Here is a 56140-nt window from a genome sequence, read left to right on the forward strand (position 1 = left end):
CGCAGCTTCTGGTCCCGGCAGATGAAGTGCAGATGGTTGTTGCGCAGCATCGCGCCCGGCAGCAGATGCGTCTCGGTCAGCACCTGGAACCCGTTACAGATACCCAGGACGGGAAGACCGGCCCGGGCGCCGGCGATCACCGACTCCATGACGGGTGAAAAGCGGGAAATGGCCCCGGCGCGCAGGTAATCGCCGTAGGAAAACCCGCCGGGCAGGACCACGGCGTCGACCTGCCCGAGGTCCTTGTCACGATGCCACAACGGCACCGCCTCGGCGCCCGCCAGAGCAACCGCGCGCCGGGTGTCGCGGTCATCGAGCGTGCCGGGGAAAGTGATCACACCCACGCGCGCGGTCATGACGGCTCGACCTTCACGGTGAAGTCCTCGATGACGGTGTTGGCCAGGAACGTCCCGGCCAGCTCTTCGATCCGGGCGAGGGCGGCGTCATCCACCGAGCCCTCCAGCTCCAGTTCGAAGCGCTTGCCCTGGCGGACATCGGCGATCGCGATGCCGTCGAAACCGAGGCGGGGCAGTGCGCGCTGCACCGCCTGCCCCTGCGGGTCGAGGATCTCCGGCTTGAGCATGACGTCGACCACGACGCGTGCCACTGGCACTCCTTCCGGTAAGGGTGTTGACGCAAAAGGGAGTTGATGGGTTCCACCGGAAGGAAAAAGTGACCTGTTTCACTTCGGAGTGCGGGGATTCGCGCCGGAGTGACGTACTGCACTCCGGCGCGAAGTCGTTCGGTCCCCTCGGTCCGGGCCCCCGTCCGGTCGGCTCCATTAGGGGGAAGCCGGGGCGCTGAAGTCAAGGTTGGACAGGAATCCCGCTGGTCGTTTGAAAGTCCTTGAAAGTGGCTGGAGTCGGCCCCGCGACTTGATGAAGTCTTGTTGGTACAGCAGCACCCTCACGGGCTTCGGAGGGAGCTGGCTACGCCGCACCATCGATGGGGGAATTCAGTTCCATGCCAGAACCACAAGTGGATCCACGGCCGGTCGCCGTCATCGGAGCGGGCCCTTCCGGGCTGGCCTCTCTCAAGAACCTCAGTGATCTCAACATTCCGTGTGTGGCGTACGAGGCCCACTCCGGCGTGGGCGGTATCTGGGACATCAGTAATCCGCGGAGTTCCGTCTATCAGAACACCCACACCATCACCTCCCGCGAGGTGACGGGTTATGCGGATCTGCCCATGGACCGCGGGCTTCCCGCCTATCCCCGGCACGATCAGGTGCACGGGTATCTGCGGCAGTACGCGGAGCGTTTCAACCTGCTGCCGCTCATCCGGTTCGACTCCGACGTCACGAAGGTGGAGCGGCTCTCGGACGGCTGGCGGGTCACCACCGCGGACGGGCACTCGGCCGAGCACCGCGCGCTGATCATCGCGAACGGCCACAACTGGCACCCCCATGTGCCGGCGTTCTCCGGGAAGTTCGACGGGGAGATCCTGCACAGCCGGGACTACACCAGCGCGGTTGGTCTCGCCGGCAAGCGGGTCCTGGTCATCGGTGCCGGGAACTCCGGCTGTGACATCGCGGTGGAAGCCGCCCAGGTCACCGATCACGTCGCGATCAGCATGCGCCGCGGCTACTACTTCTTCCCGAAATTCATCTTCGGAAAGCCCGCGGACCAGGTCTCCGAATCGAGCCAGAATCTGCGGCTGCCGGCCCCGGTGGCGCGGGCGGCGTACCGGACCATGCTGAAGCTGAGCATCGGCAGCCCCGATCAGTTCGGTCTGCCGAAGCCCGATCACGAGCCGCTGGAATCCCCGCCGATCGTGAACTCCCTGCTGCCGTACTACTGCGCGCACGGCCGGGTGAAGGTGCGTAAGGCCCCGGTGCGTTTCGACGGGAAGTTCGTCGAGTTCTCGGACGGTACGTCGGAGGAATTCGACACCATCATCATGGCGACCGGTTTCCGGATCCACATTCCGTTCGTCGATGAGGAGCACCTCGACTGGCACAAGGGCCGGCCGGACTTCTATCTGCTCGCGTTCTCGCCGCGCTACGACGACCTCTTCATCGCCGGAATGACCGACGGAACGGGCGGCCATTTCCCGACCGTCGAGCTGCAGTCGCGGGTCATCGCGAGCTATCTGGCGGCCCGGGAACGGGACCCGGAGGCGGCCCGCCGGTTCGACGAGCGCAAGCGGAGGCGGGACGTGGACATCACCGGCGGGATCAAGTTCCTGGACTCCCCGCGCAATCTCACCCAGTTCGAGCTCCTCACCTACCTGCGGGTGCTGCGCGACCACCTGTCGCTGCTGGGCGGCCGCGACACCACCTACGCCCAACGGCCCTCCCTGCTGGAGCAGGCGGCCGCGCTCTTCTCGGGAGGCCGCAAGTGAACGCCGTCGGCGCGGCGGTGCTGAGCGAGGTGCAGAAGGAGGTCCTCGACGAGGTGCTCGTCGGGGTGCCGTACAACAGCGCCTCCCAGTTCCACGAGTACTTCGGCACCCGGGCCGCCCCGCCGCGGTTCGGACAGTCCTGCGCCTGGCAGTCGTTCACGGCCGGCCGGCTGGTCGCCGAACGGTCCGGGATCACCGCCGAATACCCCATCGACGGGCGGCACGTGGCGGCCGTCTACCGGCGGGCGGAGGGCCTCGACATCCTCGACCCCTACCTGCTGCACGCCGAGCCGCTGCGGCTCGACCGTTCCGCCGCCAAGGACGGCGTCGTACAGCTGACCGTCGACGCCTACCCGTACCGGGTCAAGAAGGACGGCAGCCCGGCGCCCAGCCGGGTGCGGGCCACCTGGACGCTCGACGACGACGCGGTCCGCCTGGACTACCTGCGGTACAGCCCGCGGCGCGGGCACAACATCGCCTCGCGGTCGTTCGTGCTGCGCCCCGAGTCGCAGCTGGAGACCGTGCCGCCGGCCGCGGACTGGGTGCGTCCGCTGCTGGTCCACCCCGAGCAGCACAGCGTGTCCGTACGGGTGCTGCACCCGGTCACCCGGCAGATGGCGGAGCTGGTCCTGCCGCTCGCGGGGCGGCCCGCCGGGGTCGCCGAGGACAGCCTGCTGATGCTCACCAAGGACAACCAGGGCGCCGTCGCCACCCACGGCGACGCCCGCTTCCGGCGCGACCTGGAGGTCGTCGCGGACGCGGTCGGCGCACCGCAGGACGACGTGGTCGCCTTCCTCCTCGAAGCGGCCGCGATCCACCGCGCCGCGGCACCGGCCGGGCTGGTCCTGGCCCCGTACTCCCTGGAGGACGAGTGACCGCCCACGACGTGCGGGACGAGGGGCGGTCCCGCTCCTACTTCCTGGCCGGCACCATGCAGGGCGCGCGCACCGGCGCCGACCTCACCGATCAGTCCTACCGGCAACGGCTGACCGAGGCGCTGCGCGCCCGGCGCCCCGACGCGGTCATCCACGACCCGGGTGTGGTGATGGCCGAATGGCTCGCCGCGCACCCCGCGGACGTCCGCGCCGCGCACGCCGCACTGGCCGACCGCAAGGTCCTGCACCACGACGAACTCGCCAAGGAACTCCGCGAGTTGACCGACCTGTTCCACCGGCTCACCCGGCTGGCGGCGGACAGCGACGTCTGTGTGGCCTGGCTGCCCGGCCACGAGCCGAGCATGGGCACCGCCGCGGAGATGCTCTCCGCGCACCGCGCCGGCCGCACCGTCGTCGCCATCACGGACATGCGCCAGAACCTCGCGGTGCTGTCCTGCTCGACCGTGATCCTGCCGGACCTGGACGCCTTCACCGACTGGCTCGACGCGGGCGGTGACGCCTTATGACCGGGTCCCGGTACGACGCGGACAAGCCCCGCGAGGCCTGTGGCGTCGCGGGCGTCTGGGGGCCGTCCGGCCACCACGCCGCACTGGTACGGGAGATGCTCGTCGCCCTGCAGCACCGCGGCCAGGAGAGCGTCGGCATCGCCGTCGGCACCGGCGGCGCCCTGGTCGCCCGGCACGGCGCCGGCACCGTCGCCCAGGGAATGCCCGACCTCGACGGACTGCCGCACGGCCCGGTCGCGGTCGGTCACGTCCGCTACGCCACCCACGGCGCCCGGGACGGGCTGGCCGGCGCCCAGCCGGTCGTCCTGGACCGGCCGCCGCTGGCCCTGGCCCACAACGGCACCCTGGTCGACCCGCACACCGCGCCGGGCGCCGAGGCGATCGACCCGGCCCGGTGGGCCACCGACAGCGAGCTGATGGCCCACCTGCTGCTCGCCCGGCGTGCCGCGGAGGGCATCGACACCTCGGCCGCCCTGCACGCGGTGCTGCCCGGGCTGACCGGCGCCTACGCCCTGGTCCTGTCCGACGGCGCGCAGCTGTACGGCGTGCGTGACCCGCACGGCTTCCGGCCGCTGGCCCTCGGCCGGCGCGGCGACGCCTGGCTGCTGGCCTCCGAGACCGCGGCGATCACCACCGTCGGCGGCGAGGTGGTCCGCGAGCTGGAGCCGGGCGAGGTGCTCACCATCGGCCCGCACGGCACCGCGAGCAGCCGGGTGCCGGTGCCGGACGCCAAGACCGCGGCCTGCCTCTTCGAGTACGTCTACTTCGCGCGGGCCGATTCGGCCCTCGCCGGGCGCAGCGTCTACCAGGCGCGCTACCGGGCCGGCCAGGCGCTCGCCGACTACGCGCCGGTGACCGGGTCGCCGCGCCCGGTCGTCGTCGCCACCCCGGAGACGGCACGGGTGGCCGCCGACGGCTACGCCGAGCGGGCCGGACTGCGGGTCGTCCAGGGCCTGTTGCGGCCCGGGGCGGTCGGCCGCAGCTTCATCGCGGGCGACCCGGCCGCCCGGGAGACCACCGTGCGCCGCAAGCTCGCCCCGGTCGCCGCCGCGGTCGCCGGGCAGCGGGTGGTGCTGGTGGACGACTCGCTCGTCCGGGGCACCACCATGCGCACCGTCACCGGACTGCTGCGCAAGGCCGGGGCCGTGGAGGTGCACCTGCGGGTGGCCTCCCCGCCGTACCGGTGGCCGTGCTTCTACGGCATCGACACCGGACGGCCCGAGGAACTGCTCGCCGCCCAACTCCCGATCACCGAGCTGGCCGGGCAACTGGGCTGCGACAGCGTGGCGTTCCTCTCGCTGGACCGGCTCCTGGAGGCGGCCGGCGGGGACCCCTCCGGCTACTGCACCGCCTGCCTGACCGGCCGCTATCCGACCGCGATTCCCGCCGGTGCGCTCGCCGCCCCGGCCGCCCGGCCGCAGCCGGGAACCCGATCCGGCACCGCCCTCGCGTCCCGAGGCACCGTCGAATGAGGAGCACAGCAGTGAACACCCCAATGGAGGCGACCACGACCACGGCGCCGGGCCCCGGCCGGGAGCCCCGCACCCTCGTCGAGGCGCTGCTCGCCCGCGCCGCGGGCCCCGACGCGGACCGGCCGGTGGTCACCGCCCTCGACGCGTCCGGCGACACCGTCGAGGCCCTGACCCCGGTCGAACTCGACCTGCGTGCCCGCCGGTTGGCGGCCGCACTGCGCGAGGCCGGCACCGCCGGCGACCGCGTCATCGTGCCCGCGCTGCCCGGACTCGACTTCCACATCGGCTTCCTGGGCTGCCTGTACGCCGGGATGATCGCCGTGCCGGTGCCCGCGTTCCGCACCGCCGCCCGGGGCGGCACCACCACCCGCGCCGAGCGGCTGTCGGCGATCTGCGGCGACTGCGACCCGTGCGCCGTCCTCGTCTCCACCCAGGAGGACGCCGACGAGGCCGACACCGCACTGCTGCCCGGTGTGCGGTGGATCGCCGTCCGCCGGCCGGACCGCCCCGAGCCCGAAGGGGCCGCGCTGCCCGACCCGGTCGCGCTCGACCCGGCGACCACGGCGCTGCTCCAGTACACCTCCGGCTCCACCGGCGACCCGCGCGGCGTCGTCGTCCGGCACGGCAACCTCGTCGCCAACCAGATCGCGATGCGCGACGCCTGCGAGGTGGAGCCCACCACCACCATCGTCAGCTGGCTGCCGTTCTTCCACGACATGGGCCTGTGCACCGCGGTGGTGCTGCCCCTGGTGTCCGGCGCGGCCACCGTCACCATGGAGCCGGCCACCTTCGTCCGCGACCCGCGGGTGTGGCTGCGCGCCATCGCCGCGGAGGACGACGTCTTCACCGCCGCGCCCGACTTCGCGTACGACATGTGCGTCAACCGGGTGCCCGCGGAGGAGCGCGCCGCCCTCGACCTGTCCACCTGGCGGGTCGCGGTCAACGGCTCCGAGCCGGTACGGGCGGCCACCCAGCGGCGGTTCGCCGAGGCGTTCCGGCTGAGCTTCTTCCGCGAGGAGGTCTTCTCGCCCGGCTTCGGGCTCGCCGAGTGCACCCTCCTGGTGAGCGTGAGCCCGTCCCTGGAACCGGTGGTGGCCACGTACTACGACCGGGAGGCACTGGCCGAGGGCAAGGCCGTGCCGACCGCCGACACCGCCGCGGGCGTGGAACTCGTCGGCTGCGGCCCGGTGGCGGACGGCATCCGCGTCGCCGTGGTCGACCCCGCCACCCGCCAGGCGCTCGCCGACCGCGTGGTCGGCGAGATCTGGGTCGACTCGCCCGGCAACTGCGGGGGCTACTGGGGCCGGGAAGCGGAGTCCGCGGACACCTTCGCGGCCCGCCTGGCCGGCACCGAGGACGGCACCGGCCCGGCCTACGTACGCACCGGGGACCTCGGATTCGTCGACGGCGGCCAGCTGTTCATCACCGGCCGCATCAAGGACGTGCTGATCATCGGCGGGGAGAACTACTTCCCGCAGGACGCCGAGGCCGTCGCGGTCGCCGCCCACCCCGCCTTCGCCCAGCAGCGGGCCGCCGCCTGGCCGCTCCACGAGGACGACCGGGGCGTGGCCGTGGTGGTGGAGACCACCGTGCGCGACCCGGAGGTGCTCGCCACCGCCGTCCGCGCGGCCGGTATCGCGGTGGCCAAGGTGCTGCCGACCGCGGTCAGCGTCTACGCCGTACCGCGCAACAAGGTGCCCCGCACCACCAGCGGGAAGATCCGCCGGCGCGCCTGCGCCGAGCAGATGAGGTCGGGCCAGCTGCCGCCGCTGGCCCAGTGGTCCAGCAAGCGGAAGGACGGTGCGTCATGAACGTCATTGAGGAGATCACCCCGGAGCTGGTCGTCGAGCGGCTGCGCCGGGTGCTGGCCGAGATGCTGGAGATGGCGCCCGCCGACCTCGACGCGGACGTCCCGCTCAGCGCCTTCGGCATCGACTCCATGACGAGTTCGGTGCTCCTCGGCGACCTGCAGAAGTGGTGCGGCGCCGAGCTGCGCACGGAGGCGTCGCTGGGCGGACTGAGCCTGGCCGAAGCGGCCGACCTGGTCGTGGCGGAGCTGCAGCACGCGCGGAAGGAGGGCTGAGCATGGCCCTGGACGCCTTCGGGTTCCTCTTCACCGGACGCGGGCTCGACCCCGACCGCGACCGCTCCGTCATCGAACGGGACGGCTTCCGAGCCGTCATGGTCGGCATGGCGGACCCGTCCCGGGCGCCGGAGATCGCCGCCCGGCTCGTCGACGAGGGCATCCAGCTCATCGAACTGTGCGGCGGTTTCGGCCCCGTGTGGACGGTCCGGGTCATCGAGGCCACCAAGTCCCGTGTCCCGGTCGGCTCGGTCGGCTACGGCCCCGAGTCGATCGACGGCATGGCAGCGCTCTTCCCACCGCAGGCAGGCTGATCCCGCAGCCTGCCCCCCGACGGGCCCCCTCCCTCCCCCGTACGGGAGGGAGCCCGGCGGGCCCCGGCCGTTCCCCCGACACCACGAGAGGGACCACCATGAACCGCGCCGGACTCCACGAGCTGCGCGTGCTGGCCGCCAGCCGCCCCGCCCTCCCGCTGCTGCTGCACGCCGGCCGGCTGGCCCGGCCCCTGACGTACGTCCCGAAGCTGGGCTGGCTGACCGCCGACGCGGCGACCGCCCGGTCCGTGCTCGTCGACCAGAAGCACTTCACCGTCCTCGACCGTGGCGGCGTCGGCCGGCTGTGGGCCCAGCTCCTGGGCGGCTGGGTCGAGGATCTCTTCGACGGCGAGGGGCACCGGGCCCTGCGCGCCGGCACCCGCGAGCTGTTCGGCGAGACCGCGGCCCGCGAGCTGGTCGACCGCACCATCGGCGCCCGGCTCGTCGAGGCCCGGGTCCAGCTCGCCGCGGGCCGGCCCCTCGACGTCGCCGCCCTCGGCCGGGCCGTCGTCGGCCGCATCGTGACCGAGCTGCTCCGCGTCCCGGTCACCGGCACCGACGACGCCGCCTACGAGAAGGTCTTCGCCACCGCCCGCCAACTCGCCGCGCTGTCCGTCGAAGCGGCCGGCGGCGGCGAGCTCACCGAGGCGACCGTGGCCCGCGGCCGGGGCATCGTCGCGCGGCTCACCGGGCACGTCGAGGGCCGCTGGGCCACCGAGCCCGCCGACCACCTCATCGGCCGCTGCCGCGAGGTCGGGCTGAACGCCCGGCAGACCGCCGGCATGGCCGCTCTCGTGGGCGTGGCCGCCACCGAGACCGCCGCCAGCGCGATCACCAGAACCGTCGCGCTGCTGCACGACACCGGCGAGCAGCACGCCCTCCTGGCGTCCCCGCAGCGGGTCCCGGAGGCGGTCCGCGAGGGGCTGCGGGTGACCGCACCGGCCCCGGTCATCGGCCGGACCGTACGCAGCCAGGTGCGGCTGGCCGGCCGCACCCTGAAGGCCGGCGACCGGATCACGCTGCTCAACTACACCGCCAACAGCCTCACCGGCGGGTTCCGGCTCGGCCGGCCCGCCGAACCCGCCAACCGCCAGCTGTGGTTCGGCGCCGGCCGCCACCACTGCCTCGGCTCCGCCATCGCCCAGGCCGAGATCGGCCGGACCCTGGAGACCCTGACCGCGGTGGGGCGGCCCTGGCGGATCACCGAGCGCCGCTACAGCCGCCGCGTGGTCATCCCCTCGTACGACCGGCTGACCGTGACCCTCGTCTGACGGGAGACCAGCACCATGCCCCAGATCCACGCACGGCTGGCCGGTGTGGCCGTCCACCTGCCCGAGACCCTGCGCTCCACGACGGACACCGAGCACCTGGTGGCCGCCGCGAGCACCGGATTCCGCCCGCCGCCCGGCCTCGTGCGGCGGCTGACCGGCGTCGAGCGGCTGCACGTCATGCCCGACGACTGGCAGGCGTCCGACCTCGCGGCCGCCGCGGCCCGCAAACTCCTCGCCGAGACCGGCACCGACGCCGGCACCATCGACCTGCTGCTCTTCGCCGCGGCCAGCCAGGACATGATCGAGCCGGCCACCTCGCACATGGTCGCCGACCGCCTCGGCCTGCGCTGCCCCGTCTTCGACGTCAAGAACGCCTGCAACAGCGTGCTCAACGCGCTGGAGACCGCCCATGCGCTGATCGCCCAGGGCTCCTACCGACGGATCCTGATCGCCGGCGGTGAATCGCCCTCCCGCGCCGTCCGCTGGGCGGTGCCGGACCTGCGCACCTACCTCGCGTCGATCCCCGGCTACACCCTCTCCGACGCGGGCGCCGCGCTGCTCGTCGAGGCGTCCGCGGAGCCCGGCATCCTCGGCTGCGGCTTCACCGCCGACTCCGCCTCCTGGAACGTCGGCACCCTCGCGTCCGGCGGCTCGGCCCACCCCCGCGGCGACGAGCACACCTACTTCCGGCTCGACGGCGTGGGCCTGCGCCGCGCCTTCGAGCGGCTCGGCCCGAAGATCCTCGACGACACCCTGGAGCGGCTCGGCGTCCGCTGGCAGGACATGGCGGCCATCTGCGTCCACCAGGTCTCCAAGCCCTATCTGGACCAGCTCGCCGAACGGTTCGGGCTGCCCCCCGACAAGATCCCGCTCACCGTCACCGAACACGGCAACGCGGCCTCCGCCAGCCTGCCGCTGCAGCTCGTCCGCGCCCGGGAGAGCGGCCGGGCCGGCGTCGGCGACCTGGTGGCCCTGGTCGGGCTCGCCGGCGGCATCAGCATGGGAGTGAGCGTGATCCGGCTGTGAGGCTCTGGGCGGTGGTACCCGCCTACAACGAGGCCCTGGGCATCACCGCGACGCTGCGGGCGCTCGCGGCCCAGACCGACCGGGACTTCTCCCTCGTGATCGTCGACAACGACTCCACGGACGGCACCGCGGACGTCGTACGGTCCTTCGGCTTCCCCGGCGGGCTGCACCTCGTGCACGAGACCCGCAAGGGCACCGGCGCGGCCGCCGACACCGGGATGCGCCACGCCATCGCGCACGGCGCCACCCACCTGGCCCGCACCGACGCCGACTGCCTGCCCGCGCCCGACTGGACCGCCCGGGTCCGGGCCGGCTTCGACGCCGGACTGGAACTGATCGCCGGCCGGCTGCGGCCCCGCACCGACGAGGCGCCGCTGCCCCCGCTGCGGCGCGCCGCCCTGGTCACCGCGACCGAAGTGGCCGCGCTCTTCGGCCGCTTCCGGCCCGGCAACCGCGGCCCCGGCTACCTCGGCCCGTACGTGATGGCGCCCGGCTGCAACATGGCGATCACCGCGGACCTGTACGAACGCGCCGGCGGCTTCCCGCGCACCGCCATCGAGGAGGTCCACGAGGACCGCGCCCTGGTCAACGCGGTCCGCCGGCTGACCACCGCGTACGGCACCCGGCGCGACGTGCAGGTGGCCGGCTCGGCCCGCCGGGTGCACGCCTGGGGCCTGCGCCGCACCCTCGGCTGGTACGCGGACCACCGCTACCGCCCCGAGGTGGTGGACATCCGGTGACGACCACCACCACGGCGGCGCCGCCCGCCACCTGGGAGCGCTGGGAACACCGGGTGCAGACCGCCGCCCATCCGGTCGCCTACCGGCTGCTGCGCGCCATTGCCGCCCGCGGCCCGGTCGTCCGGGTGCCGCGGGTCGGCGTCGTGGTCAGCGACGCCGCGCTGGCCCGCGACGTCCTCTGCGACACCGAGCACTTCACCAAGACCGGGCCCGGCTCACCGTCCGACCTGTGGACGCCGGTGCTCGGCCCGTCGGTGCTGCTCAACATGGAGGGCCCCGACCACGCGGCGCTCCGCCGCCGGCTGTCCGGGCTCTTCACCCCCGGCTACGTCACGGCCCTGTGCGCCCGGGTGCTGGCGCAGCCGCTCGATGCGCTGACCGGCCGGCTGCGCGCCGGCGAACAGGTCGACCTGGTCCGGGTCGCGCAGATCTGCGCCGGCGCCGCGATCTGCGCGATCGTCGGGATGCCCGCGGAGCCCGGCCGGTTCGGCGGGGCGCACGCCGAGGCGTCCGAGGTGACGAGGTCGGTACGGCTGTGGCGCTCCGGCATGACGGGCCCTCAGGTGGCGCGGGCGCGCGAGGTGCTGGGCCGGCTGACCGCCTCGGCGGTGACCGCCTACCGGCAGGGCGGCGAGACGACCCTGCCCGGCCGGCTGCGGGAACTGGGCCTGACCGAGCAGGAGGCCCGCGGGGCCGTCGGCGCCTTCCTGCTCACCGGCACCGAGACCCTGGTCTCGTTCATCCCGCGGCTGATCGCCCTCGGCCACGACACCGGCCGGCTCGACCGGCTCGCGGACCCCGCCGCCGACCCCGACCCGGTGATCGAGGAGGCCCTGCGGATCACCGTGCCCTCCCCCGTGATGCTGCGCAGCGTCGCCCGCGCCGCACGGATCGGCGGCGTCCCCGTCGCGCCCGGCGACCGGGTCGTGGTGGCCACCCTGCTGTGCGCGCGGGCCCACGGGCCGTTCGCCCCCGAGCGGCCGCACCCGCCGGAACTGCGCCGGCTCTGGTTCGGCGCCGGCCCGCACTTCTGCCTCGGCATGCCGCTGGCCATGGCGCAGATCCGCGCGGTGCTGGCCGCCGCGCTCGCCGCCGGACCGGTCACCGTCACCGGCCGCCGCCCGGCCCGGAACGTCCTGATCCCGGGCTACGCCCGGCTGAACATCGAGCTCAGGAGCGCCAGTTGACCGACACCCGGCCCGCGGCGGACGACCGGACCGATCTGCTCACCGCCTTCTTCGACACCGCCGACCGGCGCGCCGGCGCGCCCGCCCTCACCGGCCCCGACGGCCGCACCCTCGGCTACCGCGAACTGGCCCGCGCCGTCCTCACCACGGCACGCGGGCTGCGCGCGGCCGGGATGGCGGCGGGGGAGCGGATGCTGTTCTCCGTGCGGCCGGGACCGGACGGCGTGGTGCTGGCGCTGGGCGTGATCGCCGCCGGTGGCACCGTGGTCTTCGCCGACCCCGGCGCCGGCCCCGAACTCTTCGCCGCCCGCCGCGAACTGGCGCAGCCGCGCTGGGCCGCCGCCGAGTCCCTGCTGTACGCGGTGGCCCGCTACGGCCGCCCGCTGGCGCGGCGGCGCGGACTGCTGCTGCCGCACTACCACCGGCTCGGCCTGCGGCACGTCCACACCGGCCGACGGCTGCCCGGCGTCCCCGCCGGCGCGCTGTCCGCCCGCCGGCTCGCCGCCGGCCCCGCCCCGGCCGACCGCCCCGGACCGGCGCCCGGACAGGAGGCGCTGATCGTCTTCACCTCCGGCACGACACAGGCGCCCCGGGCCGTGGTCCACACCCGCGGCTCGCTCGGCGCCGGCCTGGTCGGCTGCGGCTCCGCGCTGGAGATGAGTGACGGCGATGTGCTGCACACCGACCAGTTGATGATGGGCATCCCCGCCCTGGTCGCCGGGGCGCACTGGACCATGCCGCCGTACGGCTTCGCGCCCGCCGCCGACCCCGGACGGTTCACCCGCGGACTGGCCGGCGCCACCCACGCGTTCTGCGTCCCGGCCGACCTGCCCGCGGTGCTCGACGCCGTCGAACGGGGCGAGGCGGCACTGCCCGCCCCGCTGCGGCACCTCGTCCTCGGAGGCGCACCCGTCCTGCCCGGCCTGCTGCGCCGGGCCGGCCACGTCCTGCCGCGGGTCCGCTTCCTCGCCGTGTACGGCATGACCGAGATCGTGCCGGTCGCGGTCGCCACCGGAGAAGCCAAGCTCGCCCACCGGGGCCCCGGCGACCTGCTCGGCACCCCCCTGCCGGGGGTCCGGGTGCGCACCGCACCGGACGGCGAACTGCTGGTGTCCGGGCCCAACCTGTGCCGCGGCTACCTCGGCGAGCCACCGATGACCGAACACGCCACCGGCGACCTCGCCCGGCTGGCGGACGGCGAACTGGTCCTGCTCGGCCGGAAGAAGGACATGCTCATCCGCGGCCGCACCAACATCTACCCCGGGCTCTACGAACCGGCCGTCGCCGCCCTGCCCGGCGTCGCCGACGCGGTCATCGTCGGCGTCCCGGACGCCTACGGCGACGAGCGCGTCGTTCTGGCCGTCGTGCCCGAACAGCCCACGGTCGGAAGGGAGTTGCTCGCCGGGGCCGTCCGCTCCCGGCTGCCCGCCCTGATCGACGCGGCCGCGCTGCCGGACGAGGTGGTCGTCCTCGACCGCATTCCGGTCACCGGCCGCACCCGCAAACCGGACCGCGCCGCGCTGCGCGACCTGCTGGGCGACCGGACGGCGGGGGCGGCCCGATGAGGATCGCCGTGACCGGCGCCCGCGGCTTCGTGGGCGGCGCCGTCTGCCGGGCCGCGACCGCCGCGGGCTGGACCGTGCACGCCCTCACCCGCGCCGACTGGGACCTCTGCGACGGGGTGTGGGCCGACGCCCCCGAGGTGGACGCGGTCGTGCACGCGGCCGCCGCCGTCCGCGACTGGGGCGCGCCCGGGCCCGTCTGGCACGCCAACCTCACCGGCACCCGGAACGTGGCCGCGTCCTTCCCCGGCGCCCGGCTGGTGCACATCTCGACGGCCAGCGTGTACGACCCGTTCCGGCCGACCGTCCTCGGCCACGAGACCGAGGCCCCGGTCCGCCGCTACCTCACCCCGTACGCCGCCTCCAAGGCCGCCGCCGAACTGGCCCTGCGCGGCCGCCCGGACACCGTCGTGCTGCGCCCGCACGCCGTCTACGGACCGGGCGACCGGACGCTGCTGCCCCGGGTGCTGGGCGCCGTCCGCGGCGGCCGGCTGTGGCTGCCGGGCGACGGCACCGCCCTGCAGTCGCTCACCCACATCGACCAGCTGACCGCGGCCGCGCTACTGGCCTGCGACCGCGACACCCGGCCCGGCACCTACAACATCGCCGACGCGGCCCCCGTCCCCATCGGTGAGGCGCTGCGGGCCCTGCTCGCCGCCCGCGGCCTGACGGTACGGCTGCGCACGGTGCCCACCGCCGTGGCGTCCGCCGCCGCGGCGACCGCCGAAACGGCCTGGCGGCTGGCGGGACGCTCCGCACCGCCGCGGCTCACCCGCTACGCGCTCAGCCACCTCGCCGTGGAACGCACCCTGGCGCTCGGCGCCGCCCGCCGCGGCCTCGGCTTCCGCCCGGGACCGACCTCCTTCAACGGCGCGGCGTCATGGTGACCCGTACGGCGACAGACCGGATCAACTCCTCGAAAGGCGGGCGTCCATGAGCCCTCGCACCGGAGCCAGCTACGCCTCGGCGGGCGTCGACATCGAAGCCGGCGACCGCGCCGTGACGCTGATGAAGCAGTGGGTGAGGAAGACCGCCCGCCCCGAAGTCGTCGGGGGCCTCGGCGGGTTCGCCGGCCTCTTCGACGCCTCGGCGCTGAAGGGCTACGCCCGTCCGCTGCTCGCCTCGGCCACCGACGGCGTCGGCACCAAGGTCGACCTCGCCCGCGCCCTGGGCGTCCACCACACCATCGGCCACGACCTCGTCGCGATGGTGATGGACGACATCGTCGTCTGCGGCGCCGAACCGCTCTTCCTGACCGACTACCTCTGCGTCGGCAAGGTCCACCCCGAGCGGGTCGCGGAGATCGTCAAGGGCATCGCCGAGGGCTGCGTGCTGGCCGGCTGCGCGCTGATCGGCGGCGAGACCGCCGAACACCCGGGCCTGCTCGGCGCGGACGAGTTCGACCTGGCCGGCGCCGGCACGGGCGTCGTCGAGGCGGACCGGCTGCTGGGCGCGGAGCGCCTCCGTACCGGCGACGCGGTGATCGCGATGGCCTCGTCGGGCCTGCACGCCAACGGCTACTCCCTGGTCCGCCACGTCCTGCTCGACCGGGCCGGCCTGCGCCTGGACCAGCACCTCGCCGAACTGGGCCGCACCCTGGGCGAGGAACTGCTCGAACCCACCCGGATCTACGCCGCCGCCTGCCTGGCGCTGACCCGGGCCACCGAGGTCCACGCCTTCGCGCACATCACCGGCGGCGGACTGGCGGGCAACCTCGCCCGGGTCGTCCCGGACGGGCTGCACGCCACCGTCGAACGCGCCACCTGGACACCGGGCCCGGTCTTCGGCCTGGTCGCCACGGCCGGCCAGGTCGAGCGCCGGGAACTGGAGCGGACCCTGAACATGGGCGTCGGGATGATCGCCGTCGTCCCGCCGGAGTCCGTGACCACGGCGCTGGCCACGCTCGCCGACCACGGGGTGGACGCCTGGGTCGGCGGGGAGATCGCCGAGCGCGGCGACCGCACCACCGGCGCGGAACTCGTCGGCGACTACGCCGGCGGATAACGCAGGTAACGAGCCCGCACCGCACGGAACTTCGCCAGCCCGGCCTGCCAGGCGGCGACGATCTCGTCCGGGCCCGCGCCCGCGTCGATCATCGTCCGCACGGTCGCCGAACCGGTCAGCCGGTCGATGCCGTGGTCCGGCCGCCACGCGAAACCGCCCCAGACCCGTTTCGCCGTGACCAGCAGACCGACGCCGGTGCGCACCGGGTCGAAGGCGGCCCGGTCGTGCACATGGAGCTGCACCCCGCCGACGGTCTTCCCCTGGAACTTGGAGAAGGTGGGCGCGAAGTACGCCTCCCTGAAGTGCACGCCGGGCAGGCCGAGTTCGGTGGCGGCCGCGGCCCAGCGCCGGTCGATGCCGTCCGCGCCGAGGAGTTCGAAGGGGCGGGTGGTGCCGCGGCCCTCGGAGAGGTTGGTGCCCTCGAAGAGGCAGGTGCCCGCGTAGACCAGCGCGGTGTCCGGGGTGGGCATGTTGGGGCTCGGGGGGACCCAGGGCAGGCCCGTCGCGTCGTAGAAGTCGCCGCGGTGCCAGCCGCTCATCCGCACGGTGGCGAGCTCCACCGCCCGGCCGGCCGCCTGCGGGACGAACTCGCCGTTGAAGAGCAGGGCGAGTTCGGCCACCGTCAGGCCGTGCGCCTGCGCGATCGGCTCGCGGCCGACGAACGAGGCGTACGCCTTGTCCAGCACCGGCCCGGCGGCAAAGCGGCCGGTGACCGGGTTGGGCCGGTCCAGCACCACGAAGCGCTTGCCGGCGAGGACGGCCGCCACCATGCAGTCGTAGAGCGTCCAGATGTAGGTGTAGAAGCGGGCGCCGACGTCCTGGATGTCGAAGACGACGGTGTCCACACCGGAGGCGGTGAAGATGTCCGCGAGTTCCCGGCCGCTCTTGTTGTACGTGTCGTAGACCGGCAGCCCGGTGGCCGGGTCGTCGTAGCGGCCCTCGGACCCGCCGGCCTGCGCGGTGCCCCGGAAGCCGTGCTCGGGCCCGAAGACCGCGGTCAGCCGGACCTGCGGGTCGGCGTGCATCACGTCCACGATGTGCCGCAGCTCGGTCGTGACGCCGGTGGGGTTGGTGATGACGCCGACCTTTTCGCCTTCCAGGAGCCGGTAGCCGTCCGCGGCCAGCCGCGCGAAACCGGTCCGCACCCGCCGGCCGCCCCGGTCCGGGCCGGCCGCCGCCCGCGCGGGCGCCGCGGCGGCGGTCAGGGCCGCACCGGCCGCGCCGGTCGCCGCCAGATGTCCGAGCAGAACGCGCCTCGACAGAGCCATCCGCACACCTCCGTGATCGCAGGAAGCCAACCCGTACGTGCGGTGCGCACGCTAACGCGCCGGGCCGCGTCCGGGAACGGGACGGGCCGACCGGAAACCGACTCTTCCGCTCCCACATACCGACTGGTTAGTCTGCCTGTCAGTCGATCCGCGCGACCGAGGGAGACACCGCAGTGGAAGCCGTACGGGACAAGGCCGTCGTCGTGACCGGGGCGGGCGGGGGGATCGGCGCGGCGCTGGCCCGCCGGTTCGCCGCCGAAGGCGCCCGGGTCGTGGTCAACGACCTGGACGAGGCCAAGGCCAAGGGGACCGCCGCGGAGATCGGGGCGATCACGGTCGCCGGGGACGCCTCCGGCATCGTCCCGGCCGCCCGCGAAGCACTCGGCGGCACCATCGACATCTTCTGCGCCAACGCCGGCGTCGGCACCGGCGGCGGCCCCGACGCGCCCGAGGACGACTGGGCGCTGGCCTGGGACGTCAACGTCATGGCGCACGTCCGGGCGGCCCGCGAACTGGTACCGGAATGGCTGGCCCGCGGCAGCGGCCGCTTCGTCTCCACCGTCTCCGCGGCCGGCCTGCTCACCATGGTTGCCGCCGCCCCGTACAGCGTCACCAAGCACGGCGCCTACGCCTTCGCCGAATGGCTCTCGCTCACCTACCGGCACCGCGGGATCGCGGTGCACGCCATCTGTCCGCAGGGCGTACGCACCGACATGCTGGCCGCCACCGGAGCGGCCGGGGACCTGGTGCTCACGCCCACCGCCGTCGAGCCCGACGCGGTCGCCGACGCGCTGTGCGAGGCCATCGAGCAGGACCGGTTCCTGGTCCTGCCGCACCCGGAGGTCGCGGACTACTACACCGCCCGGGCCACCGACCCCGACCGCTGGCTGACCGCGATGAACCACCTCCAGCAGAAGCTGGAACAGCGCGAAGGGGGCGCCCGGTGACCTCGTACCACGACAAGCCCTGGCTGGCCCTGCTCACCGACGCCCAGCGCGGCCCGGTCCAGCCGCCGCCCTCCGTCCTGCACGCCTTCCGCGCCGCCGCCCGCAAGGCCCCCGACCGCACCGCGCTCGCCTACTTCGACGGCCGGCTGTCCTACGCCGGGACCGACGCGCTCTCCGACGGCATCGCCGCCCATCTCGCCGACCGCGGCTTCCGGCCCGGCGACCGCGCCGCGATCATGCTGCAGAACACCCCGCAGTTCGTCCTCGCCCTGCTCGGCGTCTGGAAGGCCGGCGGGGTCGTGGTGCCGGTCAACCCCATGTACAAGTCCGCCGAACTGCGGCACGTCCTGGACGACGCCGAGGTCACCGCCGTGATCTGCGCCGACCGCACCTGGGACGGCTTCCTGCGCACCACCGCCGCCGCCGCGCCCTCCGTACGCCTGGCGCTGACCACCTCCGAGCGGGAACTGCAGACCCGCGACGACACCCGGGTGCTGCGCGGGGCGCCGCTCGGGCCGCAGGAGGGCGCCGACGACCTGCTGACCGTCGCCCGCGCCGCCACCGGGCGCGCCGCACCGCCGGCCGGCCCCGGTCCGGCCGCCGACGACATCGCGCTGATCAGCTACACCTCCGGCACCAGCGGCACGCCCAAGGGCGCCACCAACACCCATGGCAACCTCACCTACAACGCCGAACGCCAGCGCACCGGCCACGGACTGCCCGAAGGCACCACGTACTTCGCGCTCGCCCCGCTCTTCCACATCACCGGCATGGTCTGCGAACTCGCCACCTGCTTCGCAGGCGCCGGCACCCTGGCGCTCGCCTACCGCTTCGAGGCCGGCGTCGTCCTGGACGCCTTCCTGGAGCACCGCCCCGCCTACACGGTCGGCCCCTCCACCGCCTACATGGCACTGATGGCCCACCCGGACGTCACCCGCGACCACTTCGCATCCTTCGCGATCATGTCGTCCGGCGGCGCGCCATTGCCGCCCGCCCTCGTCGAGAAGTTCCGCACCGCCTTCGGCCCGTACCTCCACAACGGCTACGGCCTGACCGAGTGCACCGCGCCGTGCGCCAGCGTGCCGCCCGGCCGGGAAGCGCCGGTGGACAAGGTCTCCGGGACACTCGCGGTCGGTGTGCCGGGCCCGGACACCGTCGTGCGGATCGTCGACGACCACGGCGCGGACCTGCCGTTCGGCGAACCGGGCGAGATCGCGGTCCGCGGACCCCAGGTCGTCCCCGGCTACTGGCGCCGCCCGGACGCCACCGCCGAGGCCCTCCCGGACGGCGAACTGCGCACCGGCGACATCGGCTTCATGGACACCGACGGCTGGCTCTACGTCGTCGACCGCAAGAAGGACATGATCAACGCCTCCGGCTTCAAGGTGTGGCCGCGCGAGGTCGAGGACGTCCTCTACGGCCACCCGGCGGTGCGCGAGGCGGCGGTGGTCGGGGTGCCCGACGCCTACCGCGGCGAGTCGGTCAAGGCGTACGTGAGCCTGCGTCCGGGGGCCGACGTGCCGCCCGCCGAGCTGGCCGCGTACTGCAAGGAACGGCTCGCGGCGTACAAATATCCCCGTGAGGTGGAGGTCCTGACCGAGCTCCCCAAGACCACGAGTGGCAAGATCCTCCGACGGGAGCTGCGCCACCGCGCATGACGTACGACGAAGGACAGGTGAGGGCGATGGCCGGCACGAAGGACGGCACCGGCAACGGCAACGGCAACGGCAGCACGAAGCCGGTGGCGCGGCGGCTGCTGGCCACCGCCACCAGGCTCTTCGCGGAGCAGGGCTACGACCGCACCTCCGTCCAGGAGATCGTGGACGCGGCGGGCGTCACCAAGGGCGCCCTCTACCACTACTTCGGCTCCAAGGACGACCTGCTGCACGAGGTCTACGGCCGGGTGCTGCGGCTCCAGCAGGAGCGGCTGGACCACTTCGCCGACGCCGACGCCCCGGTCGAGCAGCGCCTGCGCGACGCCGCCGCCGACGTCGTCGTCACCACCATCGAGAACCTCGACGACACCAAGATCTTCTTCCGGTCGATGCACCACCTCGGCCCGGAGAAGGACAAGCAGGTACGCGCCGAACGCCGGCGCTACCACGAACGGTTCCGCGCCCTGATCGAGGAGGGCCAGCGCTCCGGCGTCTTCGCCGCCGACATCCCCGCCGACCTCGTCGTCGACTACCACTTCGGCTCCGTCCACCACCTCGGCACCTGGTACCGCGAGAACGGCCCCCTCACCCCCCAACAGGTCGCCGACCACCTGGCCGACCTGCTGCTCCGGGCACTACGGCCGTAACGGCGGCGCGCCCCGCCACGGACCACCCCGCCACGGAATACCCGCCACCCCCACCGGCGTTGTCGGCCCCGAGGGGGCGCTCGCGACCCCTACGGGATCTGTTCGACGCCCCCCTACGGGACCCGCCGGCCCCCCCAGGCCGGCTACCGGGCGGCGGCCGCCCCCGTCCCCGCGCCCGCCGCCCCGCCCCTTACAGGTACCGCTTCAACTCCCGCCGGGCCAGCGACCGCTGATGGACCTCGTCCGGGCCGTCCGCCAGGCGCAGGGTGCGGGCCGCGGCCCACAGTTCGGCCAGCGGGAAGTCCTGGCTCACCCCGCCCGCGCCGTACAGCTGGACGGCCTTGTCGAGGATGTCGACGACCGTGCGCGGCGTGGCGATCTTGATGGCCTGGATCTCGGTGTGCGCGCCCTTGTTGCCGACGGTGTCCATCAGCCAGGCGGTCTTCAGCACCAGCAGCCGCAGCTGCTCCACCGCCACCCGGGCGTCGGCGATCCACTCCTGGACCACGCCCTGCTGGGCCAGCGGCTTGCCGAACGCCGTACGGGCCACCGCCCGCTCACACATCAGCTCGATGGCCCGCTCGGCCATGCCGATCAGCCGCATGCAGTGGTGGATCCGGCCGGGGCCGAGCCGGGCCTGGGCGATGCCGAAGCCACCGCCCTCCTCGCCGATCAGATGGCCCACCGGCACCCGTACGTCGTGGAAGACCACCTCGGCGTGCCCGCCGTGGTAGTGGTCCTCGTAGCCGTAGACCTGCATGGCGCGCTTCACCTCCACACCGGGGGTGTCGCGCGGCACCAGGACCATCGACTGCTGGCGGCGCAGGTCCGCGCCGTCCGGGTCGGTCTTGCCCATCACGATGAAGATCTGGCACAGCGGGTTCATCGCCCCGGAGATGTACCACTTGCGGCCGTTGATGACATAGTCGTCGCCGTCCCGCTCGATGCGCGTGGTGATGTTGGTGGCGTCCGACGAGGCCACCTCCGGCTCGGTCATCGCGAACGCCGACCGGATCTCGCCGGCCAGCAGCGGCTCCAGCCACTGCTTCTTCTGCGCCTCGTCGCCGAACTGCGCCAGCACCTCCATGTTGCCGGTGTCCGGCGCCGCGCAGTTCAGCGCGGTCGGTGCCAGCTGCGGGCTGCGGCCGGTGATCTCGGCCAGCGGCGCGTACTGGAGGTTGGTCAGCCCGGCGCCGTACTCCTCGTCCGGGAGGAACAGGTTCCACAGCCCCTGCCGGCGGGCCTCGGCCTTCAGTTCCTCGACGACCGCGGGGGTGTCCCACGGCGAGGCGAGGGCTTCCCGCTGCTCGTGGGCGGTCCGCTCGGCCGGGAGGACGTGCTCGTCCATGAACGTCAGCAGCCGCGTGCGCAGCTCCTCGGTCCGGGCGTCGAATGCGAAGTCCATGGGCTCAGCCTTCCTTGAGGGTGGTCAGTCCGCGGTCGATGAAGACGGGCACGAGCTCGCCGATCCGGTCGAAACCGGCACCGACGGTCTGGCCGAGGGTGAAGCGGTAGTGGATGCCTTCGAGGATCACCGCGAGCTTGAACCAGGCGAACGCGGTGTACCAGGCGATGGCCGAGGTGTCCCGGCCCGAGCGGGCCGCGTAGCGCTCGATCAGCTCGGCGGGGGAGGGGTGGCCCGGGGCGCCGCTGGTCGTGCTCACCGGGGACTCGGGCAGACCCAGGTCCGAGCTGTACATCGCCAGCAGGCCGAGGTCGGTCAGCGGATCGCCGAGCGTGGACATCTCCCAGTCCAGTACGGCCTCGATGGTGTCGTCGGCGCCGACCAGGACGTTGTCCAGCCGGTAGTCGCCGTGCACGACGGCCGGCGCGGGGGAGGCGGGCAGCGCCCGGCCGAGCGCCTCGTGCAGCTCGTCGATCCCGGCCAGCTCACGGTTCTTCGACGCGGCCAACTGCTTGCCCCAGCGCCGCAGTTGACGCTCCAGGAAGCCGTCCGGGCGGCCGAAGTCGCCCAGCCCCGCCGCCTCCGGGTCCACGGCGTGCAGCTCCACCAGCGTGTCCACGAGCGACAGCACCACGGCCCGGGTGCGTTCCGGGCCGAGCGGCGCCAGCTGGGCGGCGGTGCGGTACGGCGTGCCCTCGACCAGCTCCATCACGTAGAACGGGGCGCCGATCACCGACTCGTCCTCGCACAGCAGCAGCGTCCCGGGCACCGGCACCGGCGTCGGGTGCAGCGCGCTGATCACCCGGTGCTCGCGCCGCATGTCGTGCGCGGTGGCCAGGACGTGGCCGAGCGGCGGCCGGCGGACGACCCAGCGGGCGGCGCCGTCGGTGACCCGGTAGGTGAGGTTGGACCGCCCGCCCTCGATCAGCTCCGCCCGCAGCGGGCCGCCGGCCAGCCCGGGCCGCTCCCGGTCCAGATGCGCGCGCAACCGCGCCAGGTCGAGGCCGGGGGGATCCTCCCGGTCCGGGGCCGTGGGGGGAGGGGTGCCCTTGCTCATCGTGCTCCTCCGTGGGGAGTGGACGGTCCGACGGTCGATCGGTCGTGGCCCCGATCATGCCGACTAGTCGGTATGGCGTCCAGTGGCCGTACGTGGGGCGTCCGTCACGCACCGCTGGACGGGAAGGATTCCGGTCACTTCCGCGGCCACCGCCCCCAGGCGTGACCCGGCCACCCTCGGCCGCCGCCCCAGCCCGTGACCCGGCCACCCACGGCCGCCGCCCCAGCCCGTGGCCCGGCCACCCTCGGCCACCACCCCGCGCGCCCCCGGCCACCGCCTCAGGCACGACAGGCCCAACCGCGGCAGCCGCCTCATGCATGCCGGGCCAACCGCGACAGCCGCATCAGGCGTGACAGGTCCACCGCGACAGCCGCCACACGCATGCCAGGTCCACCGCGACGACCGCCTCAGGCGTGACAGGCCACCGGCACCCCGCCGTTCATCACCGTCATGTCGCCGAAGCCGACCAGCGGATCGAGCGGGGCACCCGGCGCCCCGCCCGCCAGCTCCGCGTACGCCCGGTGCAGATTGGCCACCAGCCGCTCCGACTCGGCCAGCTCCGCGAACGGGCCGAGATCCGCCCGCTGCGCCACCTCCAGCGGGGTACGGCCGGCCGCCCTGCCCTCCTGCGCCAGCTCGCCGACGAAGCGCAGATAGCGCTCGATGACGTCGTACACCTCGGGGCCGGCGACCGGGCCGTGCCCGGGGACGACGGTGACCGCGTCCAGCGAGCGCAGCAGCTCGACCGCCTCGAGCGAGCCGGTGAGCGAGCCCATGAACAGGAACGGGGTGCCGCCGTGGAAAACCAGGTCCCCGGCGAAGACGATGCGCTGCCGGGGCAGCCAGACCACGGTGTCCCCGGGCGTGTGCGCCACGCCGGGGTGGATCAGCCGCACCTCGGTGTCGCCGAGGTGCAGGGTGAGCTCGTCGGTGTAGGTGACGGTGGGCGGGGTGAGCCGGATGTCGCCGTACTCCACCTCCGGCCAGACGGCGTGCAGTTGGTGCCCGGCGGCCAGCAGCTCCCGGCGGCAGGCGGCGTGCCCGATGACGGTCGCTTCGGGCGCGAAGACACCGTTGCCGTAGGTGTGGTCGCCGTGGTGGTGGGTGTTGACCACGAAGCGGGGCGCCGGGGCGCCGCTCTCCTCGATCCGCCGGCGCAGCAGTCGGGCCCGCCGCTCGGTGGCGGCGGTGTCCACGAGGAGGGTGGTCCCGCCGTCGGTGAGGAACCCGGCGTTGTTCAGGCACCAGCCGCCGTCGGGCTGGATGAAGGCGTGCACCCCGCCCGCGAGTTCGGCCAGATACGGCTCCTCCGGCACGCTCCGCCCGGTCGTGGTCCGTTCCGCGGCTTCCGTCATGGGCTGCGCCTCCTGCTTCGATGCCCCGTCAGTGTCCACCCGCCTACGGGGAGTTCGGGTGCGCTCCGCCGCCGCGGGACCGGGCCACGGTACCCCCGCCACCGGCCCGGACGGGAAACCGCCGCCGGGGCTCCTCCCGTGCGCCCCTCCGCTCCTCCCTCTGGAACGGGGTCACCCCTGCAGCAGAATCACCGCGCCGCACAGCGCCAGCGCGAGGGTGCAGCCGATCAGCAGCAGCGCGGTCCGCGGCGGCAGCCCCGGCGGCCGGCCGCCCGCCATGGCCCGCATCCTGCGGTGCGCGAGGACGACGAAGCCGAGCCACACCAGGCCGGTCAGCGCCGCCTCCGCCGCGACCGCCACCCCGCGCTCGGCGTTCCGCAGCAGCTGCCGGCCGGCCAGCAGCGCCACCACGGTGGCGGACAGCGTGGTCCGCCGCCAGGCCAGCCGGGTCCGCTCCGGCTGCAGCCCCGGATCCCGGTCCGACGCCGGCCGGGGCCCCGGCCCGGCTCCGCCCGCCACCGGGCGCTCCCTCGCCATCGCCTAGTTCGTCCGGCCCAGCAGGACCAGCACGACCACGGCCGCCGCGAGCAGCCCGACGGCCAGCGCCAGCGCAGCGGGGAAGCGGGACACCGGTAGGTCCTCGCCGCGCCGCATCGCCCGCTCGCAGCGCACCCAGTGGTTGACCGCCCGCAACGCGCACAGCCCTCCGCCCACCAGCAGCACGACGGTGAAGCTCACCCGCAGCGTGCCGTGCAGCCGGGGCAGGAACTGGTCCACCGCGAATCCGCCGCCGATCAGCGCCAGCCCGGTCCGCAACCAGGCCAGGAACGTCCGCTCGTTGGCCAGCGAGAACCGGTAGTCGGGGGTCGTGCCCTCCTCGCGGACGCGCGCGGGCGCGAACCAGAGCCGTACCGCCTCGCCGGCCGCCCGCAGCCCGCCGCCGCGGCTCATCGCCGCAACCCGCCCGGCCGCCCCGCCCGCATCAGCACTCCCCCCGCTCCCGCCGGGCGAGCAGCTGCCGGTACGCGGCCATCCCGTCCGGCGTCCACGGCCACACGTCCAGCCGCGCGATCAGCTCCTCCTCGGTCAGGAACGCGTACCAGTCGATCTCCGCCTCCTGCGGGGCGACCGGCAGCGTGCACCGCACCTGGTACACCGCCGACCACCAGGTGTGCTCGGCCGTCTCGTACAGGAACTTGAACAGCGGCTCCGGCTGCGCCAGCCCCCGCACCCCCAGCTCCTCCTCGGCCTCACGCAGCGCCGCCCGGTCGTAGCTCTCCCCGGCGCCGACCACACCACCCACGAACATGTCGTAGTGCGCCGGGAAGACCAGCTTGTTCGGCGTACGGCGGTGCACGAAGATCCGGTCCTCCGCGTCCCGCACCAGCACGAAGGAGCAACGGGTACGCATCCGCCGCGCATAACTCTCGCCGCGCGGCGCCTGCCCCACGACCTGATCGTTCTCGTCGACGACATCAAGGACTTCATCGACGTTGAGCGGTTCCTCATAGGCCATGTAGGCATTCTCCCCACGTACCTGGCTGTCCCGCCGCGGGGCGCTGCGCTTTGCGGCGCCTCCCACGTACTTGGCTGGCCCGCCGCGGGGGTTGCTCGCCGTTGCGCTTTGCGGCGCCCCCGTACGTAGTTGTCTGCGGCGCCGCGGGGCGTCTCGCCGTTGCGCCTGCGGCGGGCTGGGTGGGTGTCGGGTGCGGTGACGGACCTCCGGGGCCGGTGTTTGGGACTGCTGTCGCTTTACGTCCCAAACACCGGCCCCTCCGGCCCGTCCCCTCCCGTGGGGGGAGTGGGAAGAGGGCGGTGGGGGTGGGCGTTGGGGGTATAAGGGGGTCTGCGGACCCGTAGGGGTGGGTCGAACAGATCCCGTAAGGGTCGCGAGGCCCCCCTGCGGGGCCACAACCGGACACGCCGGGAGAGCTATTCCCGCTCACTGGCGACACCAGGTGTACGCGCCACAACGCACGCCCCCACTCACCCGCACACTCCCCCAACGGGAGGGGACGGGCCGGAGGGGCCTTGTTCGTGGACGTAAAGCGTCAGCAGTCCACGAACAAGGCCCCGGAGGCCCGTCACCGCACCCAAAAACACCCAGCCCGCCGCAGGCGCAACGGCGAACAACACCCGCGGCGGGACAGACAGGTACATACGCGGCGCCGCAAAGCGCAACCGTGAGGCACCACCACGGCGCTGCAGCCGAGTACGTGGGCGGCGCCGCAAAGAGCAACGGCAAGCCCCGCGGCGGGACAGACAGGTACGTGGGCGGCGCCGCTGGTACGTGGGGAGAAGCTCAACGCGGCTGCATTTCGCGGACGTCCTCCGGACGGCCCGCGCCCGGTGGCATCGCCGGGTGGGTGCCGATGAGGACGATGCCCGCGACCACGGCCGCGATGCCGGCGACCTCCCAGGCCAGTGCGCCGGGGGTGACCCGCAGCTGGTCGCCGAGGAAACCGACTCCGCACAGGATCCCGGCCAGCGGCTGGGCGGCGGTCAGTGCGGGCAGGGACAGCCGCAGCGGCGCCGACTCGAAGGCGCTCTGCACCATCACCAGCGCCAGCACCCCGAGCACCACGATCGCGTACGGCTGCCAGCTGATGAGCAGGGCCGACCAGCCGCCCTGGCCGAAGTGCTCGCCGCTGATCCGGGTCAGCGCGTCCTGCAGGCCGTATATCAAGCCGGCCGCCACGCCCAGCAGTGCGGCCTCCAGGCTCACGTGCACCCGCTCCCGTTTGGCCACCGCCGCCAGCGTCAGGGCGATGCCCAGCACCACGCCCATGATCAGCCACTGCCACAGATGGTCGGTGCTGCGCTGTCCGCCCCGTGGCCGGCCGGCCACGATGAACGCGGTGACGCCGCCGGCCAGCAGCCACAGGCCGGCCCAGCCGGTGCGGCCCAGCCGCTGTCTGGTCAGCCGTCGGGACAGGGCCATCGCGAAGAGCAGATTGGTCGCGAGCAAGGGCTCCACCAGAGTGATGTCGCCCATTCCCAGCGCCACCGCCCCCAGTGCCATGCCCACCACCATCAGGCCGATACCGGCCACCCACAGGGGCATCCGCACGAGGTCGAGCAGCAGGCGGAGGGAGAGGTAGTCCTTCATCGGGGCGTGCTGTGCGGCGGCTTGCTGGAGTACGAAGCCGAGTCCCAGACAGCAGGCCGCTCCAAGGGCGAGCAGTATCACCGTCACGTCGCACCTCTATCGCGCGGGGCGGGGGATGCGCCTGAGGATAGCCATCCGGCGGCAGGTGAGGGGTGGCCCTGGTCACCCCCCATTCTCCCGCGCGCCTTCCTCTACTGCGCGGTAACGGACGGTTGACGCGGCAGTCGGGTGCGCTGAGGATCGTTCCACCCGGGTGGCCCGGGGCGGCCGGGACGCCCGGCGGGCCCCGGCGAGGAGAGGCTGCTGATGGCGTACGACGCTGATGTGATCGTGATCGGAGCGGGTTTGGCGGGGCTGGCGGCCACCGCGGAACTGGTGGACGCGGGACGCAAGGTGATCCTGCTCGACCAGGAGCCCGAGCAGTCCCTCGGCGGGCAGGCCCACTGGTCCTTCGGCGGTCTCTTCCTCGTCGATTCACCCGAACAGCGCCGGCTGCGGATCCGCGACAGCCACGCCCTGGCGTGGCAGGACTGGCTCGGCACGGCCGGATTCGACCGTCCGGAGGACCACTGGCCGCGCGCCTGGGCCGAGGCGTACGTCGATTTCGCGGCCGGCGAGAAGCGGTCCTGGCTGCACCGGCAGGGCGTACGGTTCTTCCCCGTCGTGGGCTGGGCCGAGCGGGGTGGCTACGCCGCGACCGGGCACGGCAACTCCGTCCCGCGCTTCCACATCACCTGGGGCACCGGGCCCGGGCTGGTCGCGCCGTTCGCGCGCCGGGTGCGGGCCGGGGCCGCGCGCGGCCTGGTGGACCTCCGCTTCCGGCACCGGGTCACCTCTCTCACCCGGAGCGCCGGCAGCGTGGACACGGTCGGCGGCGAGGTCCTGGCGCCCTCCGACGTCCCGCGCGGCAGGCCCAGCAGCCGGGAGGTGACCGGTGCGTTCGAGCTGAGGGCGCAGGCCGTGATCGTCACCTCCGGCGGGATCGGCGGCAACCACGAGCTGGTGCGCGCCAACTGGCCCGAGCGCCTGGGCACCCCGCCGGAGCGGATGCTGTCCGGTGTGCCCGCACACGTCGACGGCAGGATGCTGGGCATCGCCGAGGCGGCCGGCGGGCGGATCATCAACCGCGACCGGATGTGGCACTACACCGAGGGCATCGAGAACTGGGACCCGATCTGGCCGCTGCACGGCATCCGGATCCTCTCCGGCCCCTCCCCGCTGTGGCTGGACGCCCGCGGCCGGCGGCTGCCGGTGCCGCTGTTCCCGGGCTTCGACACCCTCGGCACCCTCGAACACATCATGCGCACCGGCCACGACCACACCTGGTTCGTGCTCACCCGGAAGATCATCGAGAAGGAGTTCACCCTCTCCGGCTCCGAGCAGAACCCCGATCTGACCGGCAAGAGCGTCCGTGACGTGCTGGGCCGGGCCAGGGCCGGCGCGCCGGGGCCGGTGCAGGCGTTCATGGACCGGGGCACGGACTTCATCGTCGAGCGCTCGCTGCCCGATCTCGTACGGCGGATGAACGCGCTCACCGAGGAGCCGCTGATCGACGAGGCCGCGCTGCGCGGTGAGATCGTGGCCCGGGACCGGGAGATCGCCAACTCCTTCACCAAGGACCTCCAGGTGACGGCGATGCGCGGGGCCCGCAAGTACCTCGGTGACCGGCTGATCCGCACCGCGGCCCCGCACCGGCTGCTCGATCCCAAGGCCGGCCCGCTGATCGCCGTCCGGCTGAGCATCCTCACCCGCAAGACGCTCGGCGGGCTGGAGACCGACCTCTCCTCGCGGGTGCTGACCGACGGCGGGGCGCCCCTGCCGGGTGTCTATGCGGCGGGCGAGGCGGCCGGCTTCGGGGGCGGCGGGGTGCACGGTTACCGCTCGCTGGAGGGCACTTTCCTGGGCGGCTGCCTGTTCTCCGGCCGTACGGCGGGCCGGGCGGCCGCCCGGGCGGTGGCCTGACGGCGTGGGGGCCGCGGAAAGATGCTGGCGGATCCAGCCATTCCTCTTTCCGCCTTGACGGGGAGCTCTGCGTACCGCTTTGCTGTGCGTGATGACTGGTGCGGACCAGACCGTCACCCTCTGCACAGGCGCGCGCAGAACCGGCCCCGCCCACCAAGGACGACAGGTGCGGCGCACGACCGGCGCGGCGCGCCATGGAGCCCGCTGACCCGTGATGTCGATTTCCCCCTCGCCGCCCCTCGCACCCCCGGCCCCCGGCCCCACCGGCCGGGCAGTCGGCCCGGCCCCCGGCCCCGCGCTGGACGACGCCGAACTGGCCGTCGCCGCCGACGCCCTGGCGCTCGGCCAGTGGGCCCGGGTGCGCACCCTGCTCGCCGGGACCGGCACCGACTGGGACCGCCGGGGCCACCGATTAACGGTGCTGGCCGGCGTCCCGGGCAGTGCCGCCTGGGCCGGTGACTGGCAGCTCGCCGAACCGGACAGCGGGGACGCGGCCACCCTCCTCGCCGTCGCCACCGTCCGGCGGGCGCTGCGCGGCGGGACCAGCAGCGGTGCCGCCGCCGCGGCCTGTGCGGCCGCCGCCCGGCTGCTGCCCGACGACCCCACGCCCTGGCTCGGCGCGCTGATCCTGGCCCGCCGCACCGGCACCGAGGACGCCCGCGCCCACGCCTTCAGCCAGATACGGGCCCGGCACCCCGACCATCACCACGCCCACCACCTGATGGCCGCCTGCCTGTCCGAACAGCAGCCGCACGCCGCCGACGACCCGCGGCACCCGGCCCACGAGTTCGCCGCCCGTGCCGCCGCCCGCGCCCCCGCGGACTCCCCGCTCGCCCTGCTCCCCGTCGTCGCCCACACCGAGCGCTACCGCGTACGGGCCGCCGCCGGCCTGGAGCCGCCCGACCCGGCGGAGTCCGGCCACTGGCGCACCCGGCACGCGCACCGGCTCCGGCAGGCCGCCTTCGACTGGTGGCTGGAATGGGAGGGCGAGGACCACCCCCGCGGCAAGGTCGACCTCAACTTCCTGGCCCACGCCACCTTCCACGAGGGACGGATGGCCGAGGCCGCCACCCTCTTCGCGCGCATCGGCCGCCACCGGACCTGCACCCCCTGGTCGTACGCGGGCCGCGACCCCGACCGCGCCTTCCGGGCCGCCCGGGCCGCCGCACTGCGCCGGGCCCGGGGGTTCGGGCGCACCGGCCCATGACGGAAGCCCATGACGAAAGTCTGACGCCGGGGCCCGGACACTGGCCCCGGCGCCCGCGCGGTGTTCGAATCGAGGGGTGACCAAGGACGAGAATCCGGCCCGCCCGGCCGGCCACGACGACGACCGGCGCGGCACGCCCGTCGGCCGCCGCGTGGTGCTCGGGATGCTCGCGGCCGGCGCCGCCGGCGTCGCCGCGGCCCCCTACCTCCAGCGCGCCTACGACGAGACCCTCGGCGCCGCCGCGCAGAACGACCCCACCGGTCTGTCCGGTCTGCTGCCCGCCGGCGGCGGCTTCCGCTACTACTCGGTGACCGGTTCCGTCCCGGACAAGGACGAGCACAGCTACCGCCTCACCGTCGACGGCCTGGTGCGCCACCGCGCGAGCTACCGCCTCGCCGATCTGCGCGCCCTGCCGCAGACCCGGCTGGTCCGCGACGTCCAGTGCGTGACCGGCTGGCGGGTGCCCCGCACCCCGTTCGAGGGCGTGCGCCTGGCCACCCTCCTCGATGCCGCCGGGGTCCGCCCCGAGGCCAAGGCCGTCCGCTTCACCTGCTTCGACGGCGCCTACAGCGAATCCCTCACCCTCGAACAGGCCCGCCGCCACGACGTGCTGGTCGCCCTGCGGATGCAGGACCGGCCGCTCGGCCACGACCACGGCGGGCCGGTGCGCCTCTACGTCGCACCCATGTACTTCTACAAGTCGGCGAAGTGGCTCTCCGGGATCACCGTCACCGACCACGTCCAGCCCGGATACTGGGAGCAGCTCGGATATGACGTCGATGCCTGGGTCGGCCGGTCGAACGGACGGGACGATGTCCCCACAACCTGAGACCGCCGCCGGCCCGGCCCAGGGCCGCCCCCGTGTCCCGCGCTTCACCCGCGCCGAACACCGGGTGCACCGGGCCACCGCCGCCCTGATGGCCGTCTGCGTGGCCACCGCGGCCTGCCTCTACCTCCCGTTCCTCGCCCAACTCGTCGGCCGCCGCGCCCTGATGGTCACCCTCCACGAGTGGTCCGGCATCCTGCTACCGGTCCCGCTGCTGCTCGGTCTGGCCTCCCGTGCGCTGCGCGCCGACCTCAGCCGCCTCAACCGCTTCGGCCCGCACGACCGGCGCTGGCTGCGGGCCGTTCTGCGCCGCCGGGGAGGCCGTCCGGCCGGGAAGTTCAACGCAGGCCAGAAGCTGTACGCGGCCTGGCTCGCCGGCGCGGTCCTGGTGATGACCGGCACCGGCCTGCTGATGTGGTTCACGCACCTGGCGCCGCTGGTCTGGCGTACCGGCGCCACGTTCGTCCACGACTGGCTCGCCCTCAGCCTCCTCATCGTGATCGGCGGCCACCTCTGGATGGCGTACCGGGACCCCGAGTCGAGGGTGGGGCTGCGCACCGGGTCGGTCGACGCGGCATGGGCCCGGCGCGAACACCCGTTGTGGACGCCGGAGGACGGCAAGGGGGGCAAGGGGGGCGGCGGGGAGTAGGAAAACCCTCTGCAGAGAATTCTCTGCAGAGAACACTGTGCAGAGGACTCTCTGCAAGGCTATGCTCAGGTCATGCCTGACGAACCCTCAACACCGCCTGCGCAGCCGTCCGGTGCCCTTCCCGAGCGCCGGATGGACGCCCGCAGCCTGCGCGGCCTGGCGCACCCGCTGCGGATGCGCATCCTGGACCTGCTGACCCTCGACGGTCCGGACACCGCGACCGGGGTGGCCCGGCAGCTCGGTGAGAACACCGGCACCGTCAGCTGGCACCTGCGCCACCTCGCCGACCACGGTTTCATCGAGGAGGACACCGGCCGGGGCACCAAGCGCGAACGCTGGTGGCGGGCGGCCCGGGTCTCGCACCGCCTCGACACCACCGAATTCCGCGACGATCCGGCCACCCGCGGCGCCTTGTCGGTCTACCTCCACGAGTTCGTCCAGCGGGACTTCCACCAGGTCACGACCTACCTCACCGAGGACTGGGAGCCCGAGTGGCACAACGCCGGCACCCTCTCCCGCTGGCAGGACCTGCGGATGACGGCCGGGCAACTGCAGGCGCTCAACGCCGAGTTGGCCGAGGTCGTCGCAAGACACCGGGCGGCGGCGCTGGACGCGAACCGCAACCCGTCCGCGGTGGACGGCGAGGCGACCCGGCCGGTCCTCGTCCAGCTGCAGTCCTTCCCCCGGAAGGAGAGCGCGGACGCGGACGGGGGCGGCGACCGATGAGCGGACTGCTCCTCCGGCACCGCGACTTCCGGCTGCTGTGGTGCGGTGAGACGGCCGGGAAGTTCGGGGCCGCGGTCACCAACGTGGCCATGCCGCTCGTCGCGGTGTCCACCCTGCACGCCTCCACCTTCGCGGTCGGACTGCTCGCCGCCGCCGGCTGGCTGCCCTGGCTGCTGATCGGCCTCCCGGTCGGCGTATGGGTGGACCGGGTGCGCCGTCGCCCCCTGATGCTCGCCTCCGCCGCGCTGTCCCTGGCGCTCTTCGCCGCCGTCCCCGTCCTCGCCCGGTACGGCAGGCTCGGCCTGGGAGCGCTGCTCGCGGTGGCCCTGCTGACCGGCGGCGCCGCGGTGGTCTTCCAGACCGCGTACAGCGCCTACCTCCCCACCCTCCTCGACCCCGCCGACCAGGCCGAGGGCAACGCCAAGCTGCACGGCAGCGCCTCCGCCGCGCAGATCGTCGGACAGGGCGCCGCCGGCCTCCTCGCCCAACTGGCCGGCGCGGTCAACGGCTTGCTGGCCAACGCCGGCACGTTCCTCATCTCCCTGCTGTGCCTGCTCGGCATCCGGCACCGCGAAGCCCGCCCGGCGGAGCGGAACGACGGCCGCGCAGCGCGCTCCCTGCCCGCCGAGATAGCCGAGGGCGTGCGGCTGGTCACCGGCGATGTGTGGTTCCGCACGCTGACGCTCTTCGGTGCCCTCTCCAACCTCGCCCTGATGGCCTATCAGTCCCTGGTCGCCGTCTTCCTGGTACGCGAGGTCGGCCTCCCGTCCGGAGCCGTCGGCGGACTGCTCGCACTGGCCAGTACGGGCGGGATAGCGGGCGCGTTCCTGGTGCGCCGCACCGCCGCCCGGCTCGGCACCGCCCGCGCCATGCTGCTGTACGAACTCGGCCTGCCCAGCGCCGCGTTGCTCATCCCGCTGACCACCCAGGGCGCCGGCACGCTGCTCTACGTCGCGGGCAGCTTCGGGGTCAGCGCGGGCGTGGTGGGCGGCAACATCCTCAAGGTGGGCTTCCAGCAGCGGTACTGCCCGCCGTCCCTGCTCGGCCGGCTGGTGGCCAGCAGCGCCTTCCTCAACTACGGGACGCTGCCGCTGGGTGCCCTGCTCGGCGGTGCGCTCGGCTCCGCCCTCGGCGTCCGCACCGCCCTGTGGATCACGACCGCCGGTGTGCCGCTCGCGGCCCTGACCCTGGTCCTCTCGCCGGTCCGCACCGTCCGGGACTTCCCGGAGCGCCGTCCGGACGACGCGCACCACGCCACCGGTCCCGGCCCGGAGGAACGGGACGGGGCGGCGGCCCGCAGCTGAGCCGGTACGCGATCGCCGGGCCCCTAGGGCGCTTCTGACGGATCTCCGCGGCGTCGCCACGGATATCCGTCAGAAGCGCCCTAAGCCCCCGCCCCCGGCAGCGCCACCTCGAAGCGGCAGCCCGCGCCGGCGTTCCGTACCGTCGCCCGGCCGCCGTGGGCCTCCACGATGCCGCGGACGATCGCCAGCCCGAGCCCCGCACCGGCCTGGCCGTCCGCACGCGGGGTGCGGGCGGAGCCGCCGCGCCAGCCGGTGTCGAAGACCCGGGCCAGGTCCTCCGGCGGAATACCGCCGCAGCCGTCCTCGACGGCCAGGACCACCCGGTCCGCCTCCTGCCGGGCGCTGACCGCGACGGTTCCCTCGGCCGGCGTCGCCCGGATCGCGTTGACCAGCAGATTGCCCAGGACCCGGGTGATCTGCTGGGCGTCCACCCGCACCGGCAGCGGCGCCACCCCGCCGTCCACCAGCCGCACCCCGCCCGCCCGCGCCAGCGGCCGGGCCCCGGTCAGCGCGTCGTCCACCAGGTCGTACACCGACACCCGCGACAGGGTCAGGGCCAGCGCCCCGGCCTGGATCCGGGACAGTTCGAAGAGGTCGTCGACCATGGCGGACAGCCGTTCCACCTCGGTCCGGATCCGGGAGTGATAGCGCGCGGGGTCCTCGGCGACCCCGTCCTCCAGCGCCTCGGCCATCGCCCGCAGCCCGGCGAGCGGGGTCCGCAGATCGTGCGAGATGCCCGCGATCAGCTCGCGGCGGGAGCCGTCCAGCGCCCGCTCGCGCTCCCGGGCCTCCGCAAGTCGCGCGCTGGTCTCCTCCAACGCCCCGGACAGCGCGGCGAGTTCGGCCGTCGGCGGCTCGTCCGGCGCGACGAAGCCGCCCTCGCTGCCGACCGTACGCGCCGACCGCGCCAGCTCCCGGCTGCCCGCCGCGATCCGCCGGCCGAAGAGCAGCGCGGCCGCCAGCGACACCACCCCGGACACCGCCACCACGGCCATCACCACGCCCAGGTCGTGCCCCGACAGGAACATCGCCTGGGCGACCGCCACCGTGCCCGCGGCCATCGCGGCCACCGCCAGCGCCGCCACCGCGAACAGCGACAGCACCACCGAACGGCGCCGCAGCGCCCGTACCGCGGGCGCGGCGAGCAGCCCCACCAGCGCCGCGCCGAGCGCCGCCAGCGCCACGATGACCAGGAAGTCCGTCATGGCAGACACCCCTCGGCCGGCTCTCCCGGCCCGGGGGAACCCGGCGCCGGATCGAAGCGGTAGCCCGCGCCCCACACCGTCGTCACCAGCCGGGGCGCCGCCGGATCCGACTCGACCTTCTCGCGCAGCCGCCGCACATGGACGGTCACCGTCGACAGATCGCCGAACTCCCAGCCCCACACCCGGTGCAGCAGCTCCTCCCGGGAGAAGACCCGGCCCGGGTGGCGCATCAGGAAGACCAGCAGGTCGAACTCGCGGGCGGTGAGGGCCAGTTCGCGTCCGGCGCGGTCGGCCCGCCGGCCCTCGGGATCGGCGGTCAGGTCCCCGGCCCGCAGGACGGGCGCGGGCGCCGCGGCCGGCGGCGGGGACTCCGCGCGCCGCAGCACGGAGCCGATCCGCAGCACCAGCTCGCGCGGGCTGAACGGCTTGGTCACATAGTCGTCGGCGCCCAGCTCCAGCCCGAGGATGCGGTCCGCCTCCTCGCCGCGCGCGGTCAGCATCACCACCGGGACCGCCGGCCCGTCGTGGGCGCTGCGCAGCCGGCGGCACACCTCCAGGCCGTCGAGGCCGGGCAGCATCAGGTCCAGGACGACCAGATGCGGCCGGAAGGCCGCGGCCCGGTCCAGCGCGGCGAACCCGTCGGCGGCGTGCTCGGTGGCGTATCCGGCGCGGGAGAGATAGCCGGTGACGACCTCGGCGACGGTCGGATCGTCCTCGACGACCAGGACGCGCCGGGGCGGCCCGGACGCGGGGGCGGGCGGGGGAGCGGCGGGCGGCGGTTCGCGGTGCACGGTCAGCGGGCCCTTCCCGGGAGAGACCTCATGGCCCCAGCCAACACCACCGGGCGGCGCGGCGCGCGGCCCGGCCCGCGGCCGTAAGACTCCGGTAACCGGCGGCAGTAGCCGGCCGTCGGGGCGGCACGCGTGCGCTCAGTCCGCCAGTCCCTCGCGCACCCGCCGCGACACCGTGATCGTGTACAGGTCCAGGACGCCCGGGGGTTCGGCGAGACCGGGGCCGCCGGCCCGGATCCAGGCGGCGATGTCCGCCAGCGCGTCGTCGTCGTTGACCAGCCCCAGCCACACCGGCCGGCCCCCTGCCGCCCGGCCGGCCGGCGAGGGCTGCACCACCACGACGTTCGCCTGGTCGCAGACGTCCAGGCAGTCCGAGGCGCGTACCGGTGCCGCGCCGTCCAGGGCGGCCCGCAGCCGGGGTATCTGACCGGTGTGGTCCACGCCCGGGATCTTGGCCGCATCGCCGCAGCAGCAGCCGCGGCAGACGGTGACCCGGCAGGACGCCGCGGCCGCGGGGGCCGGGCGCCCGGCACGCTTGTTGATCATCCGGCCCATGGTACGCGGCCCGGCCCGGCGCCGCCCCGGGCCCCTGCGCCTTCCCGCCACATTGCGGCCGGGCCCCCGCCGGGGGTAGGAACGCCCGTCGCCGGGATAGACATCCGACCATGCCCATAACCGACTCCCAGCCCGACTCGCCCTCCGGCTCCCGGCCCGCCCCGGCCGCCCTCGACGACATCCCCGGCCCGGCCGGCCTCCCCCTGCTCGGCTCGATGCTCGACCTGCGGCGCGACTCCCTGAGCACGTTCGCCAGGGCCCGGCGCGAACACGGCGACGTGGTCCGCCTGGAGGCCGGACCGCCCGGTCTGCGCAGCGTGTTCCACGCCGTCTTCGCGCCCGAGGGCGTCCAGCAGATCCTCGCCTCCCAGGCCGCCAACTTCCGCAAGGACCACCCGCTGTACGAGGAGGTCCGGCAGGCGTTCGGCAACGGCCTGCTCACCAGCCAGGACGCCGACTACCTCCGGCAACGGCGGCTGGTGCAGCCGCTGTTCACCAAGCGCCGGGTGGACGGCTACGCCTCGGCCGTGACCGGCGAGGCCGTCACCGTCGTCGACCGCTGGCGGACCGCCGAGGACGCCACCGTCGACCTGGTCCCCGAGATGAACCGGTTCGCACTGCGCACCGTCGCCCGGATCCTCTTCGGCCTGGACGCCGAGGAGGCGGTGGCCGCCATCCACCGCTGCGCCCCGGTCATCAACGCGTACGTCGTGCAGCGCGCCTACGTGCCGGTGAAGATCCCGCGGCACTGGCCGACCCCGGGCAATCTGCGGGCGCGGGCCGCCATGGACGAACTCGACGCGCTGTGCGACCGGATCATCGCCGGCCGCCGCGCGGCGACCGGTGCGGCGGACGGCCCGGACCCAGCCGGGGGCGAGGACCTGCTCTCGCTGCTGGCCGCGGCCGGCAACGCCGAGGACGGTTCGCTGGACGCCACCGAGATCCGCGAGCAGGTGCTGATCTTCCTGCTGGCCGGGCACGAGACCACCGCGATCTCCCTGGCCTTCACCCTGCACCTGCTCGCCCGCCACCCCGAGGAACAGGCCCGGGTCCGGGCGGAGATCGACCGCGTGCTGGCGGACCGGGTGCCCACCGCCGCCGACCTGGACCGGCTGCCGTACCTGACCCAGGCGCTCAAGGAATCCATGCGGCTGTACCCGGCCGCCCCGGTCGTCAGCCGGCGGGCCGTGGCGGCCACCGAGATCTGTGGCTTCCGCATCCCGGCCGGTGCGGACGTGGTCGTCGCGCCGTGGGTGACCCATCGCGACCCGGCGCTGTGGCCCGACCCGGAACGCTTCGATCCCGGCCGGTTCGCACCCGAGCGGGACGGGGAAAGGCACCGGTACGCCTGGTTCCCGTTCGGCGGCGGTCCGCGCGCCTGCATCGGGCAGCACTTCTCCATGCTGGAGTCGGTGCTCGCGCTGGCGATGCTGCTGCGCGCGTACGAACTCGACGCCGTGGACGAGGAGGTGCCGGTCGCCGCCGGCATCACCCTGCAGCCGACCGGTCCCGCCCGGGTACGGCTGCGCCCGCGCGAGGGGGCGGGGGAGTAGGGCGGGGTTCCGGGGACGCCGGCGCGCACCCTCGCTGCAAACGCAACGAAAAATGCGTTTGCTTTTTCGTGGCGTCCCCCGTACCGTCTTTCCCGGCCCCATTGCCGCCGATTGGAGAAGGCCGTTGCTCGTCTGAGGTCCTGAAGACACCGCGCGCACGCGTACGCCCTGACGTACCGCGTGGCGCCGTCCGTGACCTCGGCGTGCCGACCGGCGTACCCCGGCGCACCCGGCCCTTCGGCGTCCCCCCGCGGTGTCTCCCGCGCAGCTCCCCGCACACCTTTCCGCGCACCCAGGAGACCCGTATGTCACAGACCCCCGCATCCCGCGCCGCCTCCGCCGCCTCCCTCGCCTGCTCCGGCCTCGGCTTCAGCTGGCCCGACGGCGCTTGCGTCTTCGAGGACTTCCAGCTCACCGTCGGCCCCGGCCGCACCGGCCTGATCGGCCTCAACGGCTCGGGAAAATCAACCCTGTTGAAGCTCCTCGCGGGCGAGCTGACCCCGACCGCGGGCAGCGTCCGGACCGCCGGTGAGATCGGCTACCTCCCGCAGCACGCCCCGCTCGACACCGCGCTCCGCGTCGACCAGGCACTCGGCATCGCCGCGGCCCGCGCCGCCCTGCACGCCATCGAGAACGGCGACCCGAGCGAGGAGCACTTCACCGTCATCGGCGACGACTGGGACGTCGAGGAGCGGGCCCGCGCCACCCTCGACCAGCTCGGGCTGACCGGTATCGACCTCGACCGCACCATCGGCGAGATCTCCGGCGGGGAATCCGTCCTGCTGCGGCTGGCCGCCCTGCTGCTCGGCCGGCCGGACGTCCTGCTGCTCGACGAGCCCACCAACAACCTCGACCGGGCGGCCCGCGAGCGCCTGTACACCGCGGTGGACGGCTGGTCCGGCGTGCTCGTCGTGGTCAGCCACGACCGGGAACTCCTCGGCCGGGTCGACCGGATCGCCGACCTCCGCGGCGGCGAGGTCCACTGGTACGGCGGCAACTTCGCCGACTACGAACGCGCCCTGGCCGCCGAACAGGAGGCGGCCGAACGGATGGTGCGGGTCGCCGAGGCCGACGTCCAGCGCCAGAAACGCGAACTGTCCGACGCCCAGGTCAAGTTGGCCCGCCGGGCCCGCTACGGCAACAAGATGAACGCCAACAAGCGCGAACCCAAGATCGTCATGAACGGACGCAAGCAGGACGCCCAGGTCTCCGCCGGCAAGCACCGCATCCTGCACACCGAACGCCTCAAGGAAGCCCGGGAACGCCTCGACGAGGCCGTCGAAGCGGTCCGGGACGACGACGAGATCCGCATCGACCTGCCGCACACCGCCGTCCCGCCGGGCCGCGGCGTGCTCACCCTGCGCGAGGTGCGCACCCGCTACGGCGCCCGCGCCCACCTGGAGGTGCACGGTCCCGAACGCATCGCCCTCACCGGCCGCAACGGCTCCGGCAAGACCACCCTCCTGCGCACCCTCGCCGGCCAGATCCCACCGGAGTCCGGCACCGCGGAGGTCCACGTTCCGCACCGCTTCCTCCCCCAGCGACTGGAGGTCCTCGACCACGACCTGACCATCGTCGAGAACGTCGCCCGCTTTGCCCCGGACGCCACCAACAACCGCATCCGGGCCCGGCTCGCGCGCTTCCTCTTCAAGGGGGCCCGGGCCGACCAGCAGGCCGGCACGCTCTCCGGCGGCGAACGCTTCCGCGCCTCGCTCGCCGCGCTGATGCTGGCCGAGCCCGCCCCGCAGCTGCTGCTGCTCGACGAGCCGACCAACAACCTCGACATGGCCTCGGTCCGCCGGCTGGTCACCGCCCTGGAGTCCTACGAGGGCGCGCTCGTGGTCGTCAGCCACGACCTGACGTTCCTCCGGGAACTGGGCATCACCCGCTGGCTCGCCCTGGAGGACGGCGAACTCACCGACGTCGCACCGCTGTAGGGCCGCGGTGGAAGGCGACGGAAGGCTCGTCCCGTAAATCCGTTGCCGCCGCCCTTCCCGTGGTTCATGATCCTCCCCATGACCTACAGGAAGGGCGGCCACCGCCCCACCCGATGACCACGCGGACGCCGGGCCAGGACCCGGCCTCCACCCCGTCGACCGCCGCCGGCCCGTCGACCGGTGCCACCGCGTCGACCCCTCCCGGCCCCGACCGTCCGTCGGACCTCACCGCGGCGGTCCTCGACGGATCCGTCCTCACCCCGGGCACCCCGGCCAGAACCGCCGTCTTCGAAGCGGTCGGCGCCGACCCCGGCGGCCCGGCCACCCGCGAACTGCTCTCGCTCACCCGCCACCTCAGCCCCGCCGTACGCCGTACCGCGCTCACCCTCCTCGGCGAGCTGACGTACGGCCGTACACCCTGGCCGGCGCCGGCTCCGGCGGCCGCGGCCGCGCTCCACGACCCGGACCCGGACGTCCGCAGGGCCGCCGCCACGCTCCTCGTCCGCACCGGTGCCGCCGACCGGGCCCGTACCGCCCTCGGTGAACTCACCGACCCCGGCACCCGGATCGCCCTGGCCGACGCGCTGCTCGGCACGCCGGACGCTGCCTGCCCGCCCGGCCCGCTCCGCACCGACCCGCTCCCCGAGATCCGGCTGCTCGGCTGCCTGGAGGAGCTGGCCACCGCACCGCGCGAACGCTGGCCGGAACTGGACGCCCAGATCGTGACGGAGGTCACCGCGCTCACCGCCCACGACGCCGACCGCGGCTGCTCCATCGGCGCACGCTGGGGCCGCGCCCTCCACCGCCAGGAACGCGAACAGGACTGCTACGCCACCGTCATCCGGCTGCTGGCCGGCGAGGCGGGCGCCTACGGGCGACGGGTCGGGGTGCAGCTGGCCCACCGGGCGTTCCAGGAGTGGCGGGCCGCTCCCGGCACCCTCGCCCCGCACCTCGTCCAGCTGCTGCCCACCGCACCGCCCGGCCTGCGCGCCCTCGTCGTGCACGCCCTGTGCGCCTCCCGCACCGCCACCCGCCGGTCCGTCACCGCCCTGGCCGCCCTGCTGCCGGACCCCACGGCTCCGGCCGCGGACCCCACCGGCCCGGGCGCCGACCCCTCCGCCGCCCTCGCCTGGGACATCACCTACGCCCTCGCGACGATCGACGATCCACGCGCCGCCCCGCACGTCCACGCCCTGCTGGCCACCGGCGCCCGCCCACCCGGCATGCTCGCCGCCCTCCGAGGCGTGCTCCGCGCCGGAGCCGCCGACACCGCCCAACTGGCCGACTACGCAGGCAAGTTGCTCCGAACCGAAGGCCACGACGCGCTGTCCCTCGCCCTCGGCATCCTCGACGCCCTCGATCCGGCGGCCGCCGCTTTGTGCGTCCCCGACCTCCTCACGGCGCTGCGCGCGGCGTGCGAGGCGGCCGAGGCCCGCGGCGCCACCCTGGCCACCTGGCCGGAGCTCTCCCTCGTCGGCACGCTCGGCCGGATCGGCCCGCCTGCGGCCGCCGCGGTGCCGCTGCTCACCACGCTCACCCGCGACTCCCGCCGGCGCCCCGGCCACGGCGCACTGGCCCTGGCCCGGATCACCGGCGACCGGGCGCCCGTCGAGGCCTGTCTGCGCACCCGTCGGCCGGAGGGCCGCCGCACCGCCGACCACTCCGCCCTCTTCCGGTGGCTGCTCGACCACGGCGGCCTCGACCGCGAGCAGTCCGCGCAGCTACGTGCCGCCGTCCTCGGCCGCCCCGGCGTCATGCAGGTACGCGGCTCCCTGGTGCTGTGGCGGAACGAGGGCCCGCCCGTGGCCGCCGAACTCCTCGCCGTACTCCCGGGCTACCTCGACGACGACCTCTCCGGGCCCGTCGCGATGACCACCCTGGCCGCCATGGGCCCGCACGCCCGTCCCGTGCTCCCGCACCTGCGCGCGCTGATCGACCGACGCACCCGGCTCCCGCTGTACGCCGGTTCGGCGGACGCCGACCTGCGCGCCGACGAACAGCTCCTGGAAGCCGCCGAGCGGACGGTGGCGGCGCTCACCGGCCCCACCGGCACCACCGGCACCACTGCCCCCACGAACGAGCCCTAGCCACCCGCCTCCGCGGACGAGGCGGACCGTACGAACAACGCCAGGCTCTCCCCGCACTGCGAATGCAGCGGTGCGGGGAGGGCGTCCGGCGGGCACCACCTCAGCGCGTCGAACTTGTGCGGCTCGCCGATCGTCACCGCCTCCGGCGCCACCCGCACCGCGAAGACCACCGCGACCCAGTGCGAGTCCACCGGATCGCCGCGCAGCACATTGCGCACCCCGAGCCGCTCGATGCCGAGCGGCCGGGTGCCGTACTCCTCGTGGACCTCCCGCGCCACCGCGGCCTCGAAGGTCTCGCCGAACTCCAGCGCCCCCGCACCGCAGTCCCAGGTCCCCGGCTCGTCCCGGGCCCCGGCGCTCCGCCGCGCCAGCAGCACCCGCCCCGCACCGTCGTGGCACACGAACACGCACGACACCCCCGGCCGCCGCACCACACCGTCACCTTCTCCCACGTCGCCCCTCCTCGCTTCGTACCGGTGCCTGCCGCCGTCAGAAGTGCTGCAGCAGCTCCTGGAACGCCGACAGGTGCAGCACCTTCTTGTCGTCCGGGTCGAGCTCGTCGTGCTCCAGCACCCAGGTGTGCCGGTGCGGGATGAACACCGCGTTCAGCCCGGCCGAACGCGCCGGCAGGATGTCCGACTTGGGGGAGTTGCCGATCATCCAGGTCTCGTCCGGCACCAGGTCGTAGGCGCGCTTCAGCCGCTCGTACGTGGCGACGTCCTTCTCCGCCACGATGTGCACCCCGCGGAAGTGCCCGGTCAGCCCCGAGGCCGCCACCTTCCGCTCCTGCTCCTCGGTGTCGCCCTTGGTCAGCAACAGCAACTCGTGCCGCCGCGCCAGCTCCGCCAGCGTCTCGGCCACCCCGGGCATCAGCTCCACCCGGTCCCCGGCGAAGGCGGCCGCCCACCCGGCGATCCGCGCCGTCTCCTCGGCCGTCGCGGCCCGCCCGCGCAGTCGCGCCACGCACTCGCCCAGGCTGTGCAGGAAGACCTTGCTGCCGTACCCCAGCGTCGGGGCGTTCGCGGCCTCGATCCCGTCGAGGACCGTCCGCACCGCCACCCGGTCGAGCCCCGGCCGCACCATCCACTCCAGGAACTCGTCGATGACCCGCTCGAAGATCACGTTGTTCTCCCACAACGTGTCGTCCGCATCAAAGATCAGCATCCGGCCGGCCCTTCGTCCCAGTTCACCAACCCCCGCACCCTACGGACGCCGGGCCCCCGCCCGCACCGCAAATTCCGCCGGCGGACGTCAGCCGGCCGCGGCCCCGGGCCACGCGGCCAGCCGCAACCCGCTCTCGAACCGCCGCTCCCGCCCGTCCACCGGGTCCCGGAACGCCAGCACCTTCGCCAGCAGCTGCAACGGCGCCCCGAAGTCCTCGGCACCCGCCCCACCGGCTTCCTGGGCACCCGCCGCGCCGCCCCCGCCCGGATACAGCGGATCATGGAGGATCGGCAGCCCCAGACCGTGCATGTGCACCCGCAGCTGATGCGTCCGCCCGGTCGCCGGCAGCAGCCGGTAGCGCCCGAGCCCGCCCCGCCGCTCGACCAGCTCGATCCGGCTCTCCGCGTTCACCGCCCCGGGCACCTCCCGCGCCGTCTGCACCCCGCGCTCCTTGACGATCCGGCTGCGCACCGCCACCGGCAGCGCCACATCCGGGTCGTACGGGGCCACCGCCTCGTACTCCTTGTGCACCCGGCGCCCGCCGAACAGCCCCTGGTACGCCCCCCGGTCCTCGGGCCGTACGACGAACAGCACCAGCCCCGCCGTCAGCCGGTCCAGCCGGTGCGCGGGCTGCAGCGCCGGCAGCCCGAGCTCGCGCCGCAGCCGGGCCAGCGCGGTCTCGGTGATGTGCTGCCCGCGCGGCGTGGTGGCCAGGAAGTGCGGTTTGTCGGCGATCACGATCCGTTCGTCCCGGTGCACGATCCGCACCTCGAACGGCACCCGCACCTCCGGCGCGAAGTCCCGGTGGAACCACACGTACCGCCCCGCGACGTACGGCTCCTCCCCGCTCAGCACCCCCGCAAGGCCCACGAACCGGCCCGCGCCCAGCATCTCCACCACCCGCCCGGCCCCGATCGCCCCACCGAACCGCGCCACGAGATGGTCCCCGACCGTCCCCCACACCCCACCCGGATCGGCCGGCAGCCGCACCCGCACCGCATCGATCCCGTCCCGCTGCGGCAACGGGGCGGGCGGCACGGGGGAGCGGCGTCTCACGGGATCTCCGGGCGGGGGGAAACGGCGAAGCGAAGAACGTGGGAAAACACCGAGGCCCGCTTGGTCAGTGCCAAGCGGGCGTCGATGTTGATGAGTGTCCGAGGGGGGACTTGAACCCCCACGCCCGATAAAGGGCACTAGCACCTCAAGCTAGCGCGTCTGCCATTCCGCCACCCGGACCAGGTGTCTGCCGGTGCGGCCTGGGCCGTTCCGACGTGGAAAACAATAGCAAACGTTCGGGGGTGGTCGATCACCCGTACATTCCGCCGGGTGCGGGCCTGTGACCAGCGGATGTCGGGAGTATTGCGGCCTTGGGCAGAGCGCGGCCGGGGTGGAGGATGGCGGTGGACCCCCGCCGCGGACCGGGCGCCTCGGGGCGCGCGACGCGGCCGTGAACCAAGAGGAGGCAGCGTGATCGAGTCACAGCCGGCCCGTACGGTGACCGGCGAGGACGAGGTCGTCGACCTGTGCCGGGATCTGATCAGGATCGACACCAGCAACTACGGCGACCACTCGGGCCCCGGTGAGCGGGCCGCCGCCGAGTACGTCGCGGAGAAGCTCGCCGAGGTCGGCCTGGAGCCACGGATCTTCGAGTCGCACAAGGGGCGCGCGTCGACCGTCGCCCGCATCGAGGGCGAGGACCGCTCCCGGCCCGCGCTGCTCATCCACGGGCACACCGACGTCGTGCCGGCCAACGCCGCCGACTGGACCCACCACCCGTTCTCCGGGGAGATCGCGGACGGGTGCGTGTGGGGGCGCGGCGCGGTCGACATGAAGGACATGGACGCGATGACGCTGGCCGTCGTCCGGGACCGGCTGCGCACCGGCCGCAAGCCGCCGCGTGACATCGTGCTGGCGTTCCTCGCGGACGAGGAGGCGGGCGGCACCTACGGCGCGCGGTACCTCGTCGACCACCACCCGGAGCTCTTCGAGGGGGTGACCGAGGCGATCAGTGAGGTCGGCGGCTTCTCCTTCACGGTCAACGAGCAGCTGCGGCTGTACCTGATCGAGACGGCCCAGAAGGGCATGCACTGGATGAAGCTGACCGTGGACGGCTCGGCCGGCCACGGCTCGATGATCCACAAGGACAACGCGATCACCGAACTGTCCGAGGCGGTAGGGCGGTTGGGTCGGTACGAGTTCCCGGTGCGGGTGACCAAGACGCTGCGGGTCTTCCTGGACGAGCTCGGCGACGCGCTGGGCACCGAGCTCGACCCGGAGGACATGGACGGCACGCTGGCGAAGCTCGGCGGCATCGCCAAGCTGATCGGCGCCTCGCTCCGGAACACCGCCAACCCCACGCAGCTGGGCGCCGGGTACAAGGTCAACGTGATCCCGGGGCAGGCCACCGCGCACGTCGACGGGCGCTTCCTGCCGGGCTACGAGGAGGAGTTCCTGGCCGACCTGGACCGGATCCTCGGCCCGCGGGTCAAGCGCGAGGACGTGCACGCGGACAAGGCGCTGGAGACCACCTTCGACGGGGCGCTGGTCGCGGCGATGCAGTCGGCGCTGCAGGCCGAGGATCCGATCGCGCGCGCGGTGCCGTACATGCTGTCCGCCGGTACGGACGCCAAGTCGTTCGACGACCTGGGAATCCGGGGATTCGGCTTCGCGCCGCTGAAGCTGCCCCCGGAGCTGGACTTCGCCGGAATGTTCCACGGCGTGGACGAGCGGGTTCCGGTGGACGGACTGAAGTTCGGGGTGCGGGTGCTCGACCGGTTCATCGAACAGAGCTGACCCCGCTGAAACGCACGCCAAGAGGAGTCGCCGAAGCCGAAATCGGCGCGGATTTCCTGCCGTTCGCGTCGGTGTCGCCGGAAAGAGTGAACGCTTTGATGTGTTCGTAGCTTCAACGTCCTTTTCCTCGTTGCAGGGTGTGCGGTCCGCGGCTGGGACCGCATTGCCTACTAGGAGGAACAATGCTGAAGAAGATCGTCGCTGCTGCGGCGGCCACCGGTGGCCTGGTGCTCGCTGGTGCGGGCCTGGCCGCCGCCGACTCGGGTGCCCAGGGCGCTGCCGTGAACTCTCCGGGCATCGTGTCCGGCAATGTCGTCCAGGCGCCGGTGCACGTTCCGGTGAACGCCTGCGGCAACACGATCTCCGTGGTCGGCCTGCTGAACCCGACCTTCGGCAACTACTGCGTCAACAAGTGACTTTCTGACGCCGTTTGACGTTGTACCTGCACCCGTAAGGGTCAGATCCGGTTCGGCTCCGTGATGCGTGGCACGCATTCCGGGGCCTCTGGGTATTTCGGTGGGCGGGCGGATGATCCCCCGGTCTCCCCGGGGGATCGCCGCGCGCACGCATTCCTGTAAGGCACTAGGCAGGGGAACAATTTATGAGACAGGTCGCACGAAAGGGCCTGATCACCATGGCGGCGGCCGGCGGTGTACTCGCCGCGGTCGCCGGCTACGCACACGCGGATGCGGGGGCCGCCGGCGGCGCGGCGAACTCGCCCGGCGTGGGATCCGGCAACAACGTCCAAGTACCGCTGCACATCCCGGTGAACGCCTGTGGCAACACCGTCAATGTCGTCGGGCTGCTGAACCCCGCGTTCGGCAACCACTGCGCCAACGACAGCCACGGCCACCACACCGGTCACCCGGGCGGTCCGCACCAAGGGGGCCACCACCACGGTGGGCATCCGGGCGGGGGTGGCCACCACGGTGGCGCCAACGCCGCGGGCGGCACCGCGAACTCACCCGGTGTGGGTTCCGGCAACAACGTCCAGGCGCCGGTCGACGTCCCGGTCAACGCCTGCGGCAACAGCGTTTCGGTGGTCGGTCTGCTGAACCCGGTCTTCGGCAACGACTGCGCCAACGACGCGCCGGTACCGGGCCGTCCGCACCAGCCGGGCCAGCCCCACCAGCCCGGCCACCCGCAGCACCCGGGACATCCGCACCACCCCGGGAAGCCGCACCACCCCGGGAAGCCGCACCACCCGGGGAAGCCGCACCACCCCGGCACCGGCGACAACTCGGGGCACCACCCGCACCACCCGCACCACCCGGGGAAGCCGCACCAGCCGGAGCAGCAGCACCCGGGGAAGCCGCAGCACCCGGGTCAGCCCCAGCACCCGGCCACCCCGCAGGGGCACACCCCGGTGCAGCCGCAGACCGCGCCGCACAGCCAGGTCGTGCCGGCTCCCCGCCAGCAGCTCGCGGAGACCGGCGCCGGCACGGCCGGCTACGCGATTCCGGCCGCCGCCGGGATGCTGCTCGGGGGCGCGGTGCTGTACCGCAAGGCGCGTGCCGTCCGCCGGTGAACGGCGGCGCCCACGCGGCGATCATGCGACGGTCGGCGCTGTGTGACGAGCGGTAGCTGAGCGCGCATGAGCGCACCGAGGAGCGGGCCCTGCCGAGGCGGGGCCCGCTCTGCTGCTCACGCGCCGGTGGTGATCACCACGTGGCGCGGAGCTGTCGGATGATCCGGCGGCGCAGCCGCACCTTGCGGCTGCCGTCCGGATTCAGCCGCAGACGGTCCAACTCCCAGTGTCCGTACTCGGCATGGTCGGTCAGCAAGCGTGTGGTGGCCTTCCGGGAAACGCCCCGTGGCACGTACACATCGCAGAATTCGTATTCCGGCATCGCATCTATTGTGCGGGACCGGCCCCGGTACGGATAGCGTCTGCACTATGTCTGATGCTGCGCAGCCTTCCGCTGCCGAGGTACGTGCCGCCGCCGAGGCGGTCAAAGCCGCGCTGGACCGTCACCTCGACGCGGTCGAACGCCGCTCGGGGCAGGACGATCCGGCTGTCTACGCCGCGTTCGACGAGCTCGCCGCCGCGGCCGAGGTGTACGACGAGCTGCTCTACGACACCTACGACGAGGTCACCCCCTTCGAGATCCCCGGTAGCGACGCGCTGCCCGCGTACGCGGGCCCGGAGGATCCCAGTGCGCTCAGTGTGCTGATCCGGCGCGACTACACCGTCGCCGAACCGCAGCGGCTGCTGCACCAGGCGCAGCGCATCGCGGACCTCGATCCGGACGCCGCCGACGAGGCGGCGGGCCCCTCCGCCGACGCCGCCGCGGTCGTCGGCAGCAGCGTCCATGCGGCGCTGGGGGTGCTCTTCGGGGAGTTCGAACCCGATGAGATCGCCTCCCGGCACAAGGAGTTCGGCCTGGAGGAGGGCGACTCCACGCTGTGGGTGGCGGCCGCCGACGAACCGGCGGAACCGGGGGAGTGGCTCTCCGCGCCGTTCGACCAGGCGGACCCGCAGCGCGTGGTGTGCCGCTTCGACGTCAGCGCCGTCTTCGACGAGGAACTGGGCGACGACGACCTGCTGGAGCCGCTCGACCGCGAGAGGTGAGGGCGGAGGCGGCCGCTCCGCTCCGGGCGGCCGCCTCCGCACCCCGCCTCACCCCTGGGCGTCCTCCGCGGACGGCACGCTCTGCTGCCCGAGCAGTGTCCGCAGCCGGGTGGTCCGCTCCTTGACGGGCACCTCGGCGATCGCCCGGCCCAGCGCCTGATCGGCGCCCTGCACCACCGACAGATGCCGCTCACCGCGGCTGAAGGCCGTATAGGCCCAGGAGCGGGTCAGTCCGCCGGCGGCGTCCCCCGGCACCACGACCACCGCGGCCGGCCAGCGCATCCCGGCCGCCTGATGGGCGGTGAGCGCCCAGCCGTGCCGGACCGCGCCGCCGACCCGCTCGCGCGGCACCACGACCGCGGTCCCCGCGCAGTCCAGCCGCAGCCCCGCGGCGTCGGCGCCGGTGACCGTGCCGGGCAGCGTACGGCCGGGGGCCGGGGCGTAGGCCACGCGGTCGCCGGGGTCGAAGCCGCCGAACCGGCCGGGGCCGGGGTTGAGCCGCTCCTTGAGCGCGGCGTTCAGCGCCCGGGTGCCCGCCGCGCCGCCGTGTCCGACCGTGATGACCTGGGTGTCCTCCGGCGGGACGCCCAGCGCACGGGGCACGGAGTCGGCGACCAGCTGGACGGCGCGGTGCACCGCCTCACCGGCGTCCCGCACCGGGACGATCACCACCTCCTTGCCGGGCGCCTCGACCTGGCTCAGCTCACCGATCCCGATGCCGGACACCAGCTCGCCGATCGGGCCGAAGTCCGGGGTGCGGGAGGCGACCTGGGGGCAGAAACGGGCCGCGAGGACATCGGCGAAGAGCCGGCCGGGACCGGCGGACCACAGGACGCCGGGATCACCGCTGAGCACCAGCCGGGTCCCGTCGGTCAGCGACTCGACGAGCAGGGCCGCGGTCTCCAGATCCAGCTGCGGGGCGTCCAGCACCACCAGCAGATCGAGCGCGAGGGCACCGTCCGCGTCCCGGCCGGGGCCCTCCTGCCCCGACAGCAGCCCGGCGACCGTCACCGCCGCCGCGCCCACGCCTGCGGACCCGGCCTCCGGGCCCGCCTCCGGCGCGAGCCCGGCGAGGTCGGCGGCCAGCCGGCGGCGGCCGTTCTCGCTGTGGGCGGCGCCGAAGGCCCGCAGGCCCAGCGCACGGGCCGCGGCGATCAGCACGGCCGGCTCGGCCCGGGCCGCCTCCGCACCCGTGTGCGCCACCAGGCCGCTGTGCGCGGCCGTACGGATCAGCTCCGCGGCCGACGGCGACGGCGCGGCGGCGGCCGCGGCCTCCCACGCAGCGGCGGAGGGGCGGGCCGGGGCCGGGGCGTCACCGGCCTCCGAGGACGGACCGGCGGCCTCCGCCCGCTCGTCGGCGTCCGCGGAGTCGGACTCGGCGTCGGCGTCGGAATCAGAGCCGGCGTCCGGCGCACCGGATTCCGCGTCCGCCGCACCGGATTCCGCCTCCGGCGTCCCGGAGCCGGCGTCCGGAGCGTCGGAGTCCGGGACCGGCTCGAAGGTGTTGAGCAGCCGGGCCAGGCCGTCGGCGACGCTCTCCTCGGCCATGGCCCAGCGGTCCAGGCCCAGCAGGATCCGGACCGGCCGCTCCTCCTCGTCCTCGTCCGCCGCGGGCCGGGCCCGGCCCGGCTCCTCGATCGCGTCCTGGAAGACCAGGACGGCGCCCTCGGCGATGGCGGTCTGCAGGGCCTCGTCGGGGTCGGGCACCTGGCGCTGCGCGAGCGCGCCGCGCAGCGCGCCGGCCTCCAGCGCGGAATGCCCCGCGACCGCGGCCTGCTCCAGCAGCCAGCCGACCAGCGCCTGGCCGCGGCGCTCGTCGCCCGGCCCGGCGGCGGCACCGAGCAGCGCCCGCGCGAAGCCGTCGGCCTGCTCGGGCCGCACGCCCGGCACCCCGAGCAGCTGCCAGGGATCCTCGCGCAGGACCTCCGCGGCCCGCTCGCCGAGCACCTCGGCGGTCCGCTCCGCGAGGGTCTCCGGGGCACCGCCCGCCCGCAGCACCTGTCGTACGCCGTCGAGGCCGGGGGCGGGGGCCGGGAGAGGTGCGGTGGTGGGTGCGGCGGCGCCCGGGGCTGCTACCGGCGGTGCGGAGGGGCCGGCCGGTGCGGCGGCGTGGTGCGCGGTCGCCGGCTCCGGGGGCGGGCCCGCCGGTCCGCCCTGGGGAGCGGGGCCGGCGGGTGCCGGGGCCGCCTTGGCGGGTGTGGCCGGTCGGGCGGGGCGGGGGGCCTCGGTGAAGAACGACGCGGCCGAGCGCTCGCCGCTCTCCACGGCCCGGACGGCCGCCGCCAGCGCCGCCGCGGTGGTCCGGCCGGCCGGTGGCGCCGCGGCCGGTGCCTCGCTCACCGTCGCGCCCGGGTCCGCCGCCGGCGCCCCCTCGGGCGTACGGGCCTCCGCGGTCCCGGGTGCGGCCTCCTGCCCGGGCGGGGTGTCGCCGGCGGGGCGGTCGGTGCTCACAGCGTGCTCCAGTCGTGATCGGGGTAGTGGTGCACCGGAGCCGACACATCGTCCAGCGCCCGGCGGATCTCGTCAGGAAGAGTAAGGGCCTCCACTGACAATGCCGCTCTGAGCTGCTGTGCCGTGCGGGCGCCCAGGACCGGCGCGGTCACTCCCGGACGGTCCCGGACCCACGAGAGGGCCACCTGCAGCGGGGTGACGGCCAGTCCGTCGGCGGCGGTCGTGACGGCCTCGACGACCCGGCCCGCCGTCTCGTCGAGGTACGGCGCGACGAACGCCGCCAGGTGCTCCGAGGCACCGCGCGAGTCGGCGGGGGTCGCATGGCGGTACTTCCCGGTGAGCACGCCCCGGCCCAGCGGCGAGGACGGCAGGACGCCCATCCCGAGGTCGAGCGCCGCGGGCAGCACCTCGCGCTCGATGCCGCGCTGCAGGAGGGAGTACTCCATCTGGGCGCTCGCCAGGCGGTTGCGCACCCCGGGCGCCGCGAGCTGCCAGGTGGCGGCCTTGGCCAGCTGCCAGCCGGAGAAGTTCGACAGGCCCACGTAGCGCGCCCGGCCGCTGGTGACCGCGAGGTCCAGGGCCTGGAGGGTCTCCTCCAGCGGCGTGTGCGCATCGAAGGCGTGGAGCTGCCACAGGTCGACGTACTCGGTGCCCAGCCGTCCCAGGGAGGCGTCGAGGGCGGCGAGGAGATGGCGCCGGGAGCAGTCCACCCGGCGGTCGGCCTCCAGCACGCTGCCGGCCTTCGTCGCGATCACCAGGTCCTCGCGCGGAACCAGCCCCTCCATCAGCCGGCCGAGGAGATACTCGGCACCGCCGTCGGCATAGATGTCGGCGGTGTCGACGAGTGTGCCGCCGGCCTCCCAGAACGTCTTGAGCTGGTCGGCGGCTTCCTGCTCACCCGTGTCGCGGGCCCAGTTCAGGGTGCCGAGCCCGAGCCGGGACACGCGCAGGCCCGTTCGGCCGAGGTGCCTTTGCTCCATGGGCCCTGAGAGTACGCGCCGGGCGCCGGGAACAGGGGACCTGTGGACAACCCGTCGGTGACGTCCGGCGGGGGTGCGCGCTACAGTCCCCGGAACAGCGACGTTACTGATGGGTAAGGGGAGCGGCATGAGGCTTGGCATCAACCTCGGCTACTGGGGCGCCGGGATGGACTCCGACAATCTCGCGGTGGCGAAGGAGGCCGACCGCCTCGGCTACGACGTCTGCTGGGCCGCCGAGGCGTACGGTTCCGACGCCGCCACCGTGCTCTCCTGGGTCGCCGCCCAGACCGAGCGCATCGACATCGGCTCCGCCATCTTCCAGATCCCGGCGCGGACGCCCGCCATGACCGCGATGACGGCCGCCACCCTGGACTCGCTCTCCGGCGGCCGGTTCCGGCTCGGTCTGGGCGTCTCCGGCCCGCAGGTCTCCGAGGGCTGGTACGGCGTCAAGTTCGACAAGCCGCTGGCCCGCACCCGCGAGTACGTCGAGATCGTCCGCAAGGCGATGACCCGCGAGCGGCTGTCCTACGAGGGCGAGCACTGGACGCTGCCGCTGCCCGGCGGTCCGGGCAAGCCGCTGAAGCTCACCGTCCACCCGCAGCGCCCGCACATCCCGCTCTACATCGCCGCGATCGGCCCCAAGAACCTGACGCAGACCGGCGAGATCGCCGACGGCGCGCTGCTGATCTTCCCCGCCGCCGAGAACCTGGAGGAGACCGCGGTCGCCCCCCTCCGGGCCGGCCGGGAGAAGGCCGGCAAGACCCTGGACGGCTTCGACATCTGCCCGACGCTGCCGTTGGCCGTCGGCGCCGACAAGGACGTCAGCGCGCTGGCCGACATGTTCCGCCCGTACACCGCGCTCTACGTCGGCGGCATGGGCAGCCGCAAGCAGAACTTCTACAACCAGGCGGCCCGGCGGATGGGCTACGAGAAGGAAGCCGTCGAGATCCAGAACAAGTACCTGGCCGGCGACAAGGAGGGCGCCGCCGCGGCGGTCCCCGAGGAGCTCATCGACCGGACCACGCTGCTCGGCTCCGTCGAGCGGATCGCCGACCGGATGCGGGCCTATGCGGAGGCCGGGGTGACCACGCTGACGCTGTCCCCGGCGGGCTTCGGACTGGAGGACCGGCTGGCCTCGCTGCGGGCCGGTACCGAGGCCCTGGAGCGCGCCGGGCTGGCATGAGCGCCGCCGGGCGAACGGACCGGCGGCGCTCAGCGAGAGGCGCCCGGTGAAACGCCCGGTAGCGACCGGCGAAGGGCCCGGCGCCGGGGCGCCTGGACCTCGGGCCTTTCCGGGAGCCTGCGGCCGTGGTGGGGGCTCGGGGGATCTTCCCCGCCACGGCCGTCGCGCTGCACAACGCCGCGACGGGCGGCCGGGTTACGCCCCGCCACCCGGCCGCGCCTCGTCCGAACGGGCGAACGGGCACCCCGCCCGGTTGCCGCGTCCGGAGCACCTGCTTTGACTGATTGCGGGTGTGTCCGTTCGGAGGTGACGCAGATGCTCTCGGCCCGGAGCCTGTTCCAGGAGATCGTCGACAACGACGAGGCCTACCGTCTGTTCTGCTCCATAGCGGCGAGCGGTGAGGCGCAGGGCGGCTGGGAGAACGGCCGGATCGCCGCACTGCTGCCCGAGTCGCTGCGCGAGCTGGCGCCCAAGGTCGCCCGGCACGGCGCCGACGAGGACAAGCACGGCCGGATCTTCCAGGCCCTGCTCCGCAAGCGCGGACTGACCCCCACCGACGTCCCCCGGACGACCGACTACACCATGCTCCTGGAGCGGCGGGGCATCGGCCTGGCGCACGACAAACTGCGCCGTGACGAGCCGCTCGGCGAGCGCGACATCATCACCTACCTCGCCCACAGCCGGGTCACCGAACAGCGCGCCGCCGACCAGATGGCCCTGCTCACCAAGCACTTCGGCGACCACCCCGAGGTGGGGAGGGCGATCCGGATGATCTCGAACGACGAGACCAATCACCTCGCCTACTGCCACGAGGAACTGCTCCGCCTCGCCCGGGCCGGCCACGGGCGGACCATCCAGCGCGCCCTCCACGAGTGCGCGCACGCCGAGATCGCCGTCTACCGGGACGTCAGCCTGGCCGTGATGAAGCACATGGGCCGCATCCTGAAGTGGCCGGGAGCCAAATCCGCGGCGCTCACCACCGGTATCGCGGCGGTGTACGGCTACGAGCGGCTGGGCGGCTGGCGGCGGATGGTCAGCCTCCGGATGCCCGAGCGGCGGAACGCCCTGGGCGGCCCGGCCACCTCCGCCCCCGAGTTCGCGTAAGGGCGCCGCTGCCCGGGCGTCTTCGCGCCGGCACGTCAGAGCCAGCCGCGGCGCTTGAACAGCCGGTAGAGCGACACCTCGATGAGGACCATCACCAGGAGCACCCCCGGGTAGCCCCACTGCCATCTCAGTTCCGGCATGTTCTCGAAGTTCATGCCGTAGACCCCGGCGATCAGGGTGGGGACGGCCGCCAGCGCCGCCCAGGCCGAGATCTTGCGCATGTCGTCGTTCTGCCGGACGCCCATCTGTGCCAGATGGGCGGACAGAATGTCCGAAAGCAGGCGGTCCAGGCTGTCCACCGACTCATTGGCGCGGGTGAGGTGGTCGTCGACGTCGCGGAAGAACGGCCGGGCGTGATCGTGCACGAACGGCACTCCCGGGTTCTGCAAGCGGGCCATCGGCTCCGCCAGCGGGCCGGTCGCCCGCCGGAACTCCATCACCTCGCGTTTGAACGCGTAGATCTGCGCGGCGGTGTTGCGGGTGTCCCGGCCGCGGACCGGAGCGAACACCTCCGCCTCCAACTCCTCCATGTCCAGGGCGAGTTCGGCGGCCACCTCGATGTAGTGGTCGACCACCGCGTCGCTGATCGCGTAGAGCACCGCGCCCGGCCCGTGCCGCAGGATCTCCGGATGTTCCTCCAGCCGGCGCCGCACCGCGGCCAGCGGGCTGGCCTCCCCGTGCCGGACGGTCACCACGAACGAGTCCCCCACGAAGACCATCAGCTCCGACGCCGTCACCGTGTCGGCCCGGGTGTCGTACGTGACCGGCTTCAGCACCATGAACAGCGAGTCGTCGTAGACCTCCAGCTTGGGTCTCTGGTGCGCGTTGAGCGCGTCCTCGACGGCCAGCGGGTGCAGCGCGAACTCGCTGGTGACGCGGTCGAACTCCTCCTGCGTCGGCTCGTGCATCCCCAGCCAGAGGAAAGAGTGCCCCTCCGCCCGCGCCGCCTTCAGGGCGCGGGAGAAGTCGGCCGCGCAGTCCGTGCGGCGGCCCTCCCGGTAGATGGCGCAGTCCACAATCACACCAGGCATTCTCGCGCGTCCCGGGGACCCCTGCCAGGAAGCGGCAGCCGGAACGTAGGGTGGCGGGCATGCCCACGCTGATCCTGGTGCGGCACGGCCGCTCCACCGCCAACACCGCCGGAGTGCTCGCCGGGCGGGCGCCCGGTGTCGCCCTCGACGAGCGCGGCGCGGCCCAGTCCGCCGCGCTGCCCGCGCGGCTGGCGCAGGTACCCCTCGCCGCCCTCGTCTCCAGCCCCCTGCAGCGCTGCCGGGAGACCATGGCGCCGCTGCTGGCGGCCCGGCCCGGGATCACCCTGCACATCGAGGACCGGATCAGCGAGTGCGACTACGGCGACTGGTCGGGCCGCAAACTGGCCGAGCTGACCGACGAGCCGCTGATGGAGGCCGTCCAGCAGCACCCGTCCTCGGCCGCCTTCCCCGGGGGCGAGTCGATGCGGGCCATGCAGGCCCGCGCGGTGGACGCGGTCCGCGACTGGAACGCCCGCGTCGAGCAGACGCACGGCGCCGAGGCCACCTACGCCATGTGCTCGCACGGCGACATCATCAAGTCCCTGGTCGCCGACGCGCTGGGCATGCACCTCGACCTCTTCCAGCGGATCTCGGTCGAGCCCTGTTCCCTGACCGTGATCCGCTACACCCGGCTGCGCCCCTACCTCGTACGCCTCGGGGACACCGGCGACTTCGCCTCACTGGTGCCCCGGGAGGACGGCGGCAGCGCGGCGGCGGACCGGGACGCGACCATCGGCGGTGGTGCGGGCGCAGGGTGATCAGTCGGCGCAGTAGGGTGGTGCGACGGCGCTGCCCGCCGCCCCTGCGGTCCGCAGGACCCGCAGCGACCGCAGACCCCGCAGTCGAGCAATCGGAGCAGGACGTTGTCCCGTCAGGTGTTCTTCTACGACGTACCGGACCGCTTCGTCGCCGGTACGGTCGGGCTGCCTGGCCGCCGTAGCTTCTACCTCCAGGCCACCGCGGCCGGCCGGACCACCAGCGTCGCCCTGGAGAAGACCCAGGTCGCGGCGCTCGCCGAGCGGATCGACGAGCTGCTGGACGAGGTCGTCCGGCGCAGCGGCGGCAACGCCCCGGTCCCCGCCGTCTCGCCCGCCGAGCTCACCGACACCGCCCCGCTGGAGATGCCCGTCGAGGAGGAGTTCCGGGTCGGCACGATGGCGCTGGCCTGGGACGGCGAGGACGAGCGGATGATCGTCGAGGCCCAGGCGCTGGT

The 56140-nt window shown here is 74.0% G+C and carries 54 protein-coding genes and 1 tRNA gene (1 of these 55 cut by a window edge); 34 read left to right on the plus strand and 21 right to left on the minus strand.

Going from position 1 to position 56140, the window contains the following annotated elements; genetic code table 11:
* Nucleotides 1–356, minus strand: a 356-nt coding sequence (locus ACGF4C_RS32665; protein WP_393571209.1) for a phosphoribosylformylglycinamidine synthase subunit PurQ, incomplete at its 3' end; no start/stop codon positions are given.
* Nucleotides 353–607 carry a phosphoribosylformylglycinamidine synthase subunit PurS gene (gene purS, locus ACGF4C_RS32670; protein WP_393571211.1) on the minus strand — a complete coding sequence of 85 codons (255 nt, stop codon included), beginning with the start codon at nucleotides 605–607 and terminating at the stop codon, nucleotides 353–355. The genes ACGF4C_RS32665 and purS, both read right to left, overlap by 4 nt.
* A gap of 356 nt (nucleotides 608–963) precedes the next feature.
* Here purS and ACGF4C_RS32675 point away from each other — a divergent pair, with 356 nt between their 5' ends.
* The 14 genes from ACGF4C_RS32675 to purM all read left to right on the plus strand — a co-directional run bounded on the left by ACGF4C_RS32675 (nucleotide 964) and on the right by purM (nucleotide 15404).
* Nucleotides 964–2343 carry a flavin-containing monooxygenase gene (locus tag ACGF4C_RS32675; RefSeq protein WP_393571213.1) on the plus strand — a complete coding sequence of 460 codons (1380 nt, stop codon included), beginning with the start codon at nucleotides 964–966 and terminating at the stop codon, nucleotides 2341–2343.
* The gene (locus ACGF4C_RS32680; protein WP_393571215.1) at nucleotides 2340–3218 is read left to right on the plus strand and encodes a hypothetical protein; all 879 of its coding nucleotides are present in this window, start codon (nucleotides 2340–2342) and stop codon (nucleotides 3216–3218) included. The genes ACGF4C_RS32675 and ACGF4C_RS32680 overlap by 4 nt, the downstream gene beginning before the upstream one ends.
* A complete protein-coding gene (locus tag ACGF4C_RS32685) occupies nucleotides 3215–3745 on the plus strand; it encodes a hypothetical protein (protein ID WP_393571217.1) in 531 nt (176 codons plus the stop codon). Before ACGF4C_RS32680 ends, ACGF4C_RS32685 begins: the two co-directional genes overlap by 4 nt.
* Nucleotides 3742–5217 carry an amidophosphoribosyltransferase gene (purF, locus tag ACGF4C_RS32690; RefSeq protein ID WP_393571219.1) on the plus strand — a complete coding sequence of 492 codons (1476 nt, stop codon included), beginning with the start codon at nucleotides 3742–3744 and terminating at the stop codon, nucleotides 5215–5217. Before ACGF4C_RS32685 ends, purF begins: the two co-directional genes overlap by 4 nt.
* Nucleotides 5218–5228: 11 nt before the next feature.
* Nucleotides 5229–7028 (plus strand): fatty acyl-AMP ligase, encoded by a 1800-nt coding sequence (locus ACGF4C_RS32695; protein ID WP_393571221.1) that lies wholly within the window; start codon nucleotides 5229–5231, stop codon nucleotides 7026–7028.
* The gene (locus ACGF4C_RS32700) at nucleotides 7025–7300 is read left to right on the plus strand and encodes an acyl carrier protein (protein ID WP_393571223.1); all 276 of its coding nucleotides are present in this window, start codon (nucleotides 7025–7027) and stop codon (nucleotides 7298–7300) included. The genes ACGF4C_RS32695 and ACGF4C_RS32700 overlap by 4 nt, the downstream gene beginning before the upstream one ends.
* Nucleotides 7301–7302: 2 nt before the next feature.
* Nucleotides 7303–7614 (plus strand): DUF6506 family protein, encoded by a 312-nt coding sequence (locus tag ACGF4C_RS32705; protein WP_393571225.1) that lies wholly within the window; start codon nucleotides 7303–7305, stop codon nucleotides 7612–7614.
* 98 nt (nucleotides 7615–7712) lie between these two features.
* Complete coding sequence (locus ACGF4C_RS32710) at nucleotides 7713–8885, plus strand: cytochrome P450 (RefSeq protein WP_201810001.1); 1173 nt, start codon at nucleotides 7713–7715, stop codon at nucleotides 8883–8885.
* 15 nt (nucleotides 8886–8900) lie between these two features.
* Nucleotides 8901–9911, plus strand: coding sequence for a 3-oxoacyl-ACP synthase III family protein (locus ACGF4C_RS32715; RefSeq protein WP_030416146.1), 1011 nt, complete (start codon nucleotides 8901–8903; stop codon nucleotides 9909–9911).
* Nucleotides 9908–10651: a glycosyltransferase family A protein gene (locus tag ACGF4C_RS32720; RefSeq protein ID WP_393571228.1), complete on the plus strand. Its 744-nt coding sequence runs from the start codon at nucleotides 9908–9910 to the stop codon at nucleotides 10649–10651. The genes ACGF4C_RS32715 and ACGF4C_RS32720 overlap by 4 nt, the downstream gene beginning before the upstream one ends.
* A complete protein-coding gene (locus ACGF4C_RS32725) occupies nucleotides 10648–11838 on the plus strand; it encodes a cytochrome P450 (protein WP_393571230.1) in 1191 nt (396 codons plus the stop codon). Before ACGF4C_RS32720 ends, ACGF4C_RS32725 begins: the two co-directional genes overlap by 4 nt.
* Nucleotides 11835–13403: a class I adenylate-forming enzyme family protein gene (locus ACGF4C_RS32730; RefSeq protein WP_393571232.1), complete on the plus strand. Its 1569-nt coding sequence runs from the start codon at nucleotides 11835–11837 to the stop codon at nucleotides 13401–13403. The genes ACGF4C_RS32725 and ACGF4C_RS32730 overlap by 4 nt, the downstream gene beginning before the upstream one ends.
* On the plus strand, nucleotides 13400–14287 hold the full coding sequence (locus ACGF4C_RS32735) for an NAD-dependent epimerase/dehydratase family protein (RefSeq protein WP_393571234.1): 888 nt from the start codon (nucleotides 13400–13402) through the stop codon (nucleotides 14285–14287). Before ACGF4C_RS32730 ends, ACGF4C_RS32735 begins: the two co-directional genes overlap by 4 nt.
* 46 nt (nucleotides 14288–14333) lie before the next feature.
* A complete protein-coding gene (gene purM / locus ACGF4C_RS32740; protein WP_393571236.1) occupies nucleotides 14334–15404 on the plus strand; it encodes a phosphoribosylformylglycinamidine cyclo-ligase in 1071 nt (356 codons plus the stop codon).
* On the opposite strand, the gene ACGF4C_RS32745 is transcribed toward purM, so the two are convergent.
* The gene (locus ACGF4C_RS32745; protein WP_393571238.1) at nucleotides 15389–16672 is read right to left on the minus strand and encodes an exo-beta-N-acetylmuramidase NamZ domain-containing protein; all 1284 of its coding nucleotides are present in this window, start codon (nucleotides 16670–16672) and stop codon (nucleotides 15389–15391) included. The genes purM and ACGF4C_RS32745 overlap by 16 nt on opposite strands.
* Before the next feature lie 173 nt (nucleotides 16673–16845).
* Here ACGF4C_RS32745 and ACGF4C_RS32750 point away from each other — a divergent pair, with 173 nt between their 5' ends.
* Genes ACGF4C_RS32750 through ACGF4C_RS32760 form a run of 3 tightly spaced genes read left to right on the plus strand, consistent with a single transcriptional unit; the run spans nucleotide 16846 to nucleotide 19921 of the window.
* Nucleotides 16846–17619 carry an SDR family oxidoreductase gene (locus ACGF4C_RS32750; RefSeq protein ID WP_393571240.1) on the plus strand — a complete coding sequence of 258 codons (774 nt, stop codon included), beginning with the start codon at nucleotides 16846–16848 and terminating at the stop codon, nucleotides 17617–17619.
* A complete protein-coding gene (locus tag ACGF4C_RS32755) occupies nucleotides 17616–19277 on the plus strand; it encodes an AMP-binding protein (RefSeq protein WP_393571242.1) in 1662 nt (553 codons plus the stop codon). Before ACGF4C_RS32750 ends, ACGF4C_RS32755 begins: the two co-directional genes overlap by 4 nt.
* A 26-nt stretch (nucleotides 19278–19303) precedes the next feature.
* Nucleotides 19304–19921: a TetR/AcrR family transcriptional regulator gene (locus ACGF4C_RS32760; RefSeq protein WP_362148522.1), complete on the plus strand. Its 618-nt coding sequence runs from the start codon at nucleotides 19304–19306 to the stop codon at nucleotides 19919–19921.
* 190 nt (nucleotides 19922–20111) lie between these two features.
* Here ACGF4C_RS32760 and ACGF4C_RS32765 read toward each other — a convergent pair whose 3' ends face one another.
* The 7 genes from ACGF4C_RS32765 to ACGF4C_RS32795 all read right to left on the minus strand — a co-directional run bounded on the left by ACGF4C_RS32765 (nucleotide 20112) and on the right by ACGF4C_RS32795 (nucleotide 26934).
* Nucleotides 20112–21326, minus strand: a complete 1215-nt coding sequence (locus tag ACGF4C_RS32765) for an acyl-CoA dehydrogenase family protein (protein WP_393571245.1) — start codon at nucleotides 21324–21326, stop codon at nucleotides 20112–20114.
* Between the two features lie 4 nt (nucleotides 21327–21330).
* Nucleotides 21331–22383 carry a phosphotransferase family protein gene (locus ACGF4C_RS32770; protein WP_393571247.1) on the minus strand — a complete coding sequence of 351 codons (1053 nt, stop codon included), beginning with the start codon at nucleotides 22381–22383 and terminating at the stop codon, nucleotides 21331–21333.
* 407 nt (nucleotides 22384–22790) lie between these two features.
* Complete coding sequence (locus tag ACGF4C_RS32775; protein WP_393571249.1) at nucleotides 22791–23738, minus strand: MBL fold metallo-hydrolase; 948 nt, start codon at nucleotides 23736–23738, stop codon at nucleotides 22791–22793.
* Between the two features lie 171 nt (nucleotides 23739–23909).
* Nucleotides 23910–24275 (minus strand): DUF202 domain-containing protein, encoded by a 366-nt coding sequence (locus tag ACGF4C_RS32780; protein WP_393571251.1) that lies wholly within the window; start codon nucleotides 24273–24275, stop codon nucleotides 23910–23912.
* A gap of 3 nt (nucleotides 24276–24278) precedes the next feature.
* Nucleotides 24279–24689 (minus strand): YidH family protein, encoded by a 411-nt coding sequence (locus tag ACGF4C_RS32785; RefSeq protein WP_393571253.1) that lies wholly within the window; start codon nucleotides 24687–24689, stop codon nucleotides 24279–24281.
* A 31-nt stretch (nucleotides 24690–24720) separates the two neighbouring features.
* Nucleotides 24721–25254, minus strand: a complete 534-nt coding sequence (locus ACGF4C_RS32790) for an NUDIX hydrolase (RefSeq protein ID WP_393571255.1) — start codon at nucleotides 25252–25254, stop codon at nucleotides 24721–24723.
* A gap of 786 nt (nucleotides 25255–26040) precedes the next feature.
* Nucleotides 26041–26934: a DMT family transporter gene (locus tag ACGF4C_RS32795; RefSeq protein WP_201809964.1), complete on the minus strand. Its 894-nt coding sequence runs from the start codon at nucleotides 26932–26934 to the stop codon at nucleotides 26041–26043.
* Between the two features lie 219 nt (nucleotides 26935–27153).
* Here ACGF4C_RS32795 and ACGF4C_RS32800 point away from each other — a divergent pair, with 219 nt between their 5' ends.
* The 6 genes from ACGF4C_RS32800 (at nucleotide 27154) to ACGF4C_RS32825 (ending at nucleotide 33521) form a co-directional block, all read left to right on the plus strand.
* Nucleotides 27154–28809, plus strand: a complete 1656-nt coding sequence (locus tag ACGF4C_RS32800) for an FAD-binding dehydrogenase (RefSeq protein ID WP_393571257.1) — start codon at nucleotides 27154–27156, stop codon at nucleotides 28807–28809.
* Between the two features lie 214 nt (nucleotides 28810–29023).
* Nucleotides 29024–30016 carry a hypothetical protein gene (locus ACGF4C_RS32805; protein ID WP_393571259.1) on the plus strand — a complete coding sequence of 331 codons (993 nt, stop codon included), beginning with the start codon at nucleotides 29024–29026 and terminating at the stop codon, nucleotides 30014–30016.
* Nucleotides 30017–30092: 76 nt separating this feature from the next.
* Complete coding sequence (locus ACGF4C_RS32810) at nucleotides 30093–30845, plus strand: molybdopterin-dependent oxidoreductase (RefSeq protein ID WP_030416229.1); 753 nt, start codon at nucleotides 30093–30095, stop codon at nucleotides 30843–30845.
* On the plus strand, nucleotides 30829–31491 hold the full coding sequence (locus ACGF4C_RS32815) for a cytochrome b/b6 domain-containing protein (RefSeq protein ID WP_393571261.1): 663 nt from the start codon (nucleotides 30829–30831) through the stop codon (nucleotides 31489–31491). The genes ACGF4C_RS32810 and ACGF4C_RS32815 overlap by 17 nt, the downstream gene beginning before the upstream one ends.
* Nucleotides 31492–31563: 72 nt before the next feature.
* A complete protein-coding gene (locus ACGF4C_RS32820) occupies nucleotides 31564–32217 on the plus strand; it encodes a winged helix-turn-helix domain-containing protein (protein ID WP_393571263.1) in 654 nt (217 codons plus the stop codon).
* Nucleotides 32214–33521 (plus strand): MFS transporter, encoded by a 1308-nt coding sequence (locus ACGF4C_RS32825; RefSeq protein ID WP_393571265.1) that lies wholly within the window; start codon nucleotides 32214–32216, stop codon nucleotides 33519–33521. Before ACGF4C_RS32820 ends, ACGF4C_RS32825 begins: the two co-directional genes overlap by 4 nt.
* Nucleotides 33522–33601: 80 nt before the next feature.
* Here the strand turns inward: ACGF4C_RS32825 and ACGF4C_RS32830 are convergent, their stop codons facing one another.
* The 3 genes from ACGF4C_RS32830 to ACGF4C_RS32840 form a co-directional block, all read right to left on the minus strand.
* Nucleotides 33602–34726, minus strand: a complete 1125-nt coding sequence (locus ACGF4C_RS32830) for a sensor histidine kinase (RefSeq protein WP_393571267.1) — start codon at nucleotides 34724–34726, stop codon at nucleotides 33602–33604.
* On the minus strand, nucleotides 34723–35517 hold the full coding sequence (locus ACGF4C_RS32835) for a response regulator transcription factor (RefSeq protein WP_393571269.1): 795 nt from the start codon (nucleotides 35515–35517) through the stop codon (nucleotides 34723–34725). The genes ACGF4C_RS32830 and ACGF4C_RS32835 overlap by 4 nt, the downstream gene beginning before the upstream one ends.
* 138 nt (nucleotides 35518–35655) lie before the next feature.
* Nucleotides 35656–36063: a hypothetical protein gene (locus ACGF4C_RS32840; RefSeq protein ID WP_030416235.1), complete on the minus strand. Its 408-nt coding sequence runs from the start codon at nucleotides 36061–36063 to the stop codon at nucleotides 35656–35658.
* A gap of 119 nt (nucleotides 36064–36182) precedes the next feature.
* Here ACGF4C_RS32840 and ACGF4C_RS32845 point away from each other — a divergent pair, with 119 nt between their 5' ends.
* From ACGF4C_RS32845 to ACGF4C_RS32855, 3 genes are all read left to right on the plus strand, one after another.
* Nucleotides 36183–37625, plus strand: a complete 1443-nt coding sequence (locus tag ACGF4C_RS32845; RefSeq protein WP_393571272.1) for a cytochrome P450 — start codon at nucleotides 36183–36185, stop codon at nucleotides 37623–37625.
* A 305-nt stretch (nucleotides 37626–37930) separates the two neighbouring features.
* A complete protein-coding gene (locus ACGF4C_RS32850) occupies nucleotides 37931–39562 on the plus strand; it encodes an ABC-F family ATP-binding cassette domain-containing protein (protein WP_393571274.1) in 1632 nt (543 codons plus the stop codon).
* A gap of 113 nt (nucleotides 39563–39675) precedes the next feature.
* Entirely contained in the window at nucleotides 39676–41649 is a 1974-nt protein-coding gene (locus tag ACGF4C_RS32855) for a HEAT repeat domain-containing protein (RefSeq protein ID WP_393571276.1), read from the plus strand.
* On the opposite strand, the gene ACGF4C_RS32860 is transcribed toward ACGF4C_RS32855, so the two are convergent.
* From ACGF4C_RS32860 to ACGF4C_RS32875, 4 genes are all read right to left on the minus strand, one after another.
* The gene (locus ACGF4C_RS32860) at nucleotides 41646–42101 is read right to left on the minus strand and encodes an NUDIX domain-containing protein (protein WP_393571278.1); all 456 of its coding nucleotides are present in this window, start codon (nucleotides 42099–42101) and stop codon (nucleotides 41646–41648) included. The genes ACGF4C_RS32855 and ACGF4C_RS32860 overlap by 4 nt on opposite strands.
* A gap of 37 nt (nucleotides 42102–42138) precedes the next feature.
* Nucleotides 42139–42813 carry an HAD family hydrolase gene (locus ACGF4C_RS32865; RefSeq protein WP_393571280.1) on the minus strand — a complete coding sequence of 225 codons (675 nt, stop codon included), beginning with the start codon at nucleotides 42811–42813 and terminating at the stop codon, nucleotides 42139–42141.
* Between the two features lie 87 nt (nucleotides 42814–42900).
* Nucleotides 42901–43869 carry a pseudouridine synthase gene (locus ACGF4C_RS32870; protein ID WP_393571282.1) on the minus strand — a complete coding sequence of 323 codons (969 nt, stop codon included), beginning with the start codon at nucleotides 43867–43869 and terminating at the stop codon, nucleotides 42901–42903.
* A 95-nt stretch (nucleotides 43870–43964) separates the two neighbouring features.
* Nucleotides 43965–44049: transfer RNA gene (locus ACGF4C_RS32875), tRNA-Leu, on the minus strand.
* A 231-nt stretch (nucleotides 44050–44280) separates the two neighbouring features.
* Between ACGF4C_RS32875 and ACGF4C_RS32880 the strand changes: the two genes are divergently transcribed.
* The 3 genes from ACGF4C_RS32880 (at nucleotide 44281) to ACGF4C_RS32890 (ending at nucleotide 47134) form a co-directional block, all read left to right on the plus strand.
* Nucleotides 44281–45606, plus strand: coding sequence for a M20/M25/M40 family metallo-hydrolase (locus ACGF4C_RS32880; protein ID WP_030801914.1), 1326 nt, complete (start codon nucleotides 44281–44283; stop codon nucleotides 45604–45606).
* A 182-nt stretch (nucleotides 45607–45788) separates the two neighbouring features.
* Nucleotides 45789–46022 carry a chaplin gene (locus ACGF4C_RS32885; protein ID WP_393571285.1) on the plus strand — a complete coding sequence of 78 codons (234 nt, stop codon included), beginning with the start codon at nucleotides 45789–45791 and terminating at the stop codon, nucleotides 46020–46022.
* A gap of 185 nt (nucleotides 46023–46207) precedes the next feature.
* The gene (locus ACGF4C_RS32890) at nucleotides 46208–47134 is read left to right on the plus strand and encodes a chaplin (RefSeq protein ID WP_393571287.1); all 927 of its coding nucleotides are present in this window, start codon (nucleotides 46208–46210) and stop codon (nucleotides 47132–47134) included.
* A 133-nt stretch (nucleotides 47135–47267) separates the two neighbouring features.
* On the opposite strand, the gene ACGF4C_RS32895 is transcribed toward ACGF4C_RS32890, so the two are convergent.
* On the minus strand, nucleotides 47268–47456 hold the full coding sequence (locus ACGF4C_RS32895) for a DUF5703 family protein (RefSeq protein WP_030416245.1): 189 nt from the start codon (nucleotides 47454–47456) through the stop codon (nucleotides 47268–47270).
* A gap of 47 nt (nucleotides 47457–47503) precedes the next feature.
* On the opposite strand from ACGF4C_RS32895, the gene ACGF4C_RS32900 reads away from it, so the two are divergent.
* Nucleotides 47504–48178, plus strand: coding sequence for a hypothetical protein (locus ACGF4C_RS32900; protein ID WP_362146646.1), 675 nt, complete (start codon nucleotides 47504–47506; stop codon nucleotides 48176–48178).
* 48 nt (nucleotides 48179–48226) lie between these two features.
* Here the strand turns inward: ACGF4C_RS32900 and ACGF4C_RS32905 are convergent, their stop codons facing one another.
* Nucleotides 48227–50629, minus strand: a complete 2403-nt coding sequence (locus ACGF4C_RS32905; RefSeq protein ID WP_393571290.1) for a helix-hairpin-helix domain-containing protein — start codon at nucleotides 50627–50629, stop codon at nucleotides 48227–48229.
* Nucleotides 50626–51609, minus strand: coding sequence for an aldo/keto reductase (locus ACGF4C_RS32910; RefSeq protein WP_030414740.1), 984 nt, complete (start codon nucleotides 51607–51609; stop codon nucleotides 50626–50628). The genes ACGF4C_RS32905 and ACGF4C_RS32910 overlap by 4 nt, the downstream gene beginning before the upstream one ends.
* A gap of 127 nt (nucleotides 51610–51736) precedes the next feature.
* On the opposite strand from ACGF4C_RS32910, the gene ACGF4C_RS32915 reads away from it, so the two are divergent.
* Together ACGF4C_RS32915 and ACGF4C_RS32920 are read left to right on the plus strand one after the other, a co-directional pair.
* Nucleotides 51737–52792, plus strand: coding sequence for an LLM class F420-dependent oxidoreductase (locus ACGF4C_RS32915; protein ID WP_393571292.1), 1056 nt, complete (start codon nucleotides 51737–51739; stop codon nucleotides 52790–52792).
* Nucleotides 52793–53107: 315 nt separating this feature from the next.
* On the plus strand, nucleotides 53108–53896 hold the full coding sequence (locus ACGF4C_RS32920; RefSeq protein WP_393571294.1) for a ferritin-like domain-containing protein: 789 nt from the start codon (nucleotides 53108–53110) through the stop codon (nucleotides 53894–53896).
* A 35-nt stretch (nucleotides 53897–53931) separates the two neighbouring features.
* Here the strand turns inward: ACGF4C_RS32920 and corA are convergent, their stop codons facing one another.
* Nucleotides 53932–54927: a magnesium/cobalt transporter CorA gene (corA, locus tag ACGF4C_RS32925; RefSeq protein ID WP_030414737.1), complete on the minus strand. Its 996-nt coding sequence runs from the start codon at nucleotides 54925–54927 to the stop codon at nucleotides 53932–53934.
* 59 nt (nucleotides 54928–54986) lie between these two features.
* Between corA and ACGF4C_RS32930 the strand changes: the two genes are divergently transcribed.
* On the plus strand, nucleotides 54987–55685 hold the full coding sequence (locus tag ACGF4C_RS32930; RefSeq protein WP_393571297.1) for a histidine phosphatase family protein: 699 nt from the start codon (nucleotides 54987–54989) through the stop codon (nucleotides 55683–55685).
* Nucleotides 55686–55790: 105 nt separating this feature from the next.
* Nucleotides 55791–56140 carry the 5' portion of a DUF3090 domain-containing protein gene (locus ACGF4C_RS32935; RefSeq protein WP_078872005.1) on the plus strand. 241 nt of this gene lie beyond the right edge of the window, so 350 of the gene's 591 nt are visible here — the first part of the coding sequence; its start codon is at nucleotides 55791–55793; the stop codon falls past the right edge of the window.

Origin of the sequence: Streptomyces sp. NPDC048197, from assembly GCF_043202395.1 — a bacterium.
Classification (GTDB): domain Bacteria; phylum Actinomycetota; class Actinomycetes; order Streptomycetales; family Streptomycetaceae; genus Streptomyces; species Streptomyces siderophoricus.

Coding starts and splice junctions, on each gene's coding strand:
- ACGF4C_RS32895 (WP_030416245.1), bottom strand. CDS start 47,456: ATGCCGGAATACGAATTCTGCGATGTGTACGTGCCACGGGGCGTTTCC.
- ACGF4C_RS32915 (WP_393571292.1), top strand. CDS start 51,737: ATGAGGCTTGGCATCAACCTCGGCTACTGGGGCGCCGGGATGGACTCC.
- purM (WP_393571236.1), top strand. CDS start 14,334: ATGAGCCCTCGCACCGGAGCCAGCTACGCCTCGGCGGGCGTCGACATC.
- ACGF4C_RS32675 (WP_393571213.1), top strand. CDS start 964: ATGCCAGAACCACAAGTGGATCCACGGCCGGTCGCCGTCATCGGAGCG.
- ACGF4C_RS32900 (WP_362146646.1), top strand. CDS start 47,504: ATGTCTGATGCTGCGCAGCCTTCCGCTGCCGAGGTACGTGCCGCCGCC.
- ACGF4C_RS32765 (WP_393571245.1), bottom strand. CDS start 21,326: ATGGACTTCGCATTCGACGCCCGGACCGAGGAGCTGCGCACGCGGCTG.
- corA (WP_030414737.1), bottom strand. CDS start 54,927: ATGCCTGGTGTGATTGTGGACTGCGCCATCTACCGGGAGGGCCGCCGC.
- ACGF4C_RS32775 (WP_393571249.1), bottom strand. CDS start 23,738: ATGACGGAAGCCGCGGAACGGACCACGACCGGGCGGAGCGTGCCGGAG.
- ACGF4C_RS32820 (WP_393571263.1), top strand. CDS start 31,564: ATGCCTGACGAACCCTCAACACCGCCTGCGCAGCCGTCCGGTGCCCTT.
- ACGF4C_RS32700 (WP_393571223.1), top strand. CDS start 7,025: ATGAACGTCATTGAGGAGATCACCCCGGAGCTGGTCGTCGAGCGGCTG.
- ACGF4C_RS32830 (WP_393571267.1), bottom strand. CDS start 34,726: ATGACGGACTTCCTGGTCATCGTGGCGCTGGCGGCGCTCGGCGCGGCG.
- ACGF4C_RS32840 (WP_030416235.1), bottom strand. CDS start 36,063: ATGATCAACAAGCGTGCCGGGCGCCCGGCCCCCGCGGCCGCGGCGTCC.
- ACGF4C_RS32920 (WP_393571294.1), top strand. CDS start 53,108: ATGCTCTCGGCCCGGAGCCTGTTCCAGGAGATCGTCGACAACGACGAG.
- ACGF4C_RS32825 (WP_393571265.1), top strand. CDS start 32,214: ATGAGCGGACTGCTCCTCCGGCACCGCGACTTCCGGCTGCTGTGGTGC.
- ACGF4C_RS32865 (WP_393571280.1), bottom strand. CDS start 42,813: ATGCTGATCTTTGATGCGGACGACACGTTGTGGGAGAACAACGTGATC.
- ACGF4C_RS32770 (WP_393571247.1), bottom strand. CDS start 22,383: ATGAGCAAGGGCACCCCTCCCCCCACGGCCCCGGACCGGGAGGATCCC.
- ACGF4C_RS32745 (WP_393571238.1), bottom strand. CDS start 16,672: ATGGCTCTGTCGAGGCGCGTTCTGCTCGGACATCTGGCGGCGACCGGC.
- ACGF4C_RS32910 (WP_030414740.1), bottom strand. CDS start 51,609: ATGGAGCAAAGGCACCTCGGCCGAACGGGCCTGCGCGTGTCCCGGCTC.
- ACGF4C_RS32710 (WP_201810001.1), top strand. CDS start 7,713: ATGAACCGCGCCGGACTCCACGAGCTGCGCGTGCTGGCCGCCAGCCGC.
- ACGF4C_RS32715 (WP_030416146.1), top strand. CDS start 8,901: ATGCCCCAGATCCACGCACGGCTGGCCGGTGTGGCCGTCCACCTGCCC.
- ACGF4C_RS32815 (WP_393571261.1), top strand. CDS start 30,829: ATGTCCCCACAACCTGAGACCGCCGCCGGCCCGGCCCAGGGCCGCCCC.
- ACGF4C_RS32705 (WP_393571225.1), top strand. CDS start 7,303: ATGGCCCTGGACGCCTTCGGGTTCCTCTTCACCGGACGCGGGCTCGAC.
- ACGF4C_RS32845 (WP_393571272.1), top strand. CDS start 36,183: ATGCCCATAACCGACTCCCAGCCCGACTCGCCCTCCGGCTCCCGGCCC.
- ACGF4C_RS32800 (WP_393571257.1), top strand. CDS start 27,154: ATGGCGTACGACGCTGATGTGATCGTGATCGGAGCGGGTTTGGCGGGG.
- ACGF4C_RS32780 (WP_393571251.1), bottom strand. CDS start 24,275: ATGGCGAGGGAGCGCCCGGTGGCGGGCGGAGCCGGGCCGGGGCCCCGG.
- ACGF4C_RS32785 (WP_393571253.1), bottom strand. CDS start 24,689: ATGAGCCGCGGCGGCGGGCTGCGGGCGGCCGGCGAGGCGGTACGGCTC.
- ACGF4C_RS32930 (WP_393571297.1), top strand. CDS start 54,987: ATGCCCACGCTGATCCTGGTGCGGCACGGCCGCTCCACCGCCAACACC.
- ACGF4C_RS32760 (WP_362148522.1), top strand. CDS start 19,304: ATGGCCGGCACGAAGGACGGCACCGGCAACGGCAACGGCAACGGCAGC.
- ACGF4C_RS32855 (WP_393571276.1), top strand. CDS start 39,676: ATGACCACGCGGACGCCGGGCCAGGACCCGGCCTCCACCCCGTCGACC.
- ACGF4C_RS32850 (WP_393571274.1), top strand. CDS start 37,931: ATGTCACAGACCCCCGCATCCCGCGCCGCCTCCGCCGCCTCCCTCGCC.
- ACGF4C_RS32790 (WP_393571255.1), bottom strand. CDS start 25,254: ATGGCCTATGAGGAACCGCTCAACGTCGATGAAGTCCTTGATGTCGTC.
- ACGF4C_RS32735 (WP_393571234.1), top strand. CDS start 13,400: ATGAGGATCGCCGTGACCGGCGCCCGCGGCTTCGTGGGCGGCGCCGTC.
- ACGF4C_RS32885 (WP_393571285.1), top strand. CDS start 45,789: ATGCTGAAGAAGATCGTCGCTGCTGCGGCGGCCACCGGTGGCCTGGTG.
- ACGF4C_RS32890 (WP_393571287.1), top strand. CDS start 46,208: ATGAGACAGGTCGCACGAAAGGGCCTGATCACCATGGCGGCGGCCGGC.
- purF (WP_393571219.1), top strand. CDS start 3,742: ATGACCGGGTCCCGGTACGACGCGGACAAGCCCCGCGAGGCCTGTGGC.
- ACGF4C_RS32805 (WP_393571259.1), top strand. CDS start 29,024: ATGTCGATTTCCCCCTCGCCGCCCCTCGCACCCCCGGCCCCCGGCCCC.